Origin of the sequence: Rhodococcus sp. Leaf225, assembly GCF_001426145.1 — a bacterium.
Taxonomy (GTDB): domain Bacteria; phylum Actinomycetota; class Actinomycetes; order Mycobacteriales; family Mycobacteriaceae; genus Rhodococcoides.
The window spans coordinates 47,747-104,370 of the sequence record NZ_LMRN01000020.1; the positions used below are offsets into that span (position 1 = coordinate 47,747).

The following is a 56,624-nucleotide window of genomic DNA, read 5'->3' on the forward strand; positions in this document are numbered from 1 at the left end:
CTTCGTCGACGTGGTCATGCAGGCACCCGAGCGGTTCTGTTCCCAGGTGCGGTCCGCCCTCGAGGCCGAGTTGCCGATGCTGTCACCGGCCGTGGTCCGGTCGCGGTTCCACTTCCGGGAGACGGAGTCGGTGCCCGCGATGCTCGAGACGCTCGACGGCATCCGCGCGCGCGGCTCGCACGGACTGATCGTCAAGGCGCCGGACGATCCGCAGGTGTCCGACGCGCTCGACGCCGTCGTGGCAGCCGGCATCCCGGTGGTGACCTACGTCAGCGACGTGCCGTCGAGCGCGCGCACCGCGTACGTGGGCATCGACGACGGCGCCGCGGGCGCCACCGCGGCGTACCTCGTCGATCAGTGGCTGGGGGAGTCGACGTCGAGCGTGCTGGTCACCTTGAGCCACGACACGTTCCGCAACGAGGGTGAACGGGAGATCGGGTTCCGTCGGGCCCTGCGCCGCACGGCGTCCGGGGTGCCGCGGGCCGTGTTCGACATCGCCCGCAGCAGCGGACTCGACGACACGGTCGAGGACCTGGTGGTCGAGGCGTTGACGCAGCACCCCGACATCGAGGCGGTCTACTCCATCGGCGGCGGCAACGTCGCCACCGTGCGGGCCTTCGAGCGGGTGGGTCGTCGGTGCCGGGTGTTCATCGCCCACGACCTCGACGCGGACAACCGTCGGCTGCTGGCCGAGCGCTCCATCTCGGCTGTGCTGCACCATGATCTGCGTGCCGACGCGCGGTCGGCGTGCCGGTTGCTCATGCAGGCCGCCGGTGCCCTGGACGGTGTTCGGGACGAGCCGTCACCCGTGCACGTGGTCACTCCGCACAACACTCCCCGATGACGCGCTCCGGCCGAGGAGCCAGATGGCGAGTGCGGCGAGGGAGATCGCTGCCCCGGTGAGGCACAGCACCGCCCACCCACCGACGGAATAGCTGACGGACGCAGCGACGGAACCGAGGACGCCGCCGCCGAAGTAGCTCACCATGTACGCGGTGTTGAGACGGTTTCGCGCCGGCGGATCCAGGACGAACACGACGTTCTGATTGCTGATGTGCGCGCCCTGGGTGCCCAGGTCGAGAGCCATGATGCCGACGATCAGGACGACGACGGCCCACACGGCGGAGCTGCCCGATCCGAGGAAGAGCAGCGCCCAGCTGGCCAGCAGGATCGTCAGGCACAGCGTCGTCGCGCGCCGTCCGTGTCCCTTGTCGGTCATGCGCCCGGCGATGGGTGCCATCAACGCACCGGCGACCCCGGCGATGCCGAACAGGCCGATGACGGCGTCACCGTAGGAGAACGGCGGAGCCGCGAGCAGGAACGCGAGCCCGGTCCACAGCACCGAGAACGCGGCCATGAGGAGCGCGCCCAGAGCCATGCGCAACCGGAGCTCCCGGAGTTCGCGTACGAGCGTCAGGATGGAGCCGAGAATGCCGCGGTAGGTGTCGGTCACCACCGGGGTCGACACCGGGACGTACTTCCGCAGCACCACCGCGAGCAGGGCGATGGCCACGGCGGCCACCCCGTAGACCAACCGCCAGCCGCCCAATTCGGACAGGAACCCACTGACGGTGCGGGCGAGCAGGATTCCGGTGAGCAGGCCGCTCATGACGGTGCCCACGGTGCGTCCGCGATCCTCCTCCGCGGCGAGGGCCGAGGCGAGCGGGACGATGACCATGGCGGCGGACGCTCCCACCCCGGCGAGGACGAGGGCGGCGGCGAGCATCGGGAAGCCGGGGGACACCACGGCGATGCCGTCCGCGACGGCGCAGATCAGGGCGGCGGTGACGATGAGGCGCCGCCGTTCGATCAGGTCGCCGAGCGGGACGAGGAACGCCAGACCGATGGCGTAGCCGATCTGCGCGGTGGTGACGAGGATCCCCGCCGTGCCCTCCTCGATGTCGAAGGAGCGGGCGATCGTGTCGAGCAGCGGTTGCGCGTAGTACAGATTCGCGACCAGGACACCGCAGGTGACGGCCAGCAGGAGGACCAGCCCGCGGCCGATGGTGGGTTCGGACGTCGTCGAGCTGCCCCCGGGTTCTGTCACCGCTCAACTATGGCCCCACCTCGTCGAGACCGCACAACGGGGACTCCGGAGACCTCGAGAACACCTCGAGATCCGTTCGACGGGTTCGACTGATCTCGGGACAGTCGGGGTATCCGTGCAGCACGGTGACAGACACAGGCGTCACCCGACCACTCGCCGGACGACCGACACAGGAGCCGCACATGAGCAAGCACGAACCGCTGGGACCTCTCTCGAAGGGGTTCCTCGCCGCGGACATGTTCGGCTACCAGGGCATTCTGACGGACGAGGAGTCGGAGACGGTCGGGGTGGTGCGTCGCTTCCTCGAGGACGAGGTCGCCCCGCGCGCGAACGAGTTCTGGGAGAAGGCGGAGTCACCGGTCCATCTGCTCCCGCGCCTGGCCGATCTAGGAATCGTCGGTCTGGAGTACGAGTTCGACGGTCGCGCGCCCGCACGCAAGGTCTTCACCGGGTGGCTGGGCATGGAGTTCTCGCGGGTCGATCCGTCCACGGGCACCATGTTCACCGTCCACAGCGGGCTCGCGATGAGCAGCATCGCCATCCTGGGCTCGGACGAGCAGAAGGAGCGGTGGCTCCCGGCCATGCGCCGCATGGAGAAGATCGGCGCCTTCGGCCTGTCCGAGCCGCACGGCGGTTCCGACGTCGCCGGCGGGTTGGAGACCACGGCGCGGCTCGACGGCGACCACTGGATCCTCAACGGCAGCAAGCGGTGGATCGGCAACGCCACCTTCGCCGACCTGATCATCGTCTACGCGAAGGACGAGGCGGACGGTGAGGTGAAGGGCTTCGTCCTCGAGAAGGGGGACGACGGCTTCCCCGAGGGGTTCCGTGCGGAGAAGATCGAGCGCAAGTACTCGCTGCGCGCGGTCGAGAACGCAGATCTGTACTTCGAGGACTGCCGGGTGCCCACCGCGAACAAACTCGAGCACGCGAACTCGTTCGCCGACACCGCCAAGGTCCTGTCCCTCACCCGCGGCGGCGTCGCGTGGGGCGCGGTCGGAGTGATGATCGGTGCCTTCGAGAAGGCGGTGGCCTACGCACAGGAGCGCGAGCAGTTCGGGGCGCCCATCGCGTCGTTCCAGTTGATCTCGGACCTGATCGCGCGCATGGCCGGCAACATCACCGCGTGCCTCGGGATGGCGCTGCGGGTGTCGCAGCTACAGGACTCCGGGGTGCAGCACGACGAGCACGCGGCACTGTCCAAGAGCTACACCACCACGCGATTGCGTGAGGTGGTGGGCTGGGCCCGAGAGATCATGGGGGGCAACGGCATCGTGCTCGACTACGACGTGATCCGTTACTTCACCGATGCCGAGGCGCTGTACTCGTACGAGGGCACGTCGCAGATGAACAACCTCATCGTCGGCAGGGGAGTGACGGGGCACTCGGCGTTCGTCTAGTGCGGCTCCGCCGCCCGTGAGTCTTTTGCGCATCCAGGGATGCACAAAAGACTCACGGGCGCGAAGCGCACATCAGCGTGCGAAGAGCAGTGCGCGCTTGACTTCCTGGATCGCCTTCGTCACCTGGATGCCACGGGGGCACGCGTCGGTGCAGTTGAAGGTGGTGCGACAGCGCCACACACCCTCGACGTCGTTGAGGATGTCCAGGCGCTCGGGAGCGCCCTCGTCACGGCTGTCGAAGATGAAGCGGTGTGCGTTGACGATGGCGGCGGGACCGAAGTAGCTGCCGTCGTTCCAGTACACGGGGCACGAGGTGGTGCAGCACGCGCACAGGATGCACTTGGTGGTGTCGTCGAACCGCGCGCGGTCGGCGGCCGACTGGATGCGCTCACGCGTGGGCTCGTTGCCGGACGTCATCAGGTAGGGCTTGACGGCACGGAACGCGTCGAAGAACGGCTCCATGTTCACGATGAGGTCCTTCTCCACGGGCAGACCGCGGATGGGCTCGATCGTGATGGTGAGGGACTTCGAGGAGTCCTTCGGGAGCATGTCGCGCATCAGGACCTTGCAGGCCAGGCGGTTGACACCGTTGACACGGACCGCGTCGCTGCCGCACACGCCGTGCGCGCACGAGCGGCGGAACGAGAACGTGCCGTCCAGGTAGTTCTTCACGTACAGCATCAGGTTGAGAAGACGGTCGGTCGGCAGGGTGGGGACCTGAAAGCTGTCCCAGTGCGAACCCTTGTCGTCCTCCGGGTTGAAGCGAGCGATCTTCAGTGTGACCATCACTGCTTCGTCCGGAACCGCAGGCAGACCGCCCTTGTCTTCGGACTTGTCGATAGCGGGTGCGCTCATCAGTACTTACGCTCCATCGGCTCGTAGCGGGTCTGCACCACGGGCTTGTAGTCGAGGCGGATATCGGAGAGCAGACCCTCGCCCACCTTGTACGCCATGGTGTGGCGCATGAAGTTGACGTCGTCGCGCTCCGGGTAGTCCTCGCGGGCGTGTCCGCCGCGAGTCTCCTTGCGGTTGAGAGCACCGGCGACGGTGACCTCCGCCATCTCCAGCAGGAAGCCGAGCTCGACGGCCTCGAGCAGGTCGCTGTTGTAGCGCTTGCCCTTGTCCTGCACGGTGATCCGGCCGTAACGCTCCTTCAGTCCCTGGATGTCGCTCAGGGCCTGCTTGAGGGTGTCCTCGGTACGGAAGACGGACGCGTTGTTGTCCATCGACTGCTGCAGCTCGGTGCGGATGGTCGCGACCTTCTCGTTGCCGTGATCCGAGAGGATGAGTTCGAGCCATTCCTCGACCATCTTCTGCGGAGCCTCGGGCAGCGGGGTGAAGTCGACGCTGTTGGCGTGCTCGGCGGCAGCGATGCCGGCGCGACGGCCGAACACGTTGATGTCGAGCAGCGAGTTGGTGCCGAGACGGTTGGAGCCGTGCACGGACACGCAGGCGCACTCGCCGGCGGCGAAGAGGCCGGGAACGACGTCGTCGTTGTTGCGGAGCACCTCACCGCGGATCTTGGTCGGGATGCCGCCCATGACGTAGTGGCACGTCGGGTACACGGGCACCAGCTCGGTGACCGGGTCGACGCCCAGGTACGTGCGGGAGAACTCCGTGATGTCCGGGAGCTTCTCCTCGAGGACGTCGGCGCCGAGGTGGGTCACGTCGATGTAGACGTAGTCCTTGTTCGGTCCGGCACCGCGACCTTCGAGCACCTCGAGCACCATCGAGCGGGCGACGATGTCGCGCGGCGCGAGGTCCTTGATGGTGGGGGCGTAGCGCTCCATGAAGCGTTCACCGTCCGCGTTGCGGAGGATTCCGCCCTCACCGCGCACGGCCTCGGAGATGAGGATGCCCAGTCCGGCGAGGCCGGTCGGGTGGAACTGGTGGAACTCCATGTCCTCGAGCGGCAGGCCCTTGCGGAAGATGATGCTCATGCCGTCACCGGTGAGGGTGTGGGCGTTCGAGGTGGTCTTGTAGATACGACCCGAACCGCCGGTGGCGAACACTATCGACTTCGCGTGGAACACGTGCAGCTCGCCGGTGGCCAGCTCGTAGGCGATGACGCCGGTGGCCACGGGGCCCTCGTCGGTCTCCGTCAGCGCGATGTCCAGTGCGTAGAACTCGTTGAAGAACTCCACGTCGTGCTTGACGCACTGCTGGTACAGCGTCTGGAGGATCATGTGACCGGTGCGGTCGGCGGCGTAACACGCACGGCGCACGGGCGCCTTGCCGTGGTCACGGGTGTGCCCGCCGAAGCGACGCTGGTCGATCTTGCCCTCGGGCGTGCGGTTGAACGGCAGGCCCATCTTCTCGAGGTCGAGGACCGCGTCGATGGCCTCCTTCGCCATGATCTCGGCAGCGTCCTGGTCGACCAGGTAGTCGCCGCCCTTGATCGTGTCGAAGGTGTGCCACTCCCAGTTGTCCTCCTCGACGTTGGCGAGGGCAGCACACATGCCGCCCTGCGCCGCGCCGGTGTGGCTGCGAGTGGGGTAGAGCTTCGTGAGCACCGCGGTGCGGGCGCGCGGACCGGCCTCGATCGCCGCGCGCATACCTGCACCACCGGCACCGACGATCAGTACGTCGTAACGATGTTCCTGCATGTGCACTCTCCCCTAGCTGGCGGTGATGTTGGGGTCGAACGTGAAGATGACATACGTGCCCAGACCCATGATGAGGATCATCGAGAGCACCAGAAGCGTGGTGAGCCAGAACCGCGTGGAGTCCTTGCGCGAGTAGTCGGCGATGACGGTCCGCAGACCGTTGCCGCCGTGCAGCTGCGCCAACCAGAGCATCGTCAGGTCCCACACCTGCCAGAACGGGCTCGACCAGCGGCCGGCCACGAAGGCGAAGTTGATGCGGTGAACACCGTCGTCGAGCAGCAACATGATGGACATGTGGCCGAGGACGAGGACGACGAGCGCGAGTCCGGAGAAGCGCATGAACAGCCATGCGTAGAGCTCGAAGTTGCCGCGGTTCTTCCGGCGCGGTGAGCGCGGATTGTCGAGGCTGGCGGGACGGTCGTGAGACGTTCCCAGCGTGCGTGCCTGCTTGGCACCTGCGTCGGTGGTCGCCATGGCTCAGTGCCCCCCGGTGAAGGTGTTGTAGAGGATGCGTGCCGCGCCCGGGATCATGACGACGAACCAGATGCCCAGGATGACCCACAGCATGAGGCGCTGGTACTGGGTTCCCTTCGACCAGAAGTCGACGAGCATGACTCGGATGCCGTTGAGTGCGTGGTAGAGCACCGCGGCCACCAGGCCGAGCTCCATCAGGCCGACGATCGGCGTCTTGTACGTGTCGATCACGTCGTTGTACGCCTGGGGATCGACGCGGACGAGCGCCGTGTCCAGGACGTGCACGAACAGGAAGAAGAACGTGACGACACCGGTGATCCGGTGCAGAACCCAGGACCACATGCCAGGGTCTCCGCGGTACAGAGACCGCGTGCGCTCCCGCGTCGGGGCGGCTTCGGTCGTGCTAGCCATCGAGTGCAGTGCCTCCAACATCATTGATGGACGCGACGAGCGAAGACGCCCGGAGAGATACCGGAGAAATCCAGCTCGATCGTGTGTGTGAAACGACTTCTTCGAACTCTAATCCCATGCTCGGACACGCACTAATTCGCGTTGGGCCTGGCGTTTCCCTGCCGACCGGAAGTTAGGTTTGCCTGTCCAATGACCTGGTGGGTCGCTCGGAGTTGCCTGCAGTGGCAGCCTCGACGTGACAGGATCGCCCTCATGCCGGAAGTCGACTGGAAATCCTTGCGCGACAGTGCTCGTGAGGCTATGACCCACGCCTACGCGCCCTATTCGAACTACCCCGTGGGGGCCGCTGCGACAGTGGACGACGGACGCATCGTCGCCGGATGCAATGTGGAAAATGTCTCATACGGTCTCGGGCTCTGCGCCGAGTGCGGACTGGTGTCGGCGCTGAATGCGAGCGGCGGCGGACGTCTGATCGCGTTCTCGTGCTGCGACAGTCGAGGCTCGATCCTGCTGCCGTGCGGCCGTTGTCGGCAGCTTCTGTTCGAGTTCGGCGGAGGCGATCTGCTGATCGACACGGCGTCGGGTGTGCGTCCACTGAGCGACCTCCTCCCCGAGGCGTTCGGCCCCGACGATCTCGCCGCCGGGCAGGTCTCGAGCACCGCCGAGAAGGCGGTGACCGATGCCTGATGCCGTATCGGTGATAGCCACCAAACGCGATGGCCACACCCTTTCTTCGGACCAGATCTCATGGATGGTCGACGCGTACACCCGTGGCGACGTGGCGGACGAGCAGATGTCGGCCCTCACGATGGCCATTCTGCTGCGCGGCATGACACGCGTGGAGATCCGTCAGTGGACCGACGCGATGATCGCCTCGGGCAGCCGCATGGACTTCTCGTCCATCTCGCGTCCCACCGTCGACAAGCACTCCACGGGCGGTATCGGGGACAAGATCACGCTCCCGCTCGCACCCCTCGTCGCGGCGTGCGGTGCGGCGGTGCCGCAGCTGTCGGGACGCGGTCTCGGCTACACCGGCGGCACGCTGGACAAGCTGGAGTCCATTCCGGGCTGGCGGGCCGATCTCACGGCCGACGAGATGACCCGACTCCTCGACGACCCCGCTGTCGGCGCGGTGATCTGCGCTGCGGGTGCGGATCTGGCCCCGGCGGACAAGAAGCTCTACGCCCTGCGCGACGTCACCGGCACTGTCGAGTCGATCCCGATGATCGCCGCGTCGATCATGAGCAAGAAGATCGCCGAGGGGACGGGCGCACTGGTTCTGGACGTGAAGTGCGGATCGGGTGCGTTCATGAAGTCGCTGGATCAGGCGCGCGAGCTCGCCGCGACGATGGTCGAGCTCGGCACCGACTCGGGCGTCAACACGGTCGCCCTGGTCACCGACATGTCCACCCCGCTCGGCCTCACCGCCGGCAACGCTCTCGAGGTGCAGGAATCCCTCGACGTCCTGGCCGGCGGCGGCCCCGCGGACGTCGTCGAGCTGACTCTCGCGCTGGCGCGCGAGATGGTCGCGGCCGCCGGACTCGACGGTGTCGATCCGGCCGACAAACTGCGCGACGGCACGGCCATGGACCGGTGGCGGTCGATGATCGCCGGACAGGGTGGCGATCCCGATGCGCCGCTGCCCGTGGCACGACATACTCACGACGTCGTGGCCGACCGCGACGGCGTGGTCACCCGTGTGGACGCCATGGCGGTGGGTATCGCCGCCTGGCGGCTGGGTGCCGGGCGCGAGCGGCAGGGCCAGCAGGTCCAGGCAGGAGCAGGGGTGCGCATGCATGTCAGACCGGGAGAGCGGGTGTCCGCCGGGAGTGTGGTCTTCACGCTGCACACGGACACCCCGGAACGGTTCGACGGTGCGCTCGAGGCACTGACGGACGGATGGGCCGTCGGCGACGACGCTCCTGCCGTCTCGCCGCTGATCCTGGATCGGATCGGTACGTAGTGTGACGCGCGCTCGGTGGTTCCTCGTCACGCTGGTGGGGGTGATGCTCGCGATCCTGCTGGGCGCGTGCGGGTCGTCCTCGGACGAGCCGTTGATCGACACGGTCACCGACAACGGTGTGCTCGTGGTCGGCACGGAGGGCACGTACAGCCCCTTCAGTTTCCAGGGGTCCGACGGTGACCTGACGGGGTACGACATCGACGTCGTCCGCGCGGTCGGGGAGAAACTCGGCGTACGCGTCGAGTTCGTCCAGACGCCGTTCGACTCGATCTTCGCCGGTCTCGAGTCCGGCCGGTTCGACCTCATCGCAAACCAAGTGACCGTCAACGACGAACGGCAGGCCAAGTACGACCTCTCGCGGCCGTACACCGTCTCCGAGGGCGAGATCGTCGCGCGGGCCGGGGACACGTCGATCACCTCGCTGGCGGATCTGGCCGGCCGGACCACGGCGCAGTCGTCGACGAGCAACTGGGCCGAGGTGGCCACCGACGCAGGCGCTCAGGTGCAGGCCGTCGAGGGATTCGTCCAGGCGGTGACGCTGGTCAAGGACGGCCGTGTCGACGCCACCGTCAACGACTCGCTCGCCATCGCCGAGTACTTCGCGCAGACCGGGGACACGGGTGTCGCCGTCGCCGCCCAGACCGGGGACACCAGCCTGCAGGCCTTCGCCGCCCGCAAGGACAGCGGCCTGATGGAGCAGGTGAACACCGCGCTGGAGGAACTGCAGGACGACGGCACGCTGGCGGCGGCCTCGGAGCGTTACTTCGGCTCCGATGTCGCGGTGCCGGATCCGCAGACCGCCGCGGCCACCGCTCCCACCGCCGAGGCAGGGGCCACCGAGTCGACTCAGGAACTGATCACCCGCAACCTGGTGCCGATGCTGAAGGCCACCGTCACCACGACGTTGCCGCTCACCGCGATCAGCTTCGTCATCGGTCTCGCGATCGCGCTGGCAGTGGCACTGGCCCGAATCTCGTCGATCCGACCCCTGTCGCTGCTCGCGCGCTTCTACGTCTCGATCGTCCGCGGCACTCCGTTGCTGCTGCAGCTGTTCATCGTGTTCTACGCGTTGCCGCAGTTCGGGGTGGTCATCTCGCCGTTCCCGGCGGCGGTGGTGGCGTTCAGCATCAACGTCGGCGGGTACGCGGCCGAGATCGTGCGGGCAGCCATTCTCGGCGTGCCCAAGGGCCAGTGGGAGGCGGCCGAGACCATCGGCATGGGGTACCGCACCACGCTGCAGCGCATCGTCCTGCCGCAGGCGCTGCGCACCGCGGTGCCGCCGTTGTCCAACACGTTGATCTCGTTGGTGAAGGACACATCGCTGGCGTCCACGATCCTGGTCACCGAGCTGCTCCGCGTGGCGCAGCTCGCGGCGGCCCCCACCTTCGACTTCTTCGCGCTCTACTCGGTGGCCGCGGTGTACTACTGGATCATCTGCATCGTCCTGTCCTCCGTGCAGGGCAGACTCGAGACCCGACTGGACAGGTACGTGGCGCGATGACCGAGAAGCCCTTGATCGAGGCGACGGGACTGCGGAAGTCGTTCGGCGACAACCACGTCCTGCAGGGAGTCGACTTCACCGCCGACCGCGGCACGGTCACCGTCGTCGTGGGTCCGTCGGGCTCCGGCAAGACCACGCTGCTGCGCGGGCTCAACGCGCTCGACCCGGTGGACTCCGGCACCGTGCGCATCGGCGACGTGTCCGCGGACTTCGGTGAGCTGGCGTCGGCTCCGCGTGGCCGCGTCCGGTCGGCAACGGCAGCGCTGCGTGCACAGAGCGGCATGGTGTTCCAGAGCCACAACCTGTTCCCGCACAAGACGGTGCTGCAGAACGTCGTCGAGGGTCCCGTGATCGTGCAGAAGCACCCGCGGGCGGAGGCCGAGGCGGCGGGCAGGGAACTGCTCGCGCAGGTCGGTCTCACCGGCAAGGAGGACCAGTACCCGTTCCAGCTGTCGGGTGGCCAGCAGCAACGCGTCGGGATCGCCCGTGCACTCGCCCTGGCGCCCGAGCTCATGCTGTTCGACGAGCCCACCTCGGCGCTCGATCCCGAGCTCGTCGGCGAGGTGCTGTCGGTCATGAAGAACCTCGCGAGCGAGGGCTGGACCATGGTCGTGGTCACTCACGAGATCCGGTTCGCGCAGCAGGTGGCCGACCAGGTGCTGTTCGTCGACGGGGGAGTCGTGGTCGAGAGAGGCACCCCCACCGATGTGCTGACGCACCCGGCGCAGGAGAGGACGCAACAGTTCCTCAAACGCATCCTCGACCCGCTGTAGGCGAGGGGCGCGAGGCGCGGCCGCGAACACTACAGTCGGGACATGGATGAAGATCTGACGGTTGCTCCGGACAGCGCGGCACGACTGAGCGGTCCGGCACCCCTGGACATGCAGAACATCGCCCGCGCGCCGAAGGCGTTGTTGCACGACCATCTCGACGGCGGGCTCCGGCCGTCGACCGTGCTGGAACTGGCGAGCGAGTGCGGGTACGACGGGCTTCCCGCGTCGGACGCGGAGAGTCTCGGCCGGTGGTTCCGCGACGCCGCCGACAGCGGCTCCCTGGAGCTGTATCTCGAGACGTTCGCGCACACCGTCGCCGTCATGCAGACGGCCGAGGGCCTGCAGCGCGTGGCGCGCGAGTGCGCCGAGGACCTGGCCGCCGACGGTGTCGTCTACGCCGAGGTGCGCTACGCGCCCGAGCAGCACCTGGAGAAGGGGCTGACACTGGACGAGGTGGTCGAGCACACCCTGGAAGGGTTCCGCCAGGGCGAGAGCGCCGCCCGTGCGGCCGGTCGACCCATCGTCATCGGATGCCTCCTCACCGCGATGCGGCATGCCGCCCGTTCCCGCGAGATCGCCGAACTGGCGGTCCGGTACCGCGACCAGGGTGTCGCGGGCTTCGACATCGCCGGCAAGGAAGCGGGCTTCCCCCCGAGCCGGCACCTCGACGCGTTCGAGTACATGCGGGCGAACAACGCGCACTTCACCATTCACGCCGGCGAGGCGTTCGGCCTGCCTTCCATCCACGAAGCGATCGCGTTCTGTGGCACGGACCGGTTGGGCCACGGAGTGCGCATCGTCGACGACATCACCACGAACGCCGACGGTGCCCGCGAACTCGGCCAGCTCGCGAACTATGTGCGGGACAAGCGCATTCCCCTGGAACTGTGCCCCAGCTCCAACGTCCAGACGGGCGCCGTGGCCAGCATCGAGGAGCACCCCTTCGACATTCTGGCCCGCTTACGGTTCCGCGTCACCGTGAACACGGACAACCGGTTGATGAGCGACACCTCGATGAGCAAGGAGATGTACCGGCTGGCCACGGCATTCGGCTACGGGTGGTCGGACCTCGAGCGGTTCACGATCAACGCGCTCAAGTCGTCGTTCCTGCCGTTCGATCAGAGGTTGGCGTTGATCGACGACGTCGTGAAGCCCGGGTATCGGGTGTTGTTGGGGTAGCGGATTTTTTGGCAGTGTGGCAACCCATTCGCGGTTGCGACCGTCGTCGGCATTGAAGCCGTCACGCAGAAACGTGACGGCCATAGCGGATCCGAGGGTTCCATTACGAGGGAGTCATTGGCAACGAGCAAGCAAGCGCCGGGCGGAGATTATGGAAACGGTTTCGGGTGCGCCGCCGGAACCCGTCGAGGTTGTATGGACAGCAGAGAACAAGTCGGAGTTTGCGGCCTTTGCGCGCATTCTTTACTCCCACCTTGACGAGCGGGCCGCGGCCACCGCCGTCGCCTGGGAGCTGAGAGCCGAACTGCGCCGAATCGCCGCCAATCACGACGCAGCGCGCACCGAACCGTTACCTTGTCCGACCAGTTGGCCGGGGCCAAGCGATGCAGACCGCAAGGCACTCGAACTCCAATCCGGACTTGTTGTTGCGGAATGCGGAGGCAACGGTATCGAACTGTTGGCCCACGAACTAGAACGACGTCCTAGCCGAGCGATAATGGCTAGCGGGTTGACAACCGGTGGAAAGGTATCCGGCAGTCAGAATCGGTTAACCCAACCGATCGCTACGTGACCTCCACCGGCACGGAGGGGCCGCCCACCGGCCACCCTCGCTTTCGACCGTCTCGTGCGCCGAACCGCTACTGGGGCGCGGGCACCACCCATTCCCACCCATTGCGTCCTGACGGCGCGGGAAGGTAGATGCTCTTCATGCCGGGAGCGGCTTCAAAGACGTAAGTTCCGCGGTACTTGGATGACGGTGCGTACGCGTCGCTGAAACCGGCTGTTTCTGCTTCGTCACAGGTAAAGGCGGAACTGGGGTAGATGTCGGTGTCAGTGGTCCCGTCAGCTTCGATTCCGCCGAAGCGGGCGGGGTTCATGAGGCCGTTGATCGCCGGTGCCACGCTCTCACCTTGGTACTGGTAAGCGTCGTAGTCAGCGGATGTCTCGAAGCTTACGTCGGCGATGATGAAAACGCCTTCTTCAGATGCCTTAAACGCGCCGCCACCGGATTCGGTACAGGTGGGTGAGGTACGTATGTTGTCCAGAGTTCGTGGCCCGTCTGTGAATACAGACGGTGCGTTAACCGCCATTAAGCCACCCCGCAGCTACACTCCCACTCGTGCACCGCATCTTCACCACCCCCGTCTCGTCCGTGTACCCGCACTACGTCACCAAGGTGGAGCGCAAGGGTCGGACGAAGGACGAGCTCGACGAGGTCGTCCGCTGGCTCACGGGCTTCGACGACGCCGAGTTGGCGCAGCACCTCTCGGCGGACACGACGTTCCTCGATTTCTTCGAGGCCGCGCAGCTGAACCCGAACGCGCCGCTCATCACGGGGTCGGTGTGTGGGGTGCGGGTCGAGTCGGTGGAGGATCCGCTGATGCAGAATATCCGTCGCCTCGACAAGCTCGTCGACGAGCTCGCCAAGGGGCGACCGATGGCGAAGATCCTGCGCGCCTGATCGGCGCGCCGACAGTCAGGTGGTCGGACGCAACCGGGTCTCGAACTCGCGCTCGAGGGCGCGCCACGACTCCGCCTCTGCGTCGAACGGGGCGCTCGGAGCCATGCGTCCGTCCACCGGCTCGAGGATGTAGGAGATGAGCCAGCCGAGGGGAGTGGCCGGCGCCAGTGCCTCCTCGACGGACGCGTCCTTGGCGTAGTCGGCTGCGTCGGTGAACAGTTCGACGGCGAGATCGAGCTGATCGGCGTCGACGGATTCCGGCCCGCGGGCCAGGTCGTCGGCGAGCCCGGGCAGCACGTACACGTTCTCGTCGGTCACCTGCACGTCGAGAGAGCCGTCGACGGCAGCGGTGCGCACGTCGTCGTAGGTGCTCACCGTCGTGAGGTCGTGGTCGTGATCGTCGGCCAGGTAGCGGGCGAGCGCCCGCTCGCTGCCGAACACGAAGATCGCGCCCGACCGTCCCAGGAACAGCGGCTCGTCGTCGAGGTAGCAGCGCAGCGTGTAGTACGTGTCCTCGGAGGTGATGATGCGCACCGGATCGATACCCACCGAGCCCCAGAAGGTCTCGTCCTCGTCCTCGGTGTCGACGGGCGCCACGAGCACATCGGAGTCGTCCGACGCGGTGTCGTCGTCGGTGTCGATGTCCTCGTCGTCCAGATCCTCTGCGTCGACGATGTTCTCGGCTGCGGCCGTGATCTCCGCATCGGCCACGGCGGTCGCCTCGGCATCGACGTCGGGAGTGGTCAGGACGGTGTCGATGGCGTCGAGGACGGCGTCCCACCCCTTCGCCACGACGGCACCGATACGGTTCCACAGCTGCGAGCCCTCACGCCCGACGAAGGCGTCGGCACCGCGGGACAGCACTCCGAGAAGCGCGTTGGCAGAGAAGAAGCGAGTGACGGCATCCAGTTCGCAGACCTCGCCGAGGGTGCGTGCCATCTCGAGGGAGCGGGCCAGCTCGATGATGGAGTCCTCGTCCGGATCCCCCGCGGCGAGCTCCGGAACGCCCACGAGGTCGTAGACGTGGTCGTCGTCCGGCTCGATGTGCGCTGCGGAGAGCGCGACGACGGTGCGCCACTGCGGATGGTCGACGAGGTCGTTGTCGGTGTCGGTGCGGATGAACGCCGCCATCTCGGCCACCGACGGGAACGCGTAGAGATCGTCCTCGCGACCGAGGAAGGCCTCCCACTCCTCGCCGTCCTCACGCCACTCGGGCGCCCACAGGGTGACGAGGTCGCCGGCAGTCACACCGAGTTCGATCGGGACGATGTCTCCAGCCATGGCCGCGAGCCTATCCCAGCCGCCGGGCGTCCTCACTGGACGCCGTGTCGAGCCCCAGACGCAGGGCGGCGTGGATGTCGGCACGCTCGAGAACGACGGCCAGAACGGCTGTGTTCACCGCGTGGACGATCGCCGCCTCGACCCGATGACAGCGCATCTCTCGGACGTCGTCCTCGACGGTGAGGCCGACCAGACGTCCGTGCGCGTCCACCTCGGCCCGGACGAGCGCGTCGTCCCTGTCGTTGCGACCGCGCACGCGGGCCAGGTCGTCGAGAGTCCGGTGCAGCAGGGCGGACACGCGTCGTGCCGAACCGGACGAGCCGATCTCGACGAGCTCGTCGTCGGCAGGGCCCGCCGTGGGCACCGGCGCCACCGGATGCGCGAGCCCGTGCAGCATCCGCACCGCGGCAGCCACCGCGGAACCCCCGAAGGCGAGCTCCCTACGTTCGAGCTCCAGGTCCACGATCTCGCCGGACGGCAGCACCACGATGCGTCCGGCGCGCGAGGTGGCGTGTCCGCCGGTCATGCGGTCGGCCGGTAGAAGCCGTGGAAGCTCATGCCGACGTTCGACGTCCGGACGGCACTGACGCTGACCGGGTCGCCCGCCTCCACCATCTGACCGTTCCCCACCACCATCGCGACGTGACCGTCCCACACGGCGAGGTCGCCCGGCATCAGGTCCTCGGCGCTCACCGGGCTGCCCACCGCCTGGTCGGCCGCGAGCCGCGGCAGGTCCACTCCGGCGGTGCCGTACGCGCTCTGTGTGAGTCCGCTGCAGTCCAGGCCCTGGCCGGGGGTGGTGCCACCCCATACGTACGGCGTGCCCTGCTGGGCGAGCGCGAAGCGGACGGCTCCGGCCGCGCGCTCGTTGGGCGCCATGGCGGTGCTGCCGTCGGGAAGCGTCACGAGCGTGCCGGTCCCGTCGGCGCCGGGCGACGCCGGATCGGCCGGCTGCTCCGGAGCCGTCGGCGCGAACAGCCCGCGGAGAGCCGCGTCCGGCGACGCGGGCAGAGACGGAAGCGCGGGAACCTCCGGCACGACGAGTGCGCCGACGCGGGCGGCCAGGGCATCGAGCTCTGCTCGCACCCGAGCGTGGACGGCGAGAGCATTGTCGAGGTGGTGCGTCGCGTGGGCGATGAGTGCGGTCTGTCCCGGGGGAGTGAGGGCCGCGGGCGCGAGTGCCGCTGCGCCCGTGAGGAAAGCGGCCATGATGGTCTGCAGCTCGGCGACCCCACGCGCGACGCTCGCCTGCGCCTCGGCGGCGAGTGACTGCAGCGCGCCGGCGTGCTCGATCATCGACCCGGCCGCGGCGGCGCCGCGCACGGTGAGGTCGAGAGCGGCCTCGGACGCGGGTCCGGACCACGCGTCCGAGAGAGCGGTGACTCCGTCGGTCACCTGTCGCGAGGCGTCGGACAGTGACGCGATGCCCGAGTCGAGGGAATCGGTGTCGGGGGACGGACGGCCGGTGCCGAGAGAGCGGATCAGAGTCTCGAGGGGCGCGGCCAGCAGATCGATCATCGCGGTGCACCGGTGCCGATCAGCACGTCGGACAGCGAGGTGTCGCCGTCGTCGTAGGACCGCGCTGCGGACTGCACGGACGACCCGAGGTGCTCGAACAGGTCGGACAGCGCGCCGAGGCCGTCGGCGTAGCGCGCCGCGGCACCGGCGAACGCGACTCCGAAGTCGGCTCCGACGAGGCCGAGCGTCGCCGCGGAGCCCGTTGCACCCCGTGCCACCGTGGACGCGTCCCGCACGAGGAGTGCGGCGTCGGTCAGACGGCCGGCACCGTCGTGCAGACCGTCCACTCGGACGTCGAATGTCGTACCGCTCTCGGCCACTGCAGTCCACCGTTCACTCGCGTGCTAGCACCGTCTCGAAGTCAGACGGTGCGGAGCGGCTCGCGGTTCCCCGATCACGCGGATCCGTTCGACCAGGAGTGGGCGCCGATCGCCGACTAGGGTGATCCCGGTGAACACCACGCCCGACATGGACACCCGCGTACTCGACCACCCCCTCGCGTCCGCGCTGCTGACCCAGATGCGCGACCAGTCGACGGACAACCCCGCGTTCCGATCCGCACTGCGCCAGCTGACGCAGATGCTGGTCTACGAGGCGCTGCGCGACGCGCCCGTGGTCGAGTTCGACGTCACGACGCCGGTCGCGGTGACCACCGGGACGCGCCTGAAGTCGCCGCCGCTGCTGGTGCCGGTGTTGCGCGCGGGCCTGGGCATGGTGGAGAAGGCCAGTTCGCTGATCCCGCAGTCGCGGATGGGCTTCGTCGGCATCGCGCGCGACGAGAAGACACATCAGCCGGTGCCGTACATGGAATCGCTGCCCGACGACCTGGCCGGTTACCCGGTGTACGTCCTCGACCCGATGCTCGCCACGGGCGGGTCGATGGTCCACACCATCGAGCTGCTGGTGCAGCGCGGCGCGGACGACGTCACGTGCATCTGCGTCGTGGCCGCCCCCGAGGGAGTGCAGGCACTCGCGTCGTCGGGACTGCCCGTGCGCCTCGTCACCGCCAGCATCGACGAGGGTCTGAACGAGAACGCGTACATCGTGCCGGGCCTCGGTGACGCCGGGGACCGCCAGTTCGGTCCCCGCTAGAGCGAGCGGGCGAAGTCGGCCAGGGACTCGAGCGTGTCGGCCGCGCGTGTCCTGGCCGGCGCCAGATCCTCCGCCGTCGCCACCGGTTCGACCACTTCCAGGTAGGCCTTCAGCTTCGGTTCGGTTCCCGACGGCCGAACGATGACGCGGAACCGTTCGCTGGTCAGTTCCACTGCATCGGTGCGGAGTTCGGCGTCGGGGGTGTTCAGGTCGCGTACGGTCACCGTCGCACCCGCCAACGTCGTCGGTGGGGCGGAACGCAGGCGCGTCATCATGTCGCCGATCTCCGAGAGGTCGGTGACGCGCCGCGACACCTGGGTGCCCACGCGCGCTCCGAACTCGCGGTCGAGATCGTCGAGGACGTCGAGGATGGTGCGTCCCTCCTCGGCCAGGTCGGCCGCGATGTGTGCGAGCAGCACGGCAGCCGAGATGCCGTCCTTGTCTCGCACCGCGTCCGGGTCGACGCAATGTCCGATCGCCTCCTCGTAGGCGTACACCAGGCCGTCGCCGGCGCGCACGAGCCACTTGAAGCCGGTGAGCGTGCGCCGGTAGCGGGCGCCGCGGGCGGGCGCGAGCGCCGAGAGCAGGCTCGACGACACGATGGTGCTCGCCACGAGTGATCCCGGCGGCGCCGACCGCAGGATGTGGTCCGCGATCACCGCTCCCGTCTCGTCGCCGGTGAGCATGCGGACACCGTTCGGCCCGCGCACACCGATCGCGCACCGGTCCGCGTCCGGGTCCAGAGCGATGGCCAGTGCCGCGTCGACCTCGGCGGCAAGCGCCAGCACCTGGTCCGCCGCGCCCGGCTCCTCGGGGTTGGGAAAGGTGACGGTGGGAAAGTCCGGGTCGGCGTCGAACTGCGACGTCACGATGTGGACGTCGGTGACACCGCTGCGGCGCAACGCCTCCACGGCCACGGGCCCGCCGACCCCGTGCATCGGAGTGAGTGCCACACGGAGGGTTGAGTGCGACGGCCGCTCGGGAACGCGCTGTGCCACCCGGTCGAGGTACTGCTCGATCACGGGGTCCGCGGTGGGCGTGACGGCGGTGCGTGCGATCGAGGACGCACCCGGCGCCTGCCGGATGAACTCCTCGATCTCCCGGTCGGCGGGCGACACCAACTGGGCGCCGCCGTCGAGGTAGACCTTGTAGCCGTTGTCGGCCGCGGGATTGTGCGAAGCGGTGATCTGAATGCCGGCGACGGCGCCGCGTGACCTCGTGGCGAACGCGAGCACCGGGGTCGGCGCCGGATCCGGGAGCAGGGTGACGCGGAAGCCCGCCGCGGCCAGGACCTCGGCCGCGGCGACGGCGAACTCCGCGGAGCCGTGTCGGGCGTCCCGGCCCACCACCACCTCGGAGCCGGCCGCGTGATGACGCGAGAGATACTGCGCCACACCGTGTGTGGCCCTCGTGACGACGGCGACATTCATGCCACCGGGCCCGGCCTGCACGGGTCCGCGCAGACCCGCGGTGCCGAAGGTGAGCGCACCGGCGAATCGTTCGGCGACCTCGCTCGAGTCGAGGTCGCGCAGTTCCGCCTGCGTCGCGGGATCCGGATCGTCCTCGATCCACTGCCGGACGACGGCGCCCGGGTCCGTCACAGTTGCGGGACCAATCGGCGCAGCAGAGTTCCCATCCGTTCGGCCGAGGCGGCGCCGGCGGCGATCACCTCGTCGCCGTCGAGGTGCTCCCCGGTCATTCCGGCCGCGAGGTTGGTCACCAGCGAGATGCCGAGGACGCGGGCACCCGCACCCCGAGCCGCGATGGTCTCGTGCACCGTCGACATGCCGACGAGGTCGGCGCCCAGTGTGCGGAGCATGCGGATCTCGGCGGGCGTCTCGTAGTGCGGGCCGGGCAGTCCGGCGTAGACGCCGTCGGTCAGGCTCGGGTCGATTCCTCGGGCCACCTCGCGCAGGTCGGCCGAGTACGCGTCGACCAGATCGACGAACTGGGCGCCGATCAGCGGTGACCGCGCCGTCAGGTTGAGGTGGTCGGAGATCAGCACGGGATCGCCGACAGCCATGCCCTCACGGATGCCGCCCGCCGCGTTGGTCAGGACGATGGTGCGAGCGCCGGCGGCGGCCGCCGTGCGGACGGGATGGACCACGCGGCCGAGATGATGTCCCTCGTACGCGTGGGTGCGCCCGAGCAGGATCAGGACCTGTGTGCCCTCGACGTCCACGGACCACATGGCGTTGGAGTGGCCCAGCGCCTTCGGTGCGGCGAAGCCGGGCAGCGAGGACATGGGAACGATGTGCTGGGGTGTGCCGAACTGCTCCGCGGCCTTCTGCCACCCGGATCCGAGGACCACTGCCACGGGATGCTCGGCGATGCCGGTGATCCGGGCCAGGGCGGCGGCGGCCGCCTCCGCGGCTCCGGTGGGATCGGTCTCGGGATCGACGAGTGCGTTCTCCGAGTCGGCCGGTACGGGGGGAGTGCTCACACGTCCGACCCTATCGCCGCGGGCGGGTGTTCGCTGCGGCAGGCGAGACGGCGGAGTGTCAGGTGTGGGCTCGGTAGAGACGCCAGAACCACACAGACGCGGCCGAGGCGATCACGGCGCCCGATCCGAACGCTCCGACGAACAAGAGCATCGCGGAGAGGGCCGCGAGCAGCACGATCACACCGAGCTGGAGGATCGCCGCGAGAGCCATGACTGCACGGTCCTCCGGAAATCGGTCCCGCGCAACCGAGCGTCGCCGGCGTCGATCGGGGTCTGGTTACCGACGAGTACCATCCGTCCATGCCTTCACTCGATCGCCACGGAGACGTCTTCGTCCTCAGCCTCGCCCACGCCGACGGCGTCAACCCGGAGAACCGCTTCCACCCGGAGTGGATCGAGCAGGTGCACACGCTCCTCGACGAGGCCGAGGCGTCGGAGGGTCCGGCCGCGTTGGTGACCGTCGGCGGCGGCAAGTTCTACTCGAACGGCCTGGACACCGACTACCTGTTCAGCCACGCGGACTCCATTCCGGAGTACCTCGACCTGGTGCACACCGTCTACACCCGGCTGCTGCGCTTCCCGATGGCCACGGTCGCCGCCGTACAGGGCCATGCCTTCGGCGCCGGCGCGATGCTCGCCCTGTGCCACGACACGTCCGTCATGCGCGCGGACCGGGGCTTCTTCTGCCTTCCCGAGGTGAACCTCGGCATGCCGTTCACCGAGGGCATGTCGACGCTGCTGGCCGAGCGCCTGCCGAGTCGGACCATGATCGACGCGATGACCACCGGCCGTCGCTACGGCGGCGCGGACGCTCTCGAGTTCGGCATCGTGCAGGCCGTCGCCGGCGAGGACGAGCTGCTGACCACCGCGGTGGCGCAGGCGGCCGAACGGGTGTCCACCCGCGGCGCCAACCTCACGTCCATCAAGGACAGCATCCACGTGCGCACCCTCGCCGCGCTGTCCGTCCCCACGGCGGAGAGCACCTTCTCACTGGGGCAGTGACACACTGAGTCCCGTGTCCTCGACCCTCGATTCCGTTCTCGACGCCGCGACCGGCGATCTCGTCGCCCTGTCGCATGCCGTACACGCGCGTCCGGAACTGGCCTTCGAGGAGCACTTCGCGTCGGCGGCGACGGCCGATCTGCTCGCAGGTGGCGGATTCGAGGTGCGGCGGGGCGTCGCGGGCCTGCCGACGGCATTCGACGCGACCTACGGTTCGGGCGAGCTGGTGGTCGCCGTGTGCGCCGAGTACGACGCACTGCCGGAGATCGGCCACGCCTGTGGACACAACATCATCGCGGCGTCGGCGGTCGGTGCGGGGCTGGCCCTCGCGTCGGTCGCCGACGAGCTGGGGCTGACCGTCCGGGTGCTCGGCACCCCGGCCGAGGAGTCCGGCGGCGGCAAGGTCCTCATGCTCGACGCCGGGGTGTTCGACGACGTCTCGCTGGCAATGATGGTGCACCCCGGTCCGTTCGACATCGCCGCCGCGCGCTCACTCGCGCTGTCGGACATCGCCGTTCGATACGCAGGGCGTGAAGCGCACGCCTCCGCGGCGCCCGAGTGGGGCATCAACGCGGGCGACGCCGTCACCGTCGCGCAGGTCGGTGTCGGCCTGTTGCGCCAGCATCTGCGCCCCGGTCAGCAGATCCACGGCATCGTCGGTCACGCCGGCACCGCCCCGAACATCGTCCCAGGATCGGCGGAGATGTTCTACTACCTGCGCGCGGACACTGCGGAGGCACTCGCCGATCTCGATCGCCGCGCGCGGGGATGTTTCGAGGCCGGAGCGGTGGCCACCGGGTGCACCCACGAGATCGTCACCGTGTCCCCGACCTACACCGAACTCACCCCCGATCCCTGGCTGGTGGCCGAATACCGTCGTGCCGCAGCCACTCTCGGTCGCGCACTGGTTCCCGAGGAGTTCGAGACCTCGCGCCCGTTCGGCAGCACGGACATGGGCAACGTCACCGCGCGCATCCCGGGCATCCATCCGGTGATCGGTCTCGATTCCGGCGGCGCGGTCACTCACCAGCCGGGTTTCACCACGGCGTGCATCACCGAGTCGGCCGACCGCGCCGTCGTCGACGGGGCCCGCGCCCTCGCTCGGGTGGCCGTCGCGGCGGCCACCGACCCACAGCAACGCTCTCGACTCGTCGAGGGCACACACGAGAGGACGGTACGACGATGAATCCGGCCGACGCCTGGATCGCAGCACACGGGGCGGATCTCGTGACGTGGCGTCGACGGATCCACATGCACCCCGAGCTGGCCAGGCAGGAATTCGAGACGACCAAGTTCGTCGCCGAGACCCTCACCGCCGCGGGACTGTCCCCGGTGGTGCTTCCCAGTGGCAGCGGCGTCATCTGCGACATCGGCCCCGCCGGTCCGCGCGTCGCTCTCCGGGCCGACATGGACGCGCTGCCCCTGACGGAGTTCACCGGCGCCGAGTACTCGTCGACGGTCCCGGGCGTGTCCCATGCCTGCGGACACGACGCCCACACGACGGTTCTGCTGGCGACCGGGCTGGCGCTGGCCTCACTCGACTCGCTGCCGCACGGCGTCCGGCTGATCTTCCAGCCCGCCGAGGAAGTCATGCCCGGGGGCGCTCTCGACATGGTGGCCGCGGGCGCGCTGGAGAGCGTGTCGCAGATCTACGCACTGCACTGCGATCCCCGTCTCGAGGTCGGACGCGTCGGCATCCGCGTGGGCGCGATCACCTCCGCGGCGGACACCGTGGAACTGCGGTTGGACTCGGCCGGCGGACACACCTCCCGTCCGCACCTGACGTCCGACCTGGTGTACGCGCTGGGCACGGTCATCACCGGTCTGCCGGGACTGCTGAGCCGCCGCGTCGACCCGCGCACCAGCACCGTCATGGTGTGGGGCGCAGTCGTCGCAGGTCAGGCCCCGAACGCCATCCCGCAGAAGGGGATGCTCACGGGCACGGTCCGGACGGGCGACCACGAGACGTGGGCACTGCTCGAGCCGCTGGTGCAGGAGATCGTCGCCGGCGTGCTCGCGCCCACCGGTGTGAAGTACGAGGTGCACTACCGCCGCGGCGTGCCGCCGGTGGTCAACGACGAACACGCCACCCGGCGCTTCGAGGCGGCCATCCGCTCGCTGGGCCCGGACGCCCTGGCCGACACCGCACAGTCCGGCGGCGGCGAGGACTTCTCGTGGTACCTGGAGCACGTGCCGGGCGCGATGGCCCGTCTCGGCGTGTGGTCGGGCGTCGGACCCCAGCTCGACATCCATCAGCCGACGTTCGACCTGGACGAGCGTGCGCTGGCCGTCGGTGTCCGCACGATGACGGCACTGGCGCTGGGACTCGGCGACGACCCCGTCGCCTGAGAATCAGAGCTGCCCGGGGATCAGAGCGACGAGGTCCCGGGGCCGACGTTGCGGCTGTTGCGGGTGCGCAGGTCGCGCACGTAGTCGGCCGGGGCGCCGGCGATCTCCGCGGCCTCGGCCATGACGCCGAGATAGCGCGCCGAGGGCAGCCCACCCTCGTAGGCGTCGAGCACGTAGAGCCACGCCAGGACGGGTTCGTCGTCCGTCTCGACGCGGAGGCGGATCTTGCGGTGGATGCCGAGCTCGGAACCCTCCCACCGGTCGAGGCTCTCCTCGTCCTCCGGTGAGACGTCGTAGAGCACGACGAACACCTTCGAGTCGGGGTCCTCCACGACGGTCGCGAGCGCGCCCTCCCAGCCGATGTCGCCGCCGCCGAAGGTCAGACGCCACCCCGGCAACCACCCGGTTCCGGCCGCAGGGGAGTGGGGGCACCGCTCGAGCATCTGCTCGGGGTGCATGTTGGAGCCGTAAGCGGCATAGATCGGCACGGCGGTCAGCCTAAACCGTCGTACCCGATTCGCGCGGATCGAGGTGCCCACCGATATGGGCTCGGCCTGACGTGCAGCCGCGGCACCCCGTGGAATAGGTTTGATGCTGTGAGCAACCCTCACTCGCCAGGACTCTCCCGAAAACCCGCAACGGAGGACGAATGACCCGCATCGTGATCATCGGAGGCGGACCGGCCGGATACGAGGCCGCTCTGGTCGCCTCCCAGCACGGCGGGACGGTGACGCTCATCGACTCCGACGGAGTGGGCGGCGCCTGCGTCCTCTGGGACTGTGTTCCGTCCAAGACCTTCATCGCCTCGACCGGCATCCGCACCGACATGCGTCGCGCGTCCGACCTCGGTATCGAGCTCGACCCGACCTCGGCCACCATCGACCTGCCGCAGATCCACAACCGCGTGAAATCCCTTGCGCAGGCTCAATCCTCCGATATCCGCGCCCGTCTGCAGACGGTCGGCGTGACCGTGCTGTCGGGAACGGCGAAGGTGGTGGACACGCAGCCCGGCCTGGCCGCCCACCAGGTGGAGGCCACCCTGGCGGACGGGTCGACGCAGGAGATCGACGCCGAGGTCGTGCTCATCGCGACCGGTGCGAGCCCGCGCATCCTGCCCGGCGCCGAGCCCGACGGTGAGCGCATCCTGACGTGGCGTCAGCTCTACGACCTCGACTCCCTGCCCACCCACCTCATCGTGGTCGGGTCCGGCGTGACCGGAGCCGAGTTCGTCTCCGCGTACACCGAGATGGGCGTCAAGGTCACCGTCGTGTCCAGTCGCGACCGCGTCCTTCCCGGTGAGGACGCCGACGCGGCACTCGTGCTCGAGGACGTCCTGTCCGAGCGTGGTGTCACGTTGATCAAGAACGCACGCGCGGACTCGGTGACCCGCACCGCCGACGGCATCGTCGTGACGATGTCCGACGGCAAGACCGTCGAGGGTTCGCATGCGCTGATGACGGTCGGCTCCGTCCCGAACACGCAGAACCTCGGCCTCGAGAGCGTCGGCATCGAGCTCGACCGCGGCGGTTACCTTCGCGTGGACCGGGTCTCGCGTACCCGCGTGCCCGGCATCTACGCGGCGGGCGACTGCACGGGCCTGCTGCCACTGGCCTCCGTCGCCGCCATGCAGGGCCGCATCGCGATGTACCACGCGCTGGGCGAGGGCGTCAGCCCCATCAAGCTCAAGACGGTCGCCTCCGCCGTGTTCACGCGACCCGAGATCGCCACGGTGGGTGTCGACCAGTCCGCCATCGACAACGGGGACGTCCCCGCGCGCACGGTCATGCTGCCGCTGAACACGAACCCCCGCGCCAAGATGTCCGGCCTGCGTCGCGGCTTCGTCAAGATCTTCTGCCGTCCCGCGACGGGTGTGGTCATCGGCGGAGTGGTCGTCGCTCCCACCGCGTCCGAGCTGATTCTCCCCATCGCCATCGCTGTGCAGAACAACCTGACGGTGAACGATCTCGCCGCCACCTTCTCGGTCTACCCGTCTCTGACGGGGTCGATCACCGAGGCGGCGCGCCAGCTCATGCGCCACGACGATCTGGACTGACACCCTCGCTCGACTGTATCCCACACTGTGAGACAATGGTTCCACTGTGTGAAAAGCCGCGCTACGCTAGGAGAACGGTGCCCCACCCGCGGCACCGTTCTCGTCACGACCGACTCCGAGCCCACCCCGGTGAGCGCGCCGCGACGCCTCGTGTCCCACGATGCTCGGAGAATCCATGTCGTCCTTTGTTCTGCCACCCCTGTCCGTCCGCGCCTCGGCGATCACCGGATCAGCGATCCGTGACCTGCTGACGCTGACCGCCCGGCCGGACATACTGTCCCTCGCCGGCGGTCTTCCGTCGCCGGACGTCATGCCGCACAGCACTATTCGCGACGTCGCGCATCGGATACTGGGCGACTCCACCGCCGCCCTGCAGTACGCGGAGACCACGGGGGTGCGGCGGCTCCGCGACGTGATCGCCGCACGGGAGTCGGCGCTGGTCCACGACGAGGTGTCGCCAGCCTCGGTGGTGGTGACGCACGGCTCCCAGCAGGCGCTCAGCCTGCTCGCGTCCGTGCTCGTCGATCCCGGCGACGTGGTCGTGGTCGATCGGCCGGTGTATCCCGGTGCGCTGCAAGCGTTCCAGGCCGTCGGTGCCCGTATCGAGTCGGTTCCGGTCGATGCGGACGGCACCGACACCGATGCCCTCGAGCGACTGCTGGTGTCGGGCGTGCATCCTCGTGTCGTGCACACCGTCAGCAACTTCCACAATCCTCGAGGGGGAGTGCTGTCGGTCGGGCGTCGCCGCGCCCTCGTCGACCTCGCGGAACGGTACGGCTTCTGGGTCGTCGACGACGATCCCTACGGCGACGTGTGGTTCAACGCACCCCCGCCGGGCCCCATCGCGTCCGATCGGGTGATCCGTCTGGGCTCGGCGTCCAAGATCCTGGCACCGTCCCTGCGCGTCGGGTGGCTCACCGCGCCCCGACCGGTGTGCGACGCCGTGGAGCGGATCAAGCAGAGCGCCGATCTGTGCGGGTCGTCGTTGACGCAGCTGGTCGCGGCGGACCTGCTCGCGGACGAGACGTGGCTGCGACGGCACCTGGACGACGTACGTGCGGTCTACTCGGCACGGGCGGAGGTGTTGGTCGGAGCACTGCGGAGCGAACTTGGTTCGGCGATCGAGGTCGATGCGGCCCGTGGCGGGATGTTTCTGTGGGTGCAGTTCACCGACGGCACGGACACGTCGGCGCTGCTGCCGGCAGCGCTGGACCGCGGCGTCGCGTACGTTCCCGGTCGCGCCTTCGATCCGGCCGGTGGCGACGAACTCGGTACCGCGTTGCGCGTCTGCTTCGCGACGTCGACCGACGACGAGCTGCGGGCGGCCGTGGGACGCCTGGCCGCGGCGCACGACGCGCGGTAGCCCTCTCCGGTTTTCCGACTCCCGCCGAACCTGGCATCGTGTCGGCATGCGGTCCGTCGACGGCGTCCAGCCACCTGGTGTTCGGCACGAAAGCGTTCTCGCACGCGCCGACGCCGACCTCTACCAGGTGAAGCGGAGGAGAGCCGGCGTCGACGAGCAGGCGTGAGTGGGTCAGTCCTTCGGATCGAGCGCGGAGGGCTTGTGCACCGCGTCCTTGCCGGACTTGTCACTCTCCACTCGGTACTGCGGGTCGTCCTTCGACGCCTTGACCGTGCGCCCACCGGCTTCGGTCTCGGAGGTGATCTTCTCGACCACCTCGCCTTCGGTCGTGGTGCCGTGCGTCTTCCACTCGACCTTGTCGCCCTTGCTGAACTCGTCCTTCGACATGTGTCGGTTCCTTCCGTCTGCCGATTCCTCTTGTCCGGTGTGGGGCTCATACCCGGGAAGTGCTGTCGGCACACACGACCGTCCGGTGGTCGATGGTGCAACTTGCATGGTGCAAAGTACACAGTCGGCGTAGGGTCTCGAACCGATCGGTCTCCAGCCCCTGTTCGTGGGACGGGGACTCGGCACGTCGAACGGGGAAGACGAGATGGCCGCGAGAATTGCTGCGACGGTACTGACGCTGGCCTTGGTGGCAGCGGGATGCAGCTCGGAGGAGGCGTCGCCGGAGCCACTCGCGGACAGCCCGCCGGCCGTCCCTGCCGCCCAGATCGACCGCGCAGACGTCGACGCGGCCGTCGGCGATCTCGACGGGTACGTCGAGGCGATGATGGCGCGAACCGGGACGCCGGGAGTCGCGGCTGCCGTCGTGTACCAGGACGAGGTGCTGTACTCGCGCGGATTCGGTGTCCGGAAGGTCGGTACCGACGAGCCTGTCGACACCCACACCCGGTTCCAGCTCGCGTCGGTGTCGAAGCCGGTCGCGTCCAGCGTCATCGCTGCCTCGGTCGGAGACGGAGCGGTCGACTGGACCGATCCCGTGCGGAGGTACGAGCCCGAATTCGCGGTGGCGGATCCGTATGTGAGCGAGCACGCGACGTTCGTCGATCTGCTCTCGCACCGATCGGGTCTGCCGGATCATGCCGGAGACGTCCTCGAGGATTTCGGGTACGACTACGACGACATCATGGGCCGACTCGACCAGCTCCCGCTGGCGTCGTTCCGGGACAGCTACGCGTACACGAACTTCGGGTTCACCGCCGCCGGCAACGCCGCGGCGAAGGCACAGGGCACCGACTGGCCTGAACTGTCTCGTCGTCGCATCTACGAGCCCCTCGGCATGGCCGACACCTCGTCGCGATTCGAGGACTGGGCGAACTCGCCCAACCATGCGGTGAACCACGTGCTCGCCGAGGGTTCGACCACCGAATGGGAAGCGAAGTACGTCCGCGAGCCCGACAACCAGTCACCTGCCGGCGGAGCGAGTTCGTCCGTCGACGACATGACGAAGTGGATCCGCATGGAACTCGGCGGGGGTGAGTTCGAGGGGCGTCGCATCGTCGACGCGGACGCACTGCAGTACACGCACACCTCGCACTCCCTGTCGGGCGCGTCCGGGACGGAGGGCGCGCGAGACTCGTTCTACGGGTTGGGATTCAACGTGGGCACGGACGACAAGGGGCGCGTCGAGCTGTCGCATTCCGGAGCGTTCGCCCTCGGGGCGAGCACCACCGTGTTCATGTTGCCGAGTGAACAGCTGGGCATCGTCGTCCTGTCCAACTCGGCACCGGTCGGGGGCTCGGAGACTGTTTCCGCGCAGTTCATGGACCAGGTGAGGAACGGTCGGCAGACCGTCGACTGGGCACCGTTGATCGCCGGGATCTTCGACGGGATCGCAGAGGAGGAGGCGTCGCCGATCGACTATGCGACACCGCCGGCCTCAGTGACCCCTGCTCGTCCCGCGACCGAGTACGTCGGAACGTTCGACAGCCCGTTCCACGGTCCGGCTCGGGTCTCGGCGGACGGTGATCGGCTCACGCTCACCGTCGGAAAAGACGGCCGGCTGACGTACCCCCTGACCCACTACGACGGTGACACCTACTTCTTCGAGACGTCCGGCGAGAACGCGGTCGGACCGACAGGAGTCACGTTCGAGATCGTGAACGGTGCTCCCGCCTCGTTCGCGGTCGAATACCTCGACAAGCAGGGACTCGGAAGGTTCACACGCTCATGACTGTTCGCACTGTCTCCCGTTCCGTCGGTATCGCGACGGCCTCTGCCTTGATCTTCGTCGCGGGCTGCTCGTCCGGCAGCGGTGAGGCGCCGGCACCGGTCACGTCGTCAGCGACCGAATCGGCTCTCCTGCCACTCGATCCCACAGCTCTCGACGCGATGGTCGAGGACGTCGCCACGACGTCGCGGGAGATCGGCATGGTCGTGCTGATCACCACGCCGGACGGTGAGTACGTCAAGACCTGGGGTTCGGTGGCGGCCGATCGGTCGGAGGCCCCGACTCTCGACACCAAGGTGCGGATCGGGTCGAACACGAAGACGTGGACGGGCACGGTCATCCTGCAGATGGTCCAGGAGGGGTTGCTGTCCGTCGACGATCCGGTGAGCACGTTCCGGCCGGATGTGCCGAACGGCGATGCCATCACGATCGGGCAGTTGCTCGACATGCGCAGTGGGCTCTACAGCTACACCCAGACCGTGGAGCTCAACGAGGCACTCGACACCGATCCCGGCCGGGTGTGGACCGCCGAGGAGCTTGTCGCACTGGGGCTGAGCAATCCGCCGAACTTCCCACCGGGAGAGGGTTACAGCTACTCCAACACCAACACGGTGCTTCTCGGACTGATCGCCGAGAAGCTCGACGGCAAGCCCATTGCCCAGATCTTCCAGGACAGGCTCTTCGGTCCGCTGGCGCTGGTGGGGACGTCGTATCCCACCACCACCGACACGAGCATCCCGGCGCCGTTCACCCGCGGGTACAGCTACAGCGGCAACGTCGAGACGCTCGGGGAGGGCAAGGAAGCGCTGTCTCCGGAGCGGATCGCTGCGATCGAGGCCGGCTCGGTCCAGCCGAGGGACACGACGAACGACAACCCGTCGTGGACGAGCTCGGCCGGTCAGGGCATCTCGACGGCGAACGATCTGGCCACGTGGGTCCGGGCGCTGGTCAGGGGCGACCTGCTCGACGCAGACACCCAGACGTTGCGGATGGACAGTGTGCAGCCGACCGACCCCGACAACCCGTCCTCTGCCGGGTACGGCTACGGGCTCGCGCAGATGGGTCCGATGTTCGGCCACATCGGCGAGATGCCCGGGTACAACTCCTTCATGGGGTACGACCCGGTCAACGACCTGACGATGGTGGTCTGGGCGAACATGGCGCCCGGAACGGACGGGAGTGCGCCGGCAGCGGCGCTGGCCGGGTCGCTGGCGAAAGCCCTGTACCCGCAGCAGTCCGGGCCGTCTTCCGGCCCCGAGGACACAGCGGACGACATCGACGAGGTGGCGGAGGACACCGGCAAGTAGGCTGGCTGCCGGGGGAGAAATCCAGAGGTGGAACCGGTGGCTCAGGGCGACCTCACCACGACGTCCTACGTCGTGCTCGGCATGTTGGTGTCGCGGGACCTCACCGCGTACGACATCTCGGAACTGTTCAGTCGTGGTGTGGGCGAACTGTGGCCTCGGGCGGGACGGCAGCACTACAACGCGCCGAAGAAGTTGCTCGAGCGCGGTCTCGTGTCGGCGAGGGCCGATGCCGTGGGCGCGCGTCCCCGCACCGTCTACTCGATCACCGACGAGGGGCGCGCAGCCCTGACGGCATGGTTGGCGGAGAAGTCTCGCCCGTCGGCCCTCGAGTTCGAGGGCATGATGCGGGTGCTGTTCGCCGAGCAGGGTTCCATCGAGGATCTGCGCGGCAACCTGCGGACGATGCGGGAGCAGGCCGACGCCACCCGCCGACTCTTCGGGCGGCACGCCGTCACGCTGCGAGACACCACCGTCGCGACGTTTCCGGAACGTCAGCACCTGATGGCACTCGCCAATCGCTTCATGGTCGGACATTTCTCGCACATCGTCGAGTGGAGCGACTGGGCGCTGGCCGAGATCGAGGACTGGCCGGACACCACGACTCCGGCCACCTCGCACCGGGATCGGACCGAGACGATGCTCGACGCCTCGGCGCGGCTGGGTGCACCGGAGGTGTCCCACGAGCCGTGACCGGACAGTCGGTTCACGGAGCGGGTTGGCACCTCGGGCACCAGTAGATCTGCCGCTCTTCGAGCGGGTTGTCGCCGAGCAGCCCCTCGCGGATGCGCGTTCCGCATCGGCGGCACGGCTTGTTTTCCCGGCCGTAGACCCAGAAGTGCCGGCCCGCGCGGAGATCACCGGTGAAGGTGCGAGCGTTGCGGTTCTTGTTGGCCGTGATCGTGCGGTGCGACAGATCGATCATCTTCGTCAGGTTCCCCGCCGCGGAGACCGGCGTGTGCGGGTCCACTCCGCGGAGGAACAGGATCTCGTTGCGGTAGACGTTCCCGAGACCGGCGATGACGCGCTGGTCGAGCAAAGCGAGACCGATCGGCCTGTCGGGCTCCGCTTCGAGATTCGCAAGGGCCTCCGCCGGATCCCACAGGGGCCCCAGCAGATCCGGCCCGAGATACCCGACCGCCTCCTCGACGGTATCCAGTATCTCGACGACACCGAGTTCGAAGCCGACTGCGACCCTGTCACTCGTCCCGAGCACGATGCGCGCTTGGTACGCGGGCCGTCGCCACGGTGTGTCCGGCTGGTAGACGTGCCACGCACCTTCCATCTTCAGATGGGAGTGGATGACCTTGCCGCCGACCTCGATGACGAGATGTTTTCCCGCCGACAGAACCGATTCCACTGTCTCGCCGGTGAAGTCGACCGTGGCGTAGCGCGGCACGCGCACATCACACGTGGTGAGGACCTTGCCGTCGAGTGCGTCGCGCAGACTGTTGGCCGTGCGCCAGACGGTGTCGCCTTCGGGCATGGATCAGGCCCTGATCCGCAGGCCACGCGGCGTCGCGGAGAAGCCCGCCTCGGTGAGGATCGTCGCGAAGACGGAGCCGTGGATGTCGCTCCCGTCGGTGCGTTCGATCACCAGCTTGTCGACGGATCTGGTGGTCACCAACGACACGAGAGCTGACGCCGCGGTGACGAGTACGTCGCGCTCCTCGGTGAAGGTGAGCACCGTCTTGCCGCCGCGCTCGACGTACAGCACGAGTTCGCCGTCCACCATGACGACGAGGGCACCGGCCTTGCGTCCGGGGCGGTGCCCGGATGCCGCGTCCACAGGACTCTTGGGCCAGGGCAGTGCGGCGCCGTACGGGTTGGCGGGATCGGTCGCGGCGAGTGCGACGGCTCCGACAGGACGTTCCGACTCGCTGCGCAGTCGGTCGACGACGTCCGAGGTGGAGAACTGGGCGCCGCCGAGCGAGTCGACGAAATAGCCGCGTCGCGCCCGGCCGCTGTCCTCGAAGCCGGTGAGCACCTTGTAGACACCGCCGAAGCCGCCGGGGACGCCCTCGTTCATGACGGACCCTCGGGTGACGACGCCGTAGCGCTCGAGCAGGATGTCCGAGGTGGCGTGTGCCCGGATGGTGGGGTCCGACTCGGCCTCCGGAAGTAGGGCCCACCGGCCACCCGCGGAGGGTGGTCCCGTGCGCGTCGGTAATGAGGGTCGCGCGAACCGCTGGTAGGACCGCGCCCGCGGCGAGCGTCGCGCGGGGCGGTGGCTCGGCGCCGAACGGGTGGTGCCGTGCAGCAGCGCTCGCAGCGGGGCGAACGTGTCGTTGGTGAGGTGCCCGGTCCACACCAGATCCCACAGTGCCGCAACCAGAGTCGTGTCGTCGGCCGGGGCGCCGGACTCGGTCTGGTGCAGCTGCCCGACGGTGTCGGACAGCTGTCGGAAGAAGTACGCGCCGCCGCCCGAGAGCACCTGCAGCACGGTCTGCTGCAAATCCGTCAGTTCGTCGTCCTTGGCGGGCGGCAGCGTCACCGGGGCGGCGTCGGCGGGATGGAGGCAGATCCACCCGTCCTTCGAGGAGATCGCGCCGTGGCCGGACCACACGACTTCGCCGGTGGCGGTCAGCTCGTCGAGCATCGCGGGGGAGTAGTCCCGGACACGCTGGGGCAGGATCAGCGATTCCCAGGCCGAGGCGGGCGCGGGGACGCCGGCGAGCTGGTCGATGACCGTGGCCACGCCGTCGAGTCCGCGGAGGGTGCCGCCGACGTGTTGCCAGCGCGGGAGGAAGCGGCCGAGGACGCCGGTGGACACGGGTTCGACGTCCTGGCGTGCGGCGGCGAGCGAGCGCCGGCGGAGCCTGCGCAGCACCTCGGCATCACACCACTCGCTGCCGGAACCGCCGGGCCGGAATTCACCTTCCACCACCCGCTTCTGGGCGACCAGGCGCAGCAGCACGTCACGGGCGACCGCCGACCCGATGCCGAAGCGGCCGGCGACGTCCGCGACCGAGAACGGACCGTGGGTGCGGGCGTAGCGGCTCACGAGATCGCCGAGCGGATCCTCGACGGGCTCGATGAAGGCTGCGGGCGTGCCGATGGGCAACGGGACACCCAGCGCGTCACGCAGTCTGCTGGCGTCCTCGATGGCGACCCACCACTGCGACCCGGCGAACGAGACCTCGAGGGCGCGGCGTGCCGCGGTGAGCTCGCCGGCCCACTGCGCTGCGGAGCCGGGCGAGTCGATGCGTGCCTCGATCTCCGCCGTCGTGAGCGGGCCGAGCAGGCGCAGCAGGTCTGCCACGCCCTCCGCGTCGCGGGCCTTGCGGTCGTCGACGAGGCGCTGCAGTTCGAGCTCGGTGTCGGTGACGACGTCGCCGTCGAGCAGGTCGCGCAGTTCGACGCGTCCGAGCAGCTCCGCCAGCAGCGAGGCGTCGAGAGACAGTGCGGCAGCCCGACGTTCGGCGAGCGGGGAGTCGCCCTCGTACATGAACTGCCCGACGTAGCTGAAGAGCAACGAGGTGGCGAACGGTGACGGGGAGTCGGTCTCGACGTCGACGATGCGGATCTGGCGGCGCGCGATCCGCACACATAGGTCCTCGAGTGCGGGCAGGTCGTACACGTCCTGCAGGCACTCGCGCACCGTCTCGAGCAGGATGGGGAACGTGGGGTACTTCTTGGCCACGTCGAGAAGCTGCGCGGCGCGTTGACGCTGCTGCCAGAGCGGCGCTCGCTTGCCCGGATTGCGGCGGGGCAGAAGCAGTGCGCGCGCGGCACATTCGCGGAACCGCGACGCGAACAGGGCGGAGCCACCGACCTGCTCGGTGACGATGTCGGTGATCTCGTCCTTCTCGAAGACGAACAGGTCCGGGCCCGGCGGCTCGTCGTCGGTGTCCGGGAGCCGCACGATGATGCCGTCGTCGGACGCCGTGGGCTGCGAGTCGATGCCGTACCGCTCGATGAGGCGCGCGCCGATGGCCAGGGCCCACGGTGCGTGCACCTGCTGGCCGTACGGGGAGTGCAGCACCAGACGCCAGTCGCCCAGCTCGTCGCGGAACCGCTCGACCACCAACGTGCGATCGGTGGGCATGTGGCCCGTCGCCGTGCGCTGCTCGGTGAGCAGCGCGGACAGGTTGTTCACCGCGTTGACGTCGAGCCCGCTCTCCTGCAGCCGTCCGCGCAGCGCGTCGTCGTCCGACGACTCGCGCAGGAACGCGCCCAGTGCCTCGCCCAGTTCGGCCGGGCGACCGAGTCCGTCGCCGTGCCAGAACGGCAGTCGGCCGGGCTGCCCGTAGGCCGGGCTGACGAGAACCCGATCGTGGGTGATCTCCTCGATGCGCCAACTGGTGGCACCGAGGGCGAAGACGTCTCCGACGCGCGACTCGTAGACCATCTCCTCGTCCAGTTCGCCGACGCGGCTGGCCTTCTCGCCGACCATGAAGACGCCGAACAGTCCGCGGTCGGGGATGGCGCCGCCCGAGGTGACCGCCAGGCGCTGGGCGCCGGGGCGACCGGTGAGCGACCCGCCGTCACGGTCCCACACCAATCGTGGTCGTAGCTCGGCGAACTCGTCCGACGGGTACTTTCCCGACAGCAGGTCCAGTGTGGACTCGTAGGCGGACCGGGGCAGCGACCCGAAATTGCCGGTGCGCCTGACCATGTCGAACCACTCGTCGGCGTCGATCGGTTCGAGGGCGCACGCGGCGACCGTGTGCTGGGCGAGGATGTCCAGGGGATTGGCCGGCACCTTCAGCGCCTCGATGTGCCCGTCGGTCATCCGCTGCACGGTCACGGCGCAGTGGATCAGGTCGGTGCGGTGCTTCGGGAACAGCACGCCGCGGGAGATCTCGCCGACCTGGTGGCCGGCGCGACCGACACGCTGCAGACCGCTGGCCACGGACGGCGGCGCCTCGACCTGCACCACCAGATCGACTGCGCCCATGTCGATACCGAGTTCGAGGCTGCTGGTGGCGACGACGCATTTCAGTCGGCCGGACTTCAGGTCGTCCTCGATGAGCGCGCGCTGATCCTTGCTCACGCTGCCGTGGTGTGCGCGGGCCAGCAGCGGCTCGGCGCCGTGGACGACGTCACCGGAGGCGCCGATCTGAGACGGCGGTGCGTGGTCGACGGGTGCACCGTCACCGAGGCGTTCGGCGTAGATCTCGTTGAGGCGCGCGGTGAGTCGCTCCGAGAGCCGTCGAGAATTGGCGAAGACGATGGACGACCGGTGCTCCAGGACGAGGTCGACGATCTGCGCCTCGACATGCGGCCAGATGGACCCCTGCTGCGGAGCGGCGGAGGCCGACCCCTCCTGCGGCTCGGTGGTGCCGAGTTCCGTCATGTCCTCCACCGGAACGCGCACCGAGAGGTCGAACGTCTTCGGTGACGGCGGGCACACGATGCTGATGGGTGCGGACCCGGTGAGGAAGCGTCCCACCTCTTCGTGCGGACGGACGGTGGCGGAGAGTCCGATGCGCTGAGCGGGCTTGTCCAACCTCGCGTCGAGACGCTCCAGCGACAGCGCCAGGTGCGCGCCGCGTTTGGTGCCGGCGACGGCATGCACCTCGTCGACGATGACGGTGTCGACGCGCTCGAGTGACTCTCGCGCTGCAGACGTCAGCATCAGGAACAACGATTCGGGTGTCGTGATGAGGATGTCCGGCGGCGTCTTGAGCATCAGACGACGGTCGGCGGGGCTGGTGTCGCCGGAGCGCACGCCCACCGAGATCTCCGGCGGCGCGACTCCCTGCAGCTTGGCCGTCTGCGTGATGCCGACCAGGGGAGCGCGCAGGTTGCGCTCGACGTCCACCGCGAGCGCCTTCAGCGGCGAGACGTACAACACGCGGGTGCCGGGTGCCGTGTCCTCGGGATCACGGCTCACCAGCTTGTCCAGCGCCCACAGGAACGCGGACAGGGTCTTGCCGGAGCCGGTCGGGGCGACGACGAGGGTGTGCGCGCCGCTGGAGATGGAGTCCCACGCGCCGAGCTGAGCGGCGGTGGGAGCGGGGAAGGCGCCGTCGAACCACGCCCGCGTCGGAGCCGTGAACCGCGTGAGCACGTCCTCGGGCGACGGAGCGGTGGGGTTCTTCACCTCTCCATAGTGCACGGACCCACCGACACGGTCGCCGTGCGTGGTCCCACCCCGCCGCGAGTACGTCGATAAGGTCGCTGAGAAGGCCGGGATCACAGCACTCTGGACGTACTCGCGAGGTGTGGCGGCGCGACGATCAGTCGTGCAGGCGTTCCTCGCCGCGATTGCGGAAGAACTTGAACCCCGGGATTCCGATGACGGCCTTGCGCACGTCCTTGGTCACCTCGAGCAGTTCGTGGATCTCGGGGGAGACCGTGTCGAGCGTCGCGAGGATCGGCATGATGCCCTCCATCCGCTGCACCAGCTCCGGCAGCTGGTCCACGAGCTTCACCGCCGCCTCCACCTCGGCCTCGGAGAAGTTGTCCACGAAGGTGCGGCCCAGCGGGATCGCGCGCGCGGTGATGGGTTCGAGCTCGGAGATCATCGCCAGCGCCTTGGACGAGGCGGACTCCGCTCCGACGATGACGCCCTGCGCGTCCTCGGTGGTGGCCGAGACCTTGCCGATGACCGTCTGGGCCTGGTCGGTGATGCGCTCGATCGCGGCGATGACCTCGTCGACACGAACGAACAGGTCGTCGATCCGCCGGGGCAGCTGAGCGACGAACGCGACGGTGTCGAGCGACCAGAGAACGGTCCCGCGGGCGAGTCCGAGCATGTTGCCGAGTGACGGTACGGGCAGCCGGACGGTACGCACCGACAGATCGTTGTCGGGTGCTCGGTGTCGATCCACGTCGGCCATGAGCACAGTCTGCACGGTGACGCCCCTCACGCGGCGGTATGCGAGCGCACCGCACCCGTAATGTCGAGAACATGACTGCTTTCGTGACCGGGGCCAGCGGCTACATCGGTTCTCGCCTCGTCGACGCGCTCGTGTCGGCCGACGAGAGCGTCGTCGTGGGCTCGCGCACGCCGGAGAGGCTGACCGCCTTCGACTGGCACGACGACGTGCGGGCGGTGCGACTCGATGTGACCGACGCCGACTCGTGCGCCGAGGCGCTGTCCGCGGAGGACATCGACGTCGCGTACTACCTGGTGCACGCCATCGGAGAATCCGGCTACCGGGCCACCGACCTCGCGTCCGCCCGGCACTTCGCCGAGGCGGCACGCGCCGCGGGTGTCCGCCGCATCGTCTACCTCGGTGGCTTCGTCCCCGAGGGCGAGAAGCTGTCCGAGCACCTCGCGAGCCGCGCCGAGGTGGGCGAGGCGCTCACCATCGACGGCATCGAGGTGGTGTGGCTGCGCGCCGCCATCGTCATCGGCGCCGGATCGACGTCCTTCGAGATGATCCGGTACCTCGCGGACCGGCTGCCTGTGCTGCCGCTCCCGAGCTGGTTGAGCAAGCCGGTGCAGCCGATCGCCGTCGACGACGTCGTGCACTATCTCCTCGCGTGCGCGTCACCCGACGTGCCCGCCGACGCGTACGACATCGCGGGCCCCGAGATCCTTCCGTACAAGGACCTCGTCTTCGCCTACGTCCGCGCCGCCGAGCTGCATCGTCTGGGTGTGCCCACCCCGGGCATCCCGACCAAGCTCGCGGCTCTCGTGATCGGCCGACTGATCCCGGTTCCGGGACTGCTCGCCGACGACCTGGTGCAGTCTCTCGTGAACTCGATGACCGCCTCGGAGAACCGCATCTCGGAGTTCGTCCCCGAGCCTGAGGGCGGTCTCACCGACGTCGACGACGCCATGCGCCGAAGCCTGCTCGGCGCGAGCGCCACCCGCGGCCTGGCCACGACGCCCGACTCGCTGCGCCTGGTGTCCTCGGACGCGGAGTGGACCGGCGGCGACGTCCGCAGCATTCGCCGCCGCGGCGCCGAACTGCTGAGCGAGGACGGGTGGAAGCTCGCCGAGGCACTCGGCATCGGCGCGGTGCTCTACTCGTGGCCCGTCGCTCCGGTCGTTCGGACCAATCTGGACGTGGTTGCCGCGGTCTCGTCCCGGGTACGGTCTCTTCTGAAGTTCTAGTCGGTCTCTCGTTCACAGACCGCAAGTTCCGACACGACCGACAGGTTCGACGAGCCGGAGGAGTACTTCATGGTGTCCTGGCAGATGAGGGCCGAGTCCATCGTGCGCAACGCGCTGGTGGACAAGGTCGACCGCGACCATCACGAGACCGATCGCGCCTTCCTACGGCGGCGCATCATCGTGGCGGTCGTGCTCGTCGTGGGCGCGACGCTGCTGGGAGTGTCGCTGTCGACCGAGCCCGGCGACCCCATGTTCTACACGCTGACCATCGCGCTGGCATTGGTGTGGATCGTCGGCGGGTTCCTGTCCGGGCCACTGCACCTCGGTCGCATCAACTTCCGCGGGACCCTGCGGCGGCCGATCATCACGCCGATCGCGATCGGTCTGGCCGCAGGTGGCGTGTTCATCCTCGGCGCACTCGTCGTGCGGGAGATCCCGCCGCTGCGGGACTTCACGGCCAACGTCCTCGATCACGCGCGCGTCGGACCGCTCGCGCTCATCGTCTTCATCACGTTGTTCAACGGGGTCGCCGAGGAGATCTTCTTCCGCGGCGCTCTGTTCTCGGCCATCGGCGTGAAGCGGCCGGTCGTCATCTCGACGATCGTCTACACCATTGCCACTCTGGCCACGGGCAACCCGATGCTCGGCTTCGCCGCCATCACCCTCGGTTTCGTGCTGGGACTCGAACGCCGGGCGTCCGGCGGCATTCTCGCGCCGATCCTGACGCACGTCGCGTGGTCGACGGTCATGGTCTTCGCCATGCCACCACTGTTCGCCTGACGCTGCCCGATCGGGACGTGGCAGGGTAGCGCCCATGACCGGTGCACGAGGCAAGTCCGTCCGCTCGGACGATCTGGACGCCACCGATCGCGTGCTGGTGGAGGAACTGATCACCGACGGCCGCGCGACTCTCGCTCACCTCGCGGAGCGGGCGGGCCTCTCGGTCTCGGCCGTGCAGTCACGAGTGCGCAGGCTCGAGTCGTCCGGGGTCATCCTCGGATACACCGCGCGCGTCGATCGGGAGGCCATCGGCCAGCCACTGTCGGCGTTCGTGGCCATCACCCCCTTGGATCCGACGGCGCCCGACGACGCGCCCGCGCGTCTGCGGCCGCTGCCCGAGGTGCAGGCGTGCCATTCCGTGGCGGGGGAGGACAGCTATGTGCTGCTGGTCCGCGTCGCGTCACCGCGGGATCTCGAGCGACTCCTGCAGCAGATCCGGACCACTGCCAACGTGCAGACCCGCAGTACCATCATTCTGCAGACCTTCTACGACTCCTGATCGCGCTGCAGCATTCTCCAGACGCGGTCCGCCGACATCGGCAGTGCGTGCGGCCGTACGCCGACGGCGTCCGTGACGGCATTGGCCAACGCCGGTGCGACGGGGTTGTACGGGGACTCGCTCATCGACTTGGCACCCAGCGGCCCGAGCGCGTCATAGGTGTCCGCGAACAACACTCGGGTCGTCGGAACGTCGGCGAGTTGCGGGATGTGGTAATTCCGTAGCGACGCTGTGGTCACGTGCCCCGTCTCGTCGAGCCTCATCTCCTCGTACAGTGCCGCGCCCAGCGCCTGCGCCACACCACCTTCCACCTGCCCACGGCACTGCACCGGATTCATCACCGTGCCGGCGTCGACGGCCTGCACCGAGTCCAGGATCGCGACGCGGCCGCTCCCGGGGTCGACCGCGACCCGAAACCCGTGGACGTTGAACACCACCGAGCGAGGCGATCCGCCGTGGTACCCGTCCGCCGCCAACGGTCCGTCGTGGGCCGCGACGATTTCGTCGAGGGAGCACAGTGCGCCGTCCACCGTGACGCCCTCCGGACCGAGCACGCCCTGCGTCGGCAGCGATCCGGTCAGGCTCGATGCGGCACCGATGATGCGCTCGCGCAACGACTCCGCGGCGAGTGCGACAGCCTTGCCGGCGACCACCGTGCCCGCCGACCCGAAGGCGCCCGTGTCGTGGGAGGTGACGTCGGTGTCGGACTGTGCGATCTCGATGCGGTCGACGGTCGTGTTCAGGATCGACGCCGCGATCTGACCGTGCACCGTCGTGGTGCCGTTACCGAACTCGGCGGTGCCGACGCGCACCAGGTAGCGCGCTCCGGGCAGAGCGGTGATCGACGCGTCGGAGACGTGGCCGCGCGGCGGCACGGTGGCATTCATGCCGATGGCCACGCCGACGCCCACCTGCCATCCGTCGGGCGCCGGCGATCCGGGCTCGGCGAGTGCCTCGTCCACGAGATCGAGGCACTGGTCGAGTCCGTAACTGCCGAACAGGAGGTCGCCGTCGAGGACGTGCGCGGCGACGAACGGATCACCCGGCACGACGACGTTGCGACGCCGGAACTCGATCGGATCGATGTGCAATCGGTGCGCCAACTCGTCGAGCGCCGACTCGACGGCGAAACCGGTCTGCCCGACGCCGTATCCGCGGAACGCGCCGGACGGAATCGTGTTCGTGTACACCGCTCTCGCCTCGACGCGCTTGGCCGCGCAGCGGTAGAGGGCGATCGAGTCGGTGGAATGGTGCAGCACACCGGGACTGTGGTTGCCGTAGGCGCCGGCATCGCTCAGCACGTCGAGGGTCAGCGCGGTGAGCGTGCCGTCGGCCGTGGCGGCTGCGGTGACCGACACCTCCATGGGATGCCGACAGGGCGCGACGGTGAACTGGTCGGCACGGGAGAACTCGAGCTGTACCGGTCGACGCACCGTCAGAGCGGCGAGCGTCACGAGATCCTCGGTGAGCATCTCCTGTTTGGCGCCGAACCCGCCACCGACCCGCGTCGTGAACACCCGCACGGTGTCGGGATCGAGGTCGAAGATGTGACACAGCTCGTCCCGTACGAGGAACGGGACCTGCGAGCTCGTGCGGACGGTCAGGCGCCCGTCTTCCGCGAACCAGGCGATCGCACCGTGCGTCTCGAGGTGAGTGTGCTGCACGCGGGCGGTGCGCCACGTTCCGGTCACCACGGCGTCCGCGGCCGCCAGGCCCGCCTCGACGTCGCCGGTCGTACCGCTCACCTCGGCCACGACGTTGCGCTCGACGTCCGCGATCCTGGCCTCGGGACCCTTGCCGGCGTGGACGATCGGGGCTCCCGGTGCGAGCGCGTCCGCGGGATGCAGCACGGCGGGCAGCACCTCGTACTCGACGACGAGGCGCCGTCTGCCCTCCTCCGCGGCGGCCACCGACTCGGCGATCACCGCCGCCACCCGCTGCCCGACGTAGCGGAGCTCGCGATCCAGAACGAGAGTGTCGTCGGGATCGTCGTCCCGTGACTCGTGGCGTGCGGTGGAGAAGGCGACGGGCGGCGCGTCCTCGTGGGTGAGCACCGCGACCACGCCCTCGACGGCCAGCGCGGCCGACGTGTCGATCGAGACGATGCGCGCACGGGCGTGGGGGCTCCCCAGCACCGACAGATGCAGTAGACCCGGCATCGCGACGTCGAGCGTGTAGGGCTCCGTTCCCGTGACGACGCGAGCGCTGGCCGGTGCGGCGACGGAGCGTCCGCACGCCGGTCCCTCGGTGGACTTCTCGATGGTGCGCACACCCGTGACCGCGTCGGTGATCGCCCGATACCCGGTGCAGCGACACAGGTTTCCCTTGAGCGAGGTGTCCAGATCCTTGGTCTGCTCGTCGGTGAGGGCGGCGGCGGTGACGATCATGCCGGCCGTGCAGAAACCGCACTGGAATCCGGCGGCGTCGACGAATCGCTGCTGCATCGGATGCAGGTCGTCCGGCGTGCCCAGCCCGGCCACCGTGGTGACCTCCCGACCTTCGGCGCGGTAGGCCGGAACGATGCACGACTGGACGGCGGCACCGTCCAGCAGCACCGAGCACGCGCCGCAGTCGCCCGCGTCGCACCCCTTTTTCACCTCGAACCGTCCGATGTCGCGCAGGGCCGTGCGCAGGCACTGGCCCGGTCGCGGCGACATCTCCACGGTCTCCCCGTTGACTCCCACTCTCATGCCAGCTCCTCGCAGATCTGCTGTGCCAGAACGCCGCTCACGTGGCGTCGCCAGTCCGGCGCCCCGTGCACGTCGTCGTACCACTGGTCGGCGGGTATCGCGGCGTCCAGCAGCGCGGCCACGTCCTCGGCGTGCGGCACTGCCTCGAGTCGCAGCTGGTGTGGGCGGCACGTCGATGCGGTGACGGTGAGGACGCACGATCCGTCGGCGTCCCGGCGACCGATCACGACGGCGCCGGAGCGCCCGCGAGGTGCCAAGGACATTCTGCGGCAGACGAATCGGGAGCGCAGAACGGCGTCGTCGATCTCGATGCTGCGTATCACCTCGCCCGGTGCGAGCGACGTGCGCTGGGGTCCGGTGACCAGCGCCGCGACGGGCACGCGCCGTTCGTGACCGTCGGGGGTCCAGATCACCGCGACGCCGTCGAGCGCCGAACAGAGCGAGGTCATGGATCCCGCGGGAAGTCCGAGGGCGATGTTCCCACCGACCGTGGCGAACTGCTGCACCTTGAACGACGCGAGCAACGCATCGGAGCAGAGGGCCACCAGCGACTCGAGGTCCGGCCACCGCGGCGGCCACGACATCCGACGCAACGTGTCCACGGTGCACGTCGCGGCGATCTCCAGCCCCTCACCGACGACGACGGGTTCCCAGCCGAGGTCCGTCAGATCGACCAGTCGGTGCACCCCCACCTGCGGTTCCGAGAAGACCCACGTCCCACCTGCCACCACGGCCGTGCCGCCGTCGATGACCGAGAGATCGCCCCGCGTACGAGCCCGGACGACCTCGCGCACGGTGTTCAGGTCCACGGAATCACCGCCCGGCCTTCGTGAGCAGCGCCGTGTGCGCCGCCGCCACGTCCCGGGCCACTGTCTCCTCGTCGACGGTCATGACCACCCCGTTCTCGACCACCACCCGCCCGTGCACGAGGAGCCGTTCGAGGGGCGGCCGGTCGCCCAGTACCAACGCGGCGACGGGATCGGTGATGCCGGCGTGGGCGGCGCCGTCGATGCGCCACAGCGCCAGATCGGCGAGCTTGCCCACCTCCAGAGAGCCGATCTCGTCCTCGCGCCCGAGGACTCGGGCACCGCCGAGTGTCGCGAGGTCCAGACTCTCGCGCACGGTCATCGCCCGCGGGCCGCCGCGCGCCCGTGCGAACAGCGCCGCGTGGTGCGCCTCCTCCAGCATGCTGCACGACTCATTGCTGGCGGCACCGTCGACACCGAGCCCCAGGGGAACCCGAGCGTCGATCAGATCGCGTGCTCGGGCGATGCCGGCGCCCAGCCGCGCGTTGGACGTGGGGCAGTGGGCCGCCCCGGTTCCGGTGGCCGCCATGGTCGCGATCGCGGCGTCGTCGAGGTGCACGGCGTGCGCGTACCAGACGTCGGGCCCGACCCACCCCACGGATTCCATGTACTGCACCGGCGTCATGCCGAAGTTGGTGCGGCAGAACTCCTCCTCGTCCAGGGTCTCGGCGAGGTGTGTGTGCAACCGGACGCCGAGCTCGCGCGCAAGCGTCGCCGACTCGCGAAGGAGATCGGCCGTGACGGAGAACGGTGAGCACGGCGCGAGGGCGATCTGCAGCATCGATCCGAAGGACGAGTCGTGCCAGCGGTCGACCGCGGCGCTGCTCGCGGCCAGGATGGCATCGAGCGACTCCACGACGTTGTCCGGTGGCAGGCCACCCTGACTGTGTCCCAGATCCATCGATCCGCGCGTCGGGTGGAACCGCAGACCGACCGTCCGCGCGGCGTCTATCTCGGCGCCCAACACGTCGCCGCCGTCGTGGGGGAAGACGTAGAGGTGGTCGGTGGTGGTGGTGCATCCGGTGGCGGCCAGCCGGGCGAGTCCACCCGTCGCGGCGACCCGGACCGAGTCGGCGTCGATGCCGGCCCACACCGGATACAGCGTCGTCAACCACTCGAAGAGCGTCGAGTCCGCGGCCAGACCGCGGGTGATCCACTGATAGAGATGGTGGTGCGTGTTCACGAGGCCGGGAGTCAGGACGCAACCGCGGCCGTCGATGACGGTGACCTCCGGACCGTCGGGATGCGGCGGCGGTGTCCCGTCGCCGAGCGCCGCGATGAGCCCGTCGTCGATCAGGACCCAGCCCGCCGCCCACTCGGAGCGGGCGGGATCCACGGTGATCACGTGGGCGCCCGTGATGAGAATGCGGTCCGGCACGTCGTACTCCTGTCCTCGCTGTGTCACCGAGTCAACACCGTGTCGGCCACCCGCGCAGGGCGCGCGCCGACGAAACGTGGCCGAAACGAGCGCCGCCTACTGTCGGATCCTCCAACGACGATGCGGGCGGGTGAACGGGTGTGCTGATCCAGGACGTGCTCGACGTACCGGAACTCGCGCTGCGGCGCCTCGTCGGCACCGACGACCAACTCGGTCGGACCGTGCGGTGGGCCTTCGCGACCGATCTGCCGGACCCGTCGCGCTACATCGTGGGCGGCGAGCTGGTCGTCACCGGCATGGTGTGGCGCCGCGCGCCGGAGGACAGCGATGCCTTCGTGGGGTCGGTCGTCGCGGCGGGCGCTGTGGCGCTCGCGGCGGGCGACGAAGTGTTCGGTTCCGTCCCCGACGACGTGGTTCGTGCGTGCGAGAAGTACTCGCTACCGCTGCTGGCGGTGCCGTCGGCGGTCGCGTTCGCGGACGTCATCGATGCCGTCAACAGCCGGGTGACCGGCGATCGGGTGGCGCGGCTCTCCGCCAGTCTGGCCCGCCAGCACCGATTGCTCACCGCGGTCACCGACGGACGCGCGCTCGCGGACCTCACACACGAGACGGCGCGGGACACGGGCGTGACCTGCCGGATCATCACCGCGGTGGGCCGGCCCGTGGTGTCCGCCGAGCCGTTGGCCACGGAGGCGGTGGACGCTCTCGTCCGCACTGCGGCGCAGAGTCTTCCGTGCCGCGTGGTCACCGAGAACACGGTGCGGTCCGTGCTGCCCGTCGGATCGAGTTTCGGTCACCGTGCGACTGCGTGGTACCTCGTCGTGGACGGTGACCACGAGTGCATGGACGGGCAGGTTCTCGATGCGCTCGGTCAGCTGGCGAGCATCGCGGCCCTCGATCGCGTGCGCGTCGACGACGGCGCGCGGGTGCTGCGCACCATGGCCGACCGCGCGGCCGAACTCCTCGTCGACGGATCCGGAGAGCAGGCGCTGGAACGCATTCGACAGATCGGCGTCGACGTGACAGGAGACGTCGTCGCGCTGGCCGCCACCGCGGATCTGGCTGTCGAGGTCCTGGCCGCGGTGCTCACCGACGCGGTGCGGGAATCGGTCGACGGTGCGGTGAGTGTGGGAGTCACCGGCGGGGACCTCGTGATCGGCGTCGTCGGGCTACCTTCCGGTCGGACGTCCACCCGCATGGCCGCCGATCTCGCCCTTGCGCTGCGTCGACTCGAGGACACCGTGACCGGACGGATCGCCGTGGGCGTGGGTACGGCGGTGGAGGCCGCGGCCCTCGTCGGATGTGTGCGGTCGGCACAGCATGCGCGTGAGGTGGCGGCGGCATCGGCCGACCGGATCGCCGTGCGGACCAGCGCGGACACCGGATCCGCCGCCGTCCTGCTCTCGGTGGTGCCGGACGGACTGCGCGCTGCCTATGCCCGGCGGGTGCTCGGCGCGGTACTCGACCACGACAACCGCACCGACGCGGGACTGCTGGACACGCTGCGGGCGTACCTGCACCACGACGGTTCCTGGAGCCGCACGGCGGACGCCCTCCACGTGCACGTCAACACGGTGCGGTACCGCATCGGACGGGTGGAGGCGCTGACGGACCGAGACCTGGGGACGACGGAGGACCGCACCGACGTCTTCGTCGCGTTGGCCGTGCTCGGGCCTCAGCCGACGACGCTGTAACCCCGCCAGGCGGATCCCGCGTCGGGGGCGTCCTCGCGTTCGACGGTCGCCTGGATGAGCCCGTACGGACGGTCGTCGGCGTGGAAGACCTCGCCGTTGTTCTCGACGCCGAACCGGTCGAGGTCGTACAGGAAGTGGTGCTTGTTCGGTGCACTCATCCGGAGCTCCGCGATGAACGGGAATGCCTCGAGCGCAGCGCGTCCCATCGCGAAGAGTGTCTGCTGCAACGCGAGCGACTGCAGGGTGGCGAACTGCTCGATCATCACCGCCTTGACGCCGGCATACACCTCGTCCCAGTCGACGTCGGTGGTGGTGTAGCGCCAGCGCGCCTCGAGTGAGGTGGCCATGACGCGATCATGAGTCGGGGCGAGCACGGTGTAGGAGTCCTCGAGGAAGCCGGCGAACTCGGACCCAGTCGACTTCAAAATGATCAGATCCTTGAAACCTGCGGTGACCCATGTCTTTTGCTCCGATCCGGTGCCGGCTACGGTGACCGAGGCGACCCGCGTCTCCTGGCCCTTGCGTACCCACGTGTGATCGTGCGGACGTCCGTCGACGGTGACGCGCTCCCACGCGTACTCCTCCAACTCGATGCGCGCTTCCGTCACCGGCTCGACGTCGTCGACGAAATGTCGTGCCAGATCGAGGCCGTACGACTCGAGATGCAGCAGGCCCTTCTCCTTCGCGTACGCGTAGGCGGTCTGCTTCTGCGTGTCCGTCGGCAGGACCGCGCCTTGGTCACCGACGAGATGGGCGGCGGAGAAGTCGCCCCGCAGTGCCGAGGACACGGAGATGTCCCGGATCTCGTGGCGGGCGGTGTCGCGGTAGATGCGCACCACTCGGTTCTCGGCCTTGCCGTACTGGTTGGCTCCCAGGACGATGTTCCCGGTCAGATCGGTCATGGGGTCAGCTTCCTCGATAGGTGGAATACGCGAACGGGGACAGCAGAAGCGGAACATGGTGGTGCGCATCGACATCGAGGACGGTGAAGGTGATGGACACCTCGGGGTAGAAGGTCTGCGTCCCGGACTGCTCGAAGTACGCGGCGGTGTCGAACACGAGTGTGTAGACACCGGCCACCGCGTCGTCCGGGAGCAGTTCCTTGGCGCGTCCCTCCTCGTCGGTGATGCCGGTGGTGACCACGTCGCCGTGCTCGTCGACCACCGCGAGACCCACCCCCGTCGCCGGTGTCCCGTGCACCGCGTCGAGGACGTGGGTGCTGACGCTCACTGTTCGGTCCGCTCGGTCAGCATGCGGGTCAACCTGATTCGATTGATCTTCGCCAGTTCGGTTCTCATCACGCGCCTCTCCGTCTCCGGATCGTTGTCGAGCCTCTCGGTGAGGATAGCGAGAAGCTCCGTCGCAGGGCGGCCCGTCGCACACACCAGGTAGACGTGGCCGAACTTCTCCTCGTAGGTCCGATTCCCCGCCGCGAGCGCGTCCTTGACGCCCTGGTCCGCCTCGCTCACGGCCGCTTGCTCGCGCTGCGACGACGAGCCGGCGGTCACCGAGGCGCCGATACGTGGATGACCGTCGAGTGCGCGGTCGATCTCCGTCTCGGACAGTTCCTCCAACTCGCTGTCGGCGCGTTCCAGGAGGGCCTCGGCGCTGTCGAAGGGGCGACCGACGGCCACCCGGCGCGCCCAGATGGACGACGAGCAGCACTCGAACAAGGCGTGCATCGCGGCGCGATCGGACAGCCGATTGAATCCGTCGAGCCCGAGTGCTTCGTGCAGGAACACGAGCGTTCCCTTCTGTGGTGGGGATCAGGACAGGTCGTTCAGTCTGCCGAAACGCGCCGCGGCGATGGGATTCGCATCGGCGACCAGGTCGTCGAACCGGTGGTTCGCGATCTTCGCGACCTCGATCATGGCGAACGACCGCTCCGCACCCGGTGAGTTCTCCATCCGCGACCACCCGTTGGCGAGCACCCGGTCGTAGTGCTCGGTCTCGGCCGCGCAGATGACGAGGGGGAAGCCGAAGTGATCCCGGTAGGCCGTGGCCAGGTCGACCACCGAGCGGTGCTCCTCGTCGCCGAGGTGCGCGAGCGAGACGTGGTCCTTGGCGAACGCGGCGCCGGTGTCGTCCTCGCTGCCCAGATCGGGGAAGGCGCTGATCAGCTCGACCTGCTCCTCCGTGGTGCCTGCGAGCAGGGAATCCTGGAACGCCTCCCGCAGTGCATGAGCATCCGCGTAGGGCCGCTGCTCGTACGCGCGACGCACCACCCAGTCCGATCCCTGCACCACGTCGCCGAACGTCGTCGAGAACTCGTCGAGGCTCATCTCGTTGACGGCGTCGAGGGTGATCGAGTCGCCGGGGGAGCCCGCCACCGTCGCCCCGCGCGAGCCACCCACGTGGAAGAACAGGATGTTGAGGACGATCGCGGTGAACGCACCCAGCACGATGCCGCTCGAGAACAGCAGCTCGAGCCAGCTCGGGACACCCTCCGAGACGGTCGGCTGGATCGTGACCAGCAGGGCCAGACCGAGACTCGTCGCGACGATGATGAGGTTGCGGTGGTCGGTGAAGTCCACCTTCGACAGGGTCTGGATGCCCACGACCGCCACGGTGGCGAAGAGCGCCAGCGCGGCGCCGCCCAGGACGGGTGACGGAATGGACGCGACCACGGCCGCCGTCTTCGGCAGCAGGCCCAGGACGATCATGATGACACCGGCGGCAGCAACCACCCACCGGCTGCGCACGCGCGTCAGGCGCACCAGGCCGACGTTCTCCGAAAAGGCCGTGTACGGGAACGAGTTGAAGGAACCACCGATCACCGTGGCCACGCCGTCGGCACGCAGGGTGGCGGCGATGTCGTCCTTCGTGATCCGCTTGCCGACGATCTCACCCGTCGCGAAGACGCTGCCCGTCGACTCGACCGCCGTGATCATCAGGACCACGATCATCGAGATGATGGCGATGACACTGAACTTGGGCGCGCCGAACAGGAACGGCTGCGTGAACCCTACCCACGACGCCTCGGAGACACCGTCGAACGTCATGTCGCCCAACACGTACGCGGTGGCGCTGCCGATGACGAGTCCCAGCAGCACGGCGATGGTGGCGGTGAAGCCGCGGAAGAATCGCTGGATCAGCACGATGATCACCAGCGTGCCGATCGCGTAGGCCATCCAGCGACCGTTGGTCGGATCCTGTTCGTGGGTCGCAGGATTCGTGACGGCGTCGTTGACGGCCACCGGCAGCAGGGCGATACCGATGATGGCGATCACCGTCCCCGTCACCACCGGTGGGAAGAACCTCAGCAGCCTGCTGAACCAGGGGGCGATGAGAAACGTGAACAGGCCCGCCACGATGACGGCGCCGTACACGTACAGCAGGCCCTCGGTCCCGCCGCCGTTCGCCATCGCGATCGCGATGACCGGGCTGACACCGGCGAAGGTGACGCCCTGCAGGAGCGGCAGCTTCACACCGATCTTCCGGAAGCCGACCGCCTGGATGATCGAGGCGATGCCACACGTGAAGAGGTCGGCGTTGATCAGGTGGATCAACTGCTCATTGGTGAGGCCGATGGCCCCACCGATGATGATCGGGACCAGCACCGCCCCGGCGTAGAAGGCGACGACGTGCTGGAACCCGTAGGCCGCCAGCTTGTGGGCGGGGAGAACCTCGTCGACGGGGTGACGCCGCGTGACGGCGGAGCGAACAGTCATGAGTGGACCTGGTTCCAGGCGAGGGCCGAAAAGGCCTGAGGCGGTGCCCTGCGACGGTGCAGGGCGGCGAGTGACCGGAGTGCGGTGCGATCAGACTCCGCCATGCGGGGCCACCCCGCCAGTCGAGACCGCACAAAGTCGGGGCACCGGTCCGCGCTGGTCGTTGGGTGATCCGCCAACAGGTGGTGAAGAGTGAGGGGCGATGAGTAACCACTATCACCACCTGGTGTTCGGACCCTCGGCGCTGGCGCGGCAGCGCGCGAAGGGCAGCTACACGGCCTACGGTGCGCAGACGGAACGCGGCGACGACGGACCCGACGCACTCGACGGCCGCGAGAAGGTGATCATCCGCGCCGCGGACCAGTTCTACCTGTCGACGGTCACCGAGACCGGATGGCCCTACGTCCAGTACCGCAGCGGGCCGGCCGGGTTCCTGCAGGTGCTCGACGACCACACACTCGCGTTCGCCGACTTCGCCGGGAACAACCAGTACGTGACGGCCGGCAATCTCGACGCGAACGACCGCGTGGCGCTGATCGTCGTGGACTACCCGCGCCGCCAGCGCGTGAAGATCTACGGGCGCGCGACGGTGGTCGAGGGAAGTGCGGACCCGGCGTTGCTCGAGCGACTTCGGCAGGTGCCCGGCGGCACCGTCGAGTCGCGGTGCGAGCGCAGCGTCGTGATCTCCGTCGAGGCGATCGACTGGAACTGCACCCGCAGCATCATCCCGCGCTACGACCAGGACTACGTGAGCAGGATGGGGGCGCTCTACGAGCGCGACGCTGCGGCGCGGGAGAAGGTGCTGCTCGACCGCATCGCCGAGCTCGAGGCGCGGCTGGAGTAGGGGGCGGGGGGTGCGCGGGGTGTTCCACTCGCGGGCGCTGGGGGCGGGTTCCCGCGCGTGGGTGCGAAAAGTGGGACGTGGCGCCCGGGAGGTGCTCGACGCGCACTGGCGCCGGGGACGCAGCCCGTGCAGGGTGGTCGCATGACGACGGTCGGCGTGGTGCTCGCGGCGGGTGCGGGCACCCGGTACGGCGCCCCCAAGATCCTCGCGCACGACGGGCTCTGGTTGGACCTGGCGGTGCGGGCGCTGCGCGATGGCGGGTGCGACGAGGTCCTGGTCGTCGTGGGTGCCGCGGCGCCGGAGATGCCTCCCGGCGCGCAGGCCGTGGTGAACGACGAGTGGCGCACCGGCATGGGCAGCTCGGTGCGGGTGGGCCTGCAGGCATGTGAGACGACCGACGCCGACCTCGCGGTGCTGCACCTGGTGGACACCCCCGACATCGGCGCCGAGGTGGTGGGGCGGGTTCTCGACCACGCCGCGAGCACTGGAATCGCGCGGGCCACCTTCGACGACACTCCCGGTCACCCCGTGGTGCTCGCGCGTCGGTGGTGGGCGGAGGTCGCGGAGGCGGCGACGGGGGATCAGGGCGCCCGCACCTTCCTCCGCGGCAACCCCGACGTGATCACCGTCGAGTGCGGGGACCTCGCGACGGGTCGCGATCACGACCGCCCGAGCCCCTGACGATTACGCCGAGGCCCGGCTGGGCACAGGACAGTCATGCCGATGAGTTCGTCCGAAGGTAAGTCCTGGACCCGCGACCGTGTCCACGCCCTGGGGTCCGAGCGACCCGTCTCCGTGCTCGACATCGGACCGGGGGTGGGGACCTACGCGAAACTGCTTGCAGGACCGCAGCTCTGCCGCATCACCGGTGTCGAGATCTGGGAGCCGTACGTGGAGACCTACCGCCTCCACGAGTACTACGACGAGATCATCCTCGGTGACGCGCGCACGGTGGATCTGCCGACGGCGGACGTGGTGATCATCGGCGACGTGGCGGAGCACATGACCGAGGCCGACGCGGTGGCGCTGTGGGCCAAGTGCTGTGCGGCCGCGACGCGGGCGGCGTACCTGTCGATCCCGATCGTCCACTACCCGCAGCACGAGATCGAGGGCAATCCGCACGAGATACACGTCGACGAGGACTGGAATCACGAGCGCGTGCTGTCGTCCTTCGAGGGCATCGGCGCCTGGGAACTCGGGTCCGAGGTCGGCGTCTACGAGCGACTGCTCGCGTGACCGGACCGTAGGAGCCTGCCCAGTTCCTCGAGGTCGTCGACGACGAACTCCCAGTCGTCGGTGGGTTCGGACTCGGTCTGCTGCGGTCCGTGCTCGTGCGGGCGGCGCACGAAGGCGGTCTGTAGTCCGCACCCACGGGCGGCGGCGAGATCATCGTTGTGTGTCGCGACCATCAGGCACTGGCCGGGAGCGAGATCGAGCAACTCCGCCGTCCGCAGATACGACTCGGGAGTCGGCTTGTAGGCCTGCACCACCTCCGCGCCGAGCACCGCGTCCCAGGGGATGCCGGCACGCTTGGCCATGTCGAGGAGCAACGACACGTTGCCGTTGGACAGGGGTGCCACGATGACGGACTCGCGGACGGCTGCGATACCGGCGACCGAGTCCGGCCACGGCGGCAACCGGTGCCACGCCAGAGTCAGATCGTCGACCGCCTCGGTGGGGAGCACGTACTCCGCCAGCAGTTCCACGAGACTCTCGCGGTGCAGCGCGTCGAGCTTGGTGAAGGGGCGCTCACCGGTCCGGATCGGTTGCATCGAGGGCTGGTACCTCGCACGCCACCGGTCCGCGAAGTCGCCCGGATCGATGTCGTCGCGTTCGGGGGCGTACTCCTCCAGCCAGCGCCGCACCTCCTCGGCGATACCCCCGCGCCAGTCGACGACGGTGCCGAACACGTCGAAGAGAGCGGCCCGGACCTCTGTCACGACGCGTGCCCGTACGAGCCGGGAGACGGGAACGCCCGCCCTCGTCGATCGGTTCTCACGTGCGGACTGTCGTCGGCCATGAGAGGAGCGTAACGGGGGCGGGCGTCCGGCCGGCTCACTTCAGTTCTGCGAGAACAGTTCCCTGGGTGATGGCGGAGCCGGGCTCCACGGCGAGTCCGGTGACGACGCCGTCCTTGTGGGCGGTGACGGGGTTCTCCATCTTCATGGCCTCGAGTACGGCGATGAGGTCTCCGGCGACGACTTCCTGGCCCTCGGTGACGGCGACCTTGACGACGGTGCCCTGCATGGGTGCGGTGACGGCGTCACCGGACGCGGCTGCGCCGCCGGCGCCGCCGCGGGTGCGCGCCTTGGGCTTGCGACGAATGACGTTGCCACCGGCAGCAGCGTTGCCGCCGAGCGAGAACTGGCCGGGCAGGGACACCTCGACACGGCGCCCACCGACCTCGACGACGACGTTCTGTCGAGGTCCGTTCTCGTCGTCCTCGATGGGGGCGCCGGCGGTGAACGGTTCGACGGTGTTGTCCCACTCGGTCTCGATCCACCGGGTGTGAACGTCGAAGGACTGACCGTCGCCGATGAAGGCGGGGTCGGAGACGACGGCGCGGTGGAACGGGATGACGGTGGCGAGGCCCTCGACGCGGAACTCGGCGAGGGCGCGGCGGGAGCGGGCGAGGGCTTCCTCGCGGGTGGCGCCGGTGACGATGAGCTTGGCGAGCATGGAGTCGAACTGGCCGCCGATGACGGAGCCGGACTCGACACCGGAGTCGACGCGCACGCCGGGGCCCTCGGGGGCGATGAAGGTGGTGACCGGTCCGGGGGCGGGGAGGAAGCCGCGGCCGGCGTCCTCACCGTTGATGCGGAACTCGAAGGAGTGTCCGCGCGGTGCCGGGTCCTCGGTGATGGAGAGTTCGTCGCCGTTGGCGATGCGGAACTGCTGCAGCACCAGGTCGATGCCGGAGGTCTCCTCGGTGACGGGGTGTTCGACCTGCAGGCGGGTGTTGACCTCGAGGAAGGAGACGAGTCCGTCCTGGCCGACGAGGTACTCGACGGTGCCGGCGCCGTAGTAGCCGGCTTCCTTGCAGATGGCCTTGGCGGAGGCGTGGATCTCGGCACGCTGGTCGTCGGTGAGGAACGGTGCGGGAGCTTCCTCGACGAGCTTCTGGAAGCGGCGCTGCAGGGAGCAGTCGCGGGTGCCGGCGACGACGACGTTGCCGTGTTGGTCGGCGATGACCTGTGCTTCGACGTGGCGGGGCTTGTCGAGGTAGCGCTCGACGAAGCACTCGCCGCGGCCGAAGGCGGAGACGGCTTCGCGGGTGGCGGAGTCGAAGAGCTCGGGGATCTCCTCGCGGGTGCGGGCGACCTTCATGCCGCGTCCGCCGCCGCCGAAGGCGGCCTTGATGGCGATGGGGAGGCCGTGCTCGTCGGCGAAGGCGAGGATCTCGTCGGCGTCCTTGACGGGTTCGGACGTGCCGGGCACGGAGGGGGCCTTCGCGCGGGTGGCGATGTGGCGGGCGGTGACCTTGTCGCCGAGGTCGCGGATGGACTGCGGGGACGGTCCGATCCAGATCAGGCCGGCGTCGAGGACGGCCTGGGCGAAGTCGGCGTTCTCGGAGAGGAAGCCGTAGCCGGGGTGGATCGCGTCGGCGCCGGACTTGGCGGCGGCGTCGATGATCTTGTCGATCGCGAGGTAGGACTCGGCGGAGGTCTGACCGCCGAGGGCGAAGGCTTCGTCGGCGAGGCGGACGAAGGGCGCGTCGGCGTCGGGTTCGGCGTAGACCGCGACGGAGGTGTAGCCGGCGTCGGCCGCTGCGCGGATCACACGTACCGCTATCTCACCGCGGTTCGCGACGAGAACCTTGCTGATGCGGGCAGTGGCGTGGCTGGGCACGAAGCCTCCTGTGAGGTCGGGTGGGCCGTCGCGTGGTGTCGCTCCGGCGGACGAGCACGGGCCTTCGCCCGCGCCATCGGTTGGTCATCCTAGTTTCGGAGTGTAGGGGTGAGCTCACTCCGGGCCCGCACGAGGTGTGTCCCGGTGGTCACGACGTCGCTGAGCACGGTCCGCAGTTCTGCCACGAACCGGTGGACGGCAGCGGTGGCGACCTCGCTGCTGGGGAACCGGGCCGAGATGTTGACGCCCTGCGGAGTGCGATGCACCCACAGGTAGACGTCGTGGTCGTACTTCCTGCTCCGCAGTGCGCGCGCGTTGACGTCGGGCCACGTCCGCGCGTCGGGTGCGAAGCGCACGTCCATGAAGGAGACGACGAAACGCGGGGTGTCGTGCAGGTCGATCGCCTCGGCGACGAGATCGAGGGGGACGCGCGAGATCGGACGAGTGCGTGCGATCTCGGCTCCGGCGCGCACGACGACGTCTCCGAACGACTCGCCGTCCGCGACGTCGAACGCGAGGGGAGCCACGCCGACGAACCAGCCGAGGGACGCGGCCCACGACGGGTCGTGACGGGTGTGCATCGGGGTGACCGTGCGGAAGCGCCCGGCACCGGACACGGCAGCCGCCGCAGCGCCCATCGAGGCCATGAGGCCGGCGGAGAAGCCCGGACCGGCGCGGCGGCACGTCACGGTGAACGCGTCCGCCTCCTCGGGCGAGAGGATCCACGCGGACAGTCCGGCCTGCGGGATCGGCACCTCCGGGACAGGTCCGATGTCGAGCGGAAAGGACGGGAATCGTCCCCCGTCCTCGGCGAGGAAGTTCGCCCACTCCACGGCGGCGTCGTGCGTCCGGTCGACCCCGCTGCAGAGGGTGCGCTCGAGTTCGCCGAAATCGAGGTAACTGCCGGTGGGGAAGAGCCCTGCCGGGGCGCCGGTGGTCTCCTGCTCGTAGAGGCGGGTGAGTTCGTGCGCGATGAGCACGATGGACAGCCCGTCGATGATCGAGTGATCGGCGGCGAAGAACACGGTGAAGTGGTCCGGTGCCGCGTCGCCGCCGGAGTGTCCGGTGGGTTCGAGAGTGACGAACGCGTACGACGGCCACACCAGCGGCGACGTGTACTCGTCGAACAGGTGCTGAAGATGCTGGTACACCTCGCCGGCCTGCGTGCACGCGTCCTGCTGGATGACCCAGATGTCGGTGGCACCGACCGGGGCCGTCACGCGCGAGAGCAGGCCCGTGTCGGGGTCGACGGTGGCGTTGGACCGCATGCCCTCGTGCCGGTCGATCCACGCCAGCACCGCGCGCCGGAACGCGGCGGTGTCGAGCGGGCCCGCGATGTCGAACGCGGTGCCGAGCCACGACTCGCGACCGGCGGACGGCCGGGCCAGGGTGCGACGCAGGTGCGCCTCGTGCACGTAGGAGGTGGGCCGATCGTCGGGCAGCCACCCCGCGTCCTCCGGCGTCGATGCGTGCGGACCGACACTCGGGATCCATTCGGTGAGGGTGCCTGCCGGAATCGGGTAGTCGACCAGTTCGGTGAACTCCACGATTCGGCTGTCCTTCCACACCGGCGCGACGCCCCGTCCGGACGCCGCTCTCGGTACCTCAGTCTACCGCTGAGAGCGACATTGTCCGAACAAAGCGGCGAGTCAGGACCGCAGGTGCTGTTTGACGCGGCTGAGCATCGCCGACATCCCGCGCAGCCGTAGCGGACTCACGGCCGCCGCGAGTCCCAGCTCGGTGTAGAAGTCGTCCGGGACGTCGAGGATGTCGTCGGCGGGAAGACCGTCGAGCCCCTGCGCCAGGATCGACGCGAAGCCGCGCGTGGTCGGTGCCTCCGGCGGGGCGCTGAAGTACAGGCGCACCGCAGACCGGTCGGACGAGTCCACCGACAGGAACAGCGGTGACTGGCACTCCGGGACGGGCTCCATCGCGGCCTGCTCGAGACCTGCGGGCAAGGCCGGCAGCTCCTTGCTGAACTCGAGCAGCATCGTGATCTTGTCCT

At 68.8% G+C, this 56,624-nt stretch carries 53 protein-coding genes (1 of these 53 cut by a window edge); 24 read left to right on the top strand and 29 right to left on the bottom strand.

The window, feature by feature from the left end:
• A partial coding sequence (locus ASG69_RS13745) for a substrate-binding domain-containing protein (protein WP_082546986.1) occupies nt 1-844 on the top strand: 844 nt, incomplete at its 5' end.
• Here the strand turns inward: ASG69_RS13745 and ASG69_RS13750 are convergent.
• Nucleotides 803-2,047, bottom strand: coding sequence for an MFS transporter (locus ASG69_RS13750; protein WP_056447681.1), 1,245 nt, complete (start codon nt 2,045-2,047; stop codon nt 803-805). The genes ASG69_RS13745 and ASG69_RS13750 overlap by 42 nt on opposite strands.
• A 182-nt stretch (nt 2,048-2,229) precedes the next feature.
• On the opposite strand from ASG69_RS13750, the gene ASG69_RS13755 reads away from it, so the two are divergent.
• Complete coding sequence (locus ASG69_RS13755) at nt 2,230-3,447, top strand: acyl-CoA dehydrogenase family protein (protein ID WP_056447683.1); 1,218 nt, start codon at nt 2,230-2,232, stop codon at nt 3,445-3,447.
• Nucleotides 3,448-3,519: 72 nt separating this feature from the next.
• On the opposite strand, the gene ASG69_RS13760 is transcribed toward ASG69_RS13755, so the two are convergent.
• From ASG69_RS13760 to sdhC, 4 genes are read right to left on the bottom strand one after another with little or no spacing between them, the layout of a single operon-like run.
• Nucleotides 3,520-4,302, bottom strand: a complete 783-nt coding sequence (locus ASG69_RS13760) for a succinate dehydrogenase iron-sulfur subunit (protein ID WP_027503726.1) — start codon at nt 4,300-4,302, stop codon at nt 3,520-3,522.
• Nucleotides 4,302-6,053: a succinate dehydrogenase flavoprotein subunit gene (sdhA, locus tag ASG69_RS13765; RefSeq protein ID WP_027503725.1), complete on the bottom strand. Its 1,752-nt coding sequence runs from the start codon at nt 6,051-6,053 to the stop codon at nt 4,302-4,304. Before sdhA ends, ASG69_RS13760 begins: the two co-directional genes overlap by 1 nt.
• A gap of 12 nt (nt 6,054-6,065) precedes the next feature.
• Nucleotides 6,066-6,527 carry a succinate dehydrogenase hydrophobic membrane anchor subunit gene (locus ASG69_RS13770; RefSeq protein ID WP_027503724.1) on the bottom strand — a complete coding sequence of 154 codons (462 nt, stop codon included), beginning with the start codon at nt 6,525-6,527 and terminating at the stop codon, nt 6,066-6,068.
• Nucleotides 6,528-6,530: 3 nt separating this feature from the next.
• The gene (gene sdhC, locus ASG69_RS13775) at nt 6,531-6,938 is read right to left on the bottom strand and encodes a succinate dehydrogenase, cytochrome b556 subunit (protein ID WP_081821085.1); all 408 of its coding nucleotides are present in this window, start codon (nt 6,936-6,938) and stop codon (nt 6,531-6,533) included.
• A 252-nt stretch (nt 6,939-7,190) separates the two neighbouring features.
• Here sdhC and ASG69_RS13780 point away from each other — a divergent pair, with 252 nt between their 5' ends.
• The 5 genes from ASG69_RS13780 (at nt 7,191) to ASG69_RS13805 (ending at nt 12,354) form a co-directional block, all read left to right on the top strand.
• Nucleotides 7,191-7,625: a cytidine deaminase gene (locus ASG69_RS13780; protein WP_056447685.1), complete on the top strand. Its 435-nt coding sequence runs from the start codon at nt 7,191-7,193 to the stop codon at nt 7,623-7,625.
• Entirely contained in the window at nt 7,618-8,901 is a 1,284-nt protein-coding gene (locus ASG69_RS13785) for a thymidine phosphorylase (protein WP_056447687.1), read from the top strand. Before ASG69_RS13780 ends, ASG69_RS13785 begins: the two co-directional genes overlap by 8 nt.
• Nucleotides 8,902-8,944: 43 nt before the next feature.
• Entirely contained in the window at nt 8,945-10,402 is a 1,458-nt protein-coding gene (locus tag ASG69_RS22190) for an ABC transporter permease subunit (RefSeq protein WP_082544655.1), read from the top strand.
• Nucleotides 10,399-11,175, top strand: a complete 777-nt coding sequence (locus tag ASG69_RS13800) for an amino acid ABC transporter ATP-binding protein (protein WP_056447689.1) — start codon at nt 10,399-10,401, stop codon at nt 11,173-11,175. Before ASG69_RS22190 ends, ASG69_RS13800 begins: the two co-directional genes overlap by 4 nt.
• 108 nt (nt 11,176-11,283) lie before the next feature.
• Nucleotides 11,284-12,354 carry an adenosine deaminase gene (locus ASG69_RS13805; RefSeq protein WP_037184105.1) on the top strand — a complete coding sequence of 357 codons (1,071 nt, stop codon included), beginning with the start codon at nt 11,284-11,286 and terminating at the stop codon, nt 12,352-12,354.
• Nucleotides 12,355-12,992: 638 nt separating this feature from the next.
• On the opposite strand, the gene ASG69_RS22520 is transcribed toward ASG69_RS13805, so the two are convergent.
• Nucleotides 12,993-13,445, bottom strand: coding sequence for a hypothetical protein (locus ASG69_RS22520; protein WP_156380531.1), 453 nt, complete (start codon nt 13,443-13,445; stop codon nt 12,993-12,995).
• 29 nt (nt 13,446-13,474) lie between these two features.
• On the opposite strand from ASG69_RS22520, the gene ASG69_RS13810 reads away from it, so the two are divergent.
• Nucleotides 13,475-13,816: a DUF2200 domain-containing protein gene (locus ASG69_RS13810; protein ID WP_027503713.1), complete on the top strand. Its 342-nt coding sequence runs from the start codon at nt 13,475-13,477 to the stop codon at nt 13,814-13,816.
• Nucleotides 13,817-13,831: 15 nt separating this feature from the next.
• Here ASG69_RS13810 and ASG69_RS13815 read toward each other — a convergent pair whose 3' ends face one another.
• Genes ASG69_RS13815 through ASG69_RS13830 form a run of 4 tightly spaced genes read right to left on the bottom strand, consistent with a single transcriptional unit; the run spans nt 13,832 to nt 16,935 of the window.
• Nucleotides 13,832-15,097: a hypothetical protein gene (locus tag ASG69_RS13815; protein ID WP_056447691.1), complete on the bottom strand. Its 1,266-nt coding sequence runs from the start codon at nt 15,095-15,097 to the stop codon at nt 13,832-13,834.
• A 10-nt stretch (nt 15,098-15,107) separates the two neighbouring features.
• Nucleotides 15,108-15,623: a hypothetical protein gene (locus ASG69_RS13820; protein WP_056447693.1), complete on the bottom strand. Its 516-nt coding sequence runs from the start codon at nt 15,621-15,623 to the stop codon at nt 15,108-15,110.
• Nucleotides 15,620-16,615 carry a C40 family peptidase gene (locus ASG69_RS22195; protein ID WP_082544643.1) on the bottom strand — a complete coding sequence of 332 codons (996 nt, stop codon included), beginning with the start codon at nt 16,613-16,615 and terminating at the stop codon, nt 15,620-15,622. Before ASG69_RS22195 ends, ASG69_RS13820 begins: the two co-directional genes overlap by 4 nt.
• Nucleotides 16,612-16,935 carry a type VII secretion target gene (locus ASG69_RS13830; RefSeq protein ID WP_027503709.1) on the bottom strand — a complete coding sequence of 108 codons (324 nt, stop codon included), beginning with the start codon at nt 16,933-16,935 and terminating at the stop codon, nt 16,612-16,614. The genes ASG69_RS22195 and ASG69_RS13830 overlap by 4 nt, the downstream gene beginning before the upstream one ends.
• Before the next feature lie 148 nt (nt 16,936-17,083).
• Between ASG69_RS13830 and upp the strand changes: the two genes are divergently transcribed.
• Nucleotides 17,084-17,707, top strand: coding sequence for a uracil phosphoribosyltransferase (gene upp, locus ASG69_RS13835; protein ID WP_056448013.1), 624 nt, complete (start codon nt 17,084-17,086; stop codon nt 17,705-17,707).
• On the opposite strand, the gene ASG69_RS13840 is transcribed toward upp, so the two are convergent.
• From ASG69_RS13840 to ASG69_RS22865, 3 genes are read right to left on the bottom strand one after another with little or no spacing between them, the layout of a single operon-like run.
• Nucleotides 17,704-19,308, bottom strand: coding sequence for a phospho-sugar mutase (locus ASG69_RS13840; protein WP_056447695.1), 1,605 nt, complete (start codon nt 19,306-19,308; stop codon nt 17,704-17,706). The genes upp and ASG69_RS13840 overlap by 4 nt on opposite strands.
• Complete coding sequence (locus ASG69_RS13845; RefSeq protein ID WP_373425290.1) at nt 19,305-20,192, bottom strand: purine-nucleoside phosphorylase; 888 nt, start codon at nt 20,190-20,192, stop codon at nt 19,305-19,307. The genes ASG69_RS13840 and ASG69_RS13845 overlap by 4 nt, the downstream gene beginning before the upstream one ends.
• A 16-nt stretch (nt 20,193-20,208) precedes the next feature.
• A complete protein-coding gene (locus tag ASG69_RS22865; protein WP_197027699.1) occupies nt 20,209-20,361 on the bottom strand; it encodes a hypothetical protein in 153 nt (50 codons plus the stop codon).
• Nucleotides 20,362-20,450: 89 nt separating this feature from the next.
• On the opposite strand from ASG69_RS22865, the gene ASG69_RS13850 reads away from it, so the two are divergent.
• From ASG69_RS13850 to ASG69_RS13860, 3 genes are read left to right on the top strand one after another with little or no spacing between them, the layout of a single operon-like run.
• Nucleotides 20,451-21,152 carry an enoyl-CoA hydratase/isomerase family protein gene (locus ASG69_RS13850; protein ID WP_027503705.1) on the top strand — a complete coding sequence of 234 codons (702 nt, stop codon included), beginning with the start codon at nt 20,451-20,453 and terminating at the stop codon, nt 21,150-21,152.
• 13 nt (nt 21,153-21,165) lie between these two features.
• Nucleotides 21,166-22,338 (top strand): M20 family metallopeptidase, encoded by a 1,173-nt coding sequence (locus tag ASG69_RS13855; RefSeq protein WP_056447696.1) that lies wholly within the window; start codon nt 21,166-21,168, stop codon nt 22,336-22,338.
• On the top strand, nt 22,335-23,501 hold the full coding sequence (locus tag ASG69_RS13860) for a M20 family metallopeptidase (protein WP_027503703.1): 1,167 nt from the start codon (nt 22,335-22,337) through the stop codon (nt 23,499-23,501). Before ASG69_RS13855 ends, ASG69_RS13860 begins: the two co-directional genes overlap by 4 nt.
• 20 nt (nt 23,502-23,521) lie before the next feature.
• Here the strand turns inward: ASG69_RS13860 and ASG69_RS13865 are convergent, their stop codons facing one another.
• Entirely contained in the window at nt 23,522-23,989 is a 468-nt protein-coding gene (locus tag ASG69_RS13865; RefSeq protein ID WP_027503702.1) for a gamma-glutamylcyclotransferase, read from the bottom strand.
• A 161-nt stretch (nt 23,990-24,150) separates the two neighbouring features.
• On the opposite strand from ASG69_RS13865, the gene ASG69_RS13870 reads away from it, so the two are divergent.
• A complete protein-coding gene (locus ASG69_RS13870) occupies nt 24,151-25,554 on the top strand; it encodes an NAD(P)H-quinone dehydrogenase (RefSeq protein WP_056447698.1) in 1,404 nt (467 codons plus the stop codon).
• 175 nt (nt 25,555-25,729) lie between these two features.
• Nucleotides 25,730-26,917 (top strand): aminotransferase-like domain-containing protein, encoded by a 1,188-nt coding sequence (locus ASG69_RS13875; protein ID WP_056447701.1) that lies wholly within the window; start codon nt 25,730-25,732, stop codon nt 26,915-26,917.
• Nucleotides 26,918-27,088: 171 nt separating this feature from the next.
• Here ASG69_RS13875 and ASG69_RS13880 read toward each other — a convergent pair whose 3' ends face one another.
• On the bottom strand, nt 27,089-27,304 hold the full coding sequence (locus tag ASG69_RS13880; protein ID WP_027503699.1) for a DUF2945 domain-containing protein: 216 nt from the start codon (nt 27,302-27,304) through the stop codon (nt 27,089-27,091).
• A 205-nt stretch (nt 27,305-27,509) separates the two neighbouring features.
• Here ASG69_RS13880 and ASG69_RS13885 point away from each other — a divergent pair, with 205 nt between their 5' ends.
• From ASG69_RS13885 to ASG69_RS13895, 3 genes are read left to right on the top strand one after another with little or no spacing between them, the layout of a single operon-like run.
• Entirely contained in the window at nt 27,510-29,093 is a 1,584-nt protein-coding gene (locus ASG69_RS13885; RefSeq protein WP_056448016.1) for a serine hydrolase, read from the top strand.
• The gene (locus ASG69_RS13890) at nt 29,090-30,397 is read left to right on the top strand and encodes a serine hydrolase domain-containing protein (protein ID WP_056447703.1); all 1,308 of its coding nucleotides are present in this window, start codon (nt 29,090-29,092) and stop codon (nt 30,395-30,397) included. Before ASG69_RS13885 ends, ASG69_RS13890 begins: the two co-directional genes overlap by 4 nt.
• A 36-nt stretch (nt 30,398-30,433) precedes the next feature.
• Nucleotides 30,434-31,087 carry a PadR family transcriptional regulator gene (locus ASG69_RS13895; protein ID WP_056448019.1) on the top strand — a complete coding sequence of 218 codons (654 nt, stop codon included), beginning with the start codon at nt 30,434-30,436 and terminating at the stop codon, nt 31,085-31,087.
• A 13-nt stretch (nt 31,088-31,100) separates the two neighbouring features.
• On the opposite strand, the gene ASG69_RS13900 is transcribed toward ASG69_RS13895, so the two are convergent.
• The 3 genes from ASG69_RS13900 to ASG69_RS13910 all read right to left on the bottom strand — a co-directional run bounded on the left by ASG69_RS13900 (nt 31,101) and on the right by ASG69_RS13910 (nt 37,182).
• Complete coding sequence (locus ASG69_RS13900; RefSeq protein ID WP_056447705.1) at nt 31,101-31,880, bottom strand: DNA-formamidopyrimidine glycosylase family protein; 780 nt, start codon at nt 31,878-31,880, stop codon at nt 31,101-31,103.
• Nucleotides 31,881-31,883: 3 nt separating this feature from the next.
• The gene (locus ASG69_RS13905; protein WP_056447707.1) at nt 31,884-36,443 is read right to left on the bottom strand and encodes an ATP-dependent helicase; all 4,560 of its coding nucleotides are present in this window, start codon (nt 36,441-36,443) and stop codon (nt 31,884-31,886) included.
• A gap of 136 nt (nt 36,444-36,579) precedes the next feature.
• Nucleotides 36,580-37,182 (bottom strand): hypothetical protein, encoded by a 603-nt coding sequence (locus tag ASG69_RS13910; protein ID WP_082544656.1) that lies wholly within the window; start codon nt 37,180-37,182, stop codon nt 36,580-36,582.
• Nucleotides 37,183-37,253: 71 nt separating this feature from the next.
• Between ASG69_RS13910 and ASG69_RS13915 the strand changes: the two genes are divergently transcribed.
• The 3 genes from ASG69_RS13915 to ASG69_RS13925 all read left to right on the top strand — a co-directional run bounded on the left by ASG69_RS13915 (nt 37,254) and on the right by ASG69_RS13925 (nt 39,687).
• Nucleotides 37,254-38,408, top strand: coding sequence for an NAD(P)H-binding protein (locus tag ASG69_RS13915; protein ID WP_056447708.1), 1,155 nt, complete (start codon nt 37,254-37,256; stop codon nt 38,406-38,408).
• A 69-nt stretch (nt 38,409-38,477) separates the two neighbouring features.
• Nucleotides 38,478-39,188: a CPBP family intramembrane glutamic endopeptidase gene (locus tag ASG69_RS13920; RefSeq protein ID WP_056447710.1), complete on the top strand. Its 711-nt coding sequence runs from the start codon at nt 38,478-38,480 to the stop codon at nt 39,186-39,188.
• A gap of 34 nt (nt 39,189-39,222) precedes the next feature.
• Nucleotides 39,223-39,687, top strand: coding sequence for an Lrp/AsnC family transcriptional regulator (locus ASG69_RS13925; protein ID WP_027503691.1), 465 nt, complete (start codon nt 39,223-39,225; stop codon nt 39,685-39,687).
• Here ASG69_RS13925 and ASG69_RS13930 read toward each other — a convergent pair.
• The 3 genes from ASG69_RS13930 to ASG69_RS13940 are packed head-to-tail and all read right to left on the bottom strand — an operon-like array spanning nt 39,675 to nt 44,588.
• The gene (locus tag ASG69_RS13930) at nt 39,675-42,377 is read right to left on the bottom strand and encodes a molybdopterin-dependent oxidoreductase (RefSeq protein WP_056447711.1); all 2,703 of its coding nucleotides are present in this window, start codon (nt 42,375-42,377) and stop codon (nt 39,675-39,677) included. The genes ASG69_RS13925 and ASG69_RS13930 overlap by 13 nt on opposite strands.
• Nucleotides 42,374-43,186 (bottom strand): FAD binding domain-containing protein, encoded by an 813-nt coding sequence (locus ASG69_RS13935; RefSeq protein WP_056447714.1) that lies wholly within the window; start codon nt 43,184-43,186, stop codon nt 42,374-42,376. Before ASG69_RS13935 ends, ASG69_RS13930 begins: the two co-directional genes overlap by 4 nt.
• Before the next feature lie 4 nt (nt 43,187-43,190).
• On the bottom strand, nt 43,191-44,588 hold the full coding sequence (locus ASG69_RS13940) for an 8-oxoguanine deaminase (RefSeq protein WP_235578960.1): 1,398 nt from the start codon (nt 44,586-44,588) through the stop codon (nt 43,191-43,193).
• 113 nt (nt 44,589-44,701) lie between these two features.
• On the opposite strand from ASG69_RS13940, the gene ASG69_RS13945 reads away from it, so the two are divergent.
• Entirely contained in the window at nt 44,702-46,255 is a 1,554-nt protein-coding gene (locus tag ASG69_RS13945) for a PucR family transcriptional regulator (protein ID WP_056447716.1), read from the top strand.
• Here ASG69_RS13945 and pucL read toward each other — a convergent pair.
• Genes pucL through ASG69_RS13965 form a run of 4 tightly spaced genes read right to left on the bottom strand, consistent with a single transcriptional unit; the run spans nt 46,237 to nt 49,926 of the window.
• Nucleotides 46,237-47,157: a factor-independent urate hydroxylase gene (gene pucL, locus ASG69_RS13950; protein ID WP_056447718.1), complete on the bottom strand. Its 921-nt coding sequence runs from the start codon at nt 47,155-47,157 to the stop codon at nt 46,237-46,239. The two genes, ASG69_RS13945 and pucL, sit on opposite strands and share 19 nt — an antisense overlap.
• 4 nt (nt 47,158-47,161) lie before the next feature.
• Nucleotides 47,162-47,485, bottom strand: coding sequence for a hydroxyisourate hydrolase (gene uraH / locus ASG69_RS13955; protein WP_027503685.1), 324 nt, complete (start codon nt 47,483-47,485; stop codon nt 47,162-47,164).
• The gene (uraD, locus tag ASG69_RS13960) at nt 47,482-47,991 is read right to left on the bottom strand and encodes a 2-oxo-4-hydroxy-4-carboxy-5-ureidoimidazoline decarboxylase (RefSeq protein WP_082544657.1); all 510 of its coding nucleotides are present in this window, start codon (nt 47,989-47,991) and stop codon (nt 47,482-47,484) included. Before uraD ends, uraH begins: the two co-directional genes overlap by 4 nt.
• A 30-nt stretch (nt 47,992-48,021) precedes the next feature.
• A complete protein-coding gene (locus ASG69_RS13965; protein WP_056447720.1) occupies nt 48,022-49,926 on the bottom strand; it encodes a solute carrier family 23 protein in 1,905 nt (634 codons plus the stop codon).
• Nucleotides 49,927-50,128: 202 nt separating this feature from the next.
• Between ASG69_RS13965 and ASG69_RS13970 the strand changes: the two genes are divergently transcribed.
• The 3 genes from ASG69_RS13970 (at nt 50,129) to ASG69_RS13980 (ending at nt 52,006) form a co-directional block, all read left to right on the top strand.
• Complete coding sequence (locus ASG69_RS13970) at nt 50,129-50,770, top strand: pyridoxamine 5'-phosphate oxidase family protein (protein WP_056447722.1); 642 nt, start codon at nt 50,129-50,131, stop codon at nt 50,768-50,770.
• Between the two features lie 141 nt (nt 50,771-50,911).
• Nucleotides 50,912-51,451, top strand: a complete 540-nt coding sequence (locus ASG69_RS13975) for a nucleotidyltransferase family protein (protein ID WP_027503681.1) — start codon at nt 50,912-50,914, stop codon at nt 51,449-51,451.
• Nucleotides 51,452-51,493: 42 nt separating this feature from the next.
• A complete protein-coding gene (locus tag ASG69_RS13980) occupies nt 51,494-52,006 on the top strand; it encodes a class I SAM-dependent methyltransferase (RefSeq protein ID WP_162246784.1) in 513 nt (170 codons plus the stop codon).
• On the opposite strand, the gene ASG69_RS13985 is transcribed toward ASG69_RS13980, so the two are convergent.
• The 4 genes from ASG69_RS13985 to ASG69_RS14000 all read right to left on the bottom strand — a co-directional run.
• Nucleotides 51,985-52,710 (bottom strand): haloacid dehalogenase type II, encoded by a 726-nt coding sequence (locus ASG69_RS13985; RefSeq protein ID WP_056447726.1) that lies wholly within the window; start codon nt 52,708-52,710, stop codon nt 51,985-51,987. The genes ASG69_RS13980 and ASG69_RS13985 overlap by 22 nt on opposite strands.
• Nucleotides 52,711-52,825: 115 nt before the next feature.
• On the bottom strand, nt 52,826-54,619 hold the full coding sequence (locus ASG69_RS13990) for an acetyl/propionyl/methylcrotonyl-CoA carboxylase subunit alpha (RefSeq protein WP_056447728.1): 1,794 nt from the start codon (nt 54,617-54,619) through the stop codon (nt 52,826-52,828).
• Between the two features lie 89 nt (nt 54,620-54,708).
• The gene (locus ASG69_RS13995) at nt 54,709-56,166 is read right to left on the bottom strand and encodes a condensation domain-containing protein (protein WP_056448030.1); all 1,458 of its coding nucleotides are present in this window, start codon (nt 56,164-56,166) and stop codon (nt 54,709-54,711) included.
• A gap of 102 nt (nt 56,167-56,268) precedes the next feature.
• On the bottom strand, nt 56,269-56,624 hold the 3' portion of the coding sequence (locus ASG69_RS14000) for a SufE family protein (protein WP_037186768.1). Its footprint extends 64 nt past the window's final position; 356 of the gene's 420 nt are visible here — the last part of the coding sequence; its start codon lies off the right edge, out of view — the gene reads right to left on this strand; it ends in the stop codon at nt 56,269-56,271.

Excerpts from the sequence above, each read along its gene's own strand:
- ASG69_RS13925 (WP_027503691.1), top strand. The coding sequence starts at position 39,223 with ATGACCGGTGCACGAGGCAAGTCCGTCCGCTCGGACGATCTGGACGCC.
- ASG69_RS13880 (WP_027503699.1), bottom strand. The coding sequence starts at position 27,304 with ATGTCGAAGGACGAGTTCAGCAAGGGCGACAAGGTCGAGTGGAAGACG.
- ASG69_RS13850 (WP_027503705.1), top strand. The coding sequence starts at position 20,451 with ATGCCTTCACTCGATCGCCACGGAGACGTCTTCGTCCTCAGCCTCGCC.
- upp (WP_056448013.1), top strand. The coding sequence starts at position 17,084 with ATGGACACCCGCGTACTCGACCACCCCCTCGCGTCCGCGCTGCTGACC.
- ASG69_RS13870 (WP_056447698.1), top strand. The coding sequence starts at position 24,151 with ATGACCCGCATCGTGATCATCGGAGGCGGACCGGCCGGATACGAGGCC.
- ASG69_RS13785 (WP_056447687.1), top strand. The coding sequence starts at position 7,618 with ATGCCTGATGCCGTATCGGTGATAGCCACCAAACGCGATGGCCACACC.
- ASG69_RS13770 (WP_027503724.1), bottom strand. The coding sequence starts at position 6,527 with ATGGCGACCACCGACGCAGGTGCCAAGCAGGCACGCACGCTGGGAACG.
- ASG69_RS13930 (WP_056447711.1), bottom strand. The coding sequence starts at position 42,377 with ATGAGAGTGGGAGTCAACGGGGAGACCGTGGAGATGTCGCCGCGACCG.
- ASG69_RS13980 (WP_162246784.1), top strand. The coding sequence starts at position 51,494 with ATGAGTTCGTCCGAAGGTAAGTCCTGGACCCGCGACCGTGTCCACGCC.
- ASG69_RS13755 (WP_056447683.1), top strand. The coding sequence starts at position 2,230 with ATGAGCAAGCACGAACCGCTGGGACCTCTCTCGAAGGGGTTCCTCGCC.
- ASG69_RS13890 (WP_056447703.1), top strand. The coding sequence starts at position 29,090 with ATGACTGTTCGCACTGTCTCCCGTTCCGTCGGTATCGCGACGGCCTCT.
- ASG69_RS13805 (WP_037184105.1), top strand. The coding sequence starts at position 11,284 with ATGCAGAACATCGCCCGCGCGCCGAAGGCGTTGTTGCACGACCATCTC.
- ASG69_RS13900 (WP_056447705.1), bottom strand. The coding sequence starts at position 31,880 with ATGCCCGAAGGCGACACCGTCTGGCGCACGGCCAACAGTCTGCGCGAC.
- ASG69_RS13780 (WP_056447685.1), top strand. The coding sequence starts at position 7,191 with ATGCCGGAAGTCGACTGGAAATCCTTGCGCGACAGTGCTCGTGAGGCT.
- ASG69_RS13915 (WP_056447708.1), top strand. The coding sequence starts at position 37,254 with ATGACTGCTTTCGTGACCGGGGCCAGCGGCTACATCGGTTCTCGCCTC.
- ASG69_RS13815 (WP_056447691.1), bottom strand. The coding sequence starts at position 15,097 with ATGGCTGGAGACATCGTCCCGATCGAACTCGGTGTGACTGCCGGCGAC.
- ASG69_RS13800 (WP_056447689.1), top strand. The coding sequence starts at position 10,399 with ATGACCGAGAAGCCCTTGATCGAGGCGACGGGACTGCGGAAGTCGTTC.
- ASG69_RS22865 (WP_197027699.1), bottom strand. The coding sequence starts at position 20,361 with ATGGCTCTCGCGGCGATCCTCCAGCTCGGTGTGATCGTGCTGCTCGCG.
- sdhA (WP_027503725.1), bottom strand. The coding sequence starts at position 6,053 with ATGCAGGAACATCGTTACGACGTACTGATCGTCGGTGCCGGTGGTGCA.
- ASG69_RS13970 (WP_056447722.1), top strand. The coding sequence starts at position 50,129 with ATGAGTAACCACTATCACCACCTGGTGTTCGGACCCTCGGCGCTGGCG.
- ASG69_RS13920 (WP_056447710.1), top strand. The coding sequence starts at position 38,478 with ATGGTGTCCTGGCAGATGAGGGCCGAGTCCATCGTGCGCAACGCGCTG.
- ASG69_RS22195 (WP_082544643.1), bottom strand. The coding sequence starts at position 16,615 with ATGATCGATCTGCTGGCCGCGCCCCTCGAGACTCTGATCCGCTCTCTC.
- ASG69_RS13975 (WP_027503681.1), top strand. The coding sequence starts at position 50,912 with ATGACGACGGTCGGCGTGGTGCTCGCGGCGGGTGCGGGCACCCGGTAC.
- ASG69_RS13860 (WP_027503703.1), top strand. The coding sequence starts at position 22,335 with ATGAATCCGGCCGACGCCTGGATCGCAGCACACGGGGCGGATCTCGTG.
- ASG69_RS13910 (WP_082544656.1), bottom strand. The coding sequence starts at position 37,182 with ATGGCCGACGTGGATCGACACCGAGCACCCGACAACGATCTGTCGGTG.
- ASG69_RS13965 (WP_056447720.1), bottom strand. The coding sequence starts at position 49,926 with ATGACTGTTCGCTCCGCCGTCACGCGGCGTCACCCCGTCGACGAGGTT.
- pucL (WP_056447718.1), bottom strand. The coding sequence starts at position 47,157 with ATGACCGATCTGACCGGGAACATCGTCCTGGGAGCCAACCAGTACGGC.
- sdhC (WP_081821085.1), bottom strand. The coding sequence starts at position 6,938 with ATGGCTAGCACGACCGAAGCCGCCCCGACGCGGGAGCGCACGCGGTCT.
- ASG69_RS22520 (WP_156380531.1), bottom strand. The coding sequence starts at position 13,445 with ATGGCGGTTAACGCACCGTCTGTATTCACAGACGGGCCACGAACTCTG.
- ASG69_RS13885 (WP_056448016.1), top strand. The coding sequence starts at position 27,510 with ATGGCCGCGAGAATTGCTGCGACGGTACTGACGCTGGCCTTGGTGGCA.
- ASG69_RS13760 (WP_027503726.1), bottom strand. The coding sequence starts at position 4,302 with ATGAGCGCACCCGCTATCGACAAGTCCGAAGACAAGGGCGGTCTGCCT.
- ASG69_RS22190 (WP_082544655.1), top strand. The coding sequence starts at position 8,945 with ATGCTCGCGATCCTGCTGGGCGCGTGCGGGTCGTCCTCGGACGAGCCG.
- ASG69_RS13875 (WP_056447701.1), top strand. The coding sequence starts at position 25,730 with ATGTCGTCCTTTGTTCTGCCACCCCTGTCCGTCCGCGCCTCGGCGATC.
- ASG69_RS13820 (WP_056447693.1), bottom strand. The coding sequence starts at position 15,623 with ATGACCGGCGGACACGCCACCTCGCGCGCCGGACGCATCGTGGTGCTG.